The sequence below is a fragment of the Lentilactobacillus kisonensis DSM 19906 = JCM 15041 genome, assembly GCF_001434135.1.
GTDB lineage: Bacteria > Bacillota > Bacilli > Lactobacillales > Lactobacillaceae > Lentilactobacillus > Lentilactobacillus kisonensis.
Map to the genome: position 1 here is coordinate 1 of NZ_AZEB01000014.1, position 57671 is coordinate 57671.

Annotated in this window: 51 protein-coding genes (1 of these 51 running past the window's edge); 12 read left to right on the plus strand and 39 right to left on the minus strand. The window is 42.2% G+C overall.

Features of this window, described 5'->3' with window-relative positions:
• From FC98_RS08230 to rpsO, 11 genes are all read right to left on the minus strand, one after another.
• A partial coding sequence (locus FC98_RS08230) for a KxYKxGKxW signal peptide domain-containing protein (RefSeq protein WP_169788690.1) occupies positions 1-5275 on the minus strand: 5275 nt, incomplete at its 3' end.
• A gap of 241 nt (positions 5276-5516) precedes the next feature.
• On the minus strand, positions 5517-6899 hold the full coding sequence (argH, locus tag FC98_RS08235; protein WP_008855555.1) for an argininosuccinate lyase: 1383 nt from the start codon (positions 6897-6899) through the stop codon (positions 5517-5519).
• Complete coding sequence (locus tag FC98_RS08240) at positions 6896-8194, minus strand: argininosuccinate synthase (RefSeq protein ID WP_008855554.1); 1299 nt, start codon at positions 8192-8194, stop codon at positions 6896-6898. Before FC98_RS08240 ends, argH begins: the two co-directional genes overlap by 4 nt.
• Before the next feature lie 518 nt (positions 8195-8712).
• On the minus strand, positions 8713-9024 hold the full coding sequence (locus FC98_RS08245) for a nucleoside triphosphate pyrophosphohydrolase family protein (protein ID WP_008855553.1): 312 nt from the start codon (positions 9022-9024) through the stop codon (positions 8713-8715).
• A gap of 1 nt (position 9025) precedes the next feature.
• Positions 9026-9604, minus strand: a complete 579-nt coding sequence (gene yihA / locus FC98_RS08250; RefSeq protein ID WP_008855552.1) for a ribosome biogenesis GTP-binding protein YihA/YsxC — start codon at positions 9602-9604, stop codon at positions 9026-9028.
• An 89-nt stretch (positions 9605-9693) separates the two neighbouring features.
• Positions 9694-10941, minus strand: a complete 1248-nt coding sequence (clpX, locus tag FC98_RS08255; RefSeq protein WP_172633900.1) for an ATP-dependent Clp protease ATP-binding subunit ClpX — start codon at positions 10939-10941, stop codon at positions 9694-9696.
• Positions 10942-11204: 263 nt separating this feature from the next.
• A complete protein-coding gene (gene tig, locus FC98_RS08260; RefSeq protein ID WP_054655082.1) occupies positions 11205-12536 on the minus strand; it encodes a trigger factor in 1332 nt (443 codons plus the stop codon).
• Between the two features lie 174 nt (positions 12537-12710).
• Positions 12711-13898, minus strand: coding sequence for an elongation factor Tu (gene tuf, locus FC98_RS08265; protein ID WP_008855549.1), 1188 nt, complete (start codon positions 13896-13898; stop codon positions 12711-12713).
• Positions 13899-14080: 182 nt separating this feature from the next.
• Complete coding sequence (locus tag FC98_RS08270; protein ID WP_054655080.1) at positions 14081-14995, minus strand: hypothetical protein; 915 nt, start codon at positions 14993-14995, stop codon at positions 14081-14083.
• 90 nt (positions 14996-15085) lie between these two features.
• A complete protein-coding gene (locus FC98_RS08275; protein WP_056949435.1) occupies positions 15086-16816 on the minus strand; it encodes a ribonuclease J in 1731 nt (576 codons plus the stop codon).
• Between the two features lie 207 nt (positions 16817-17023).
• Entirely contained in the window at positions 17024-17293 is a 270-nt protein-coding gene (gene rpsO / locus FC98_RS08280; RefSeq protein WP_008855546.1) for a 30S ribosomal protein S15, read from the minus strand.
• A 240-nt stretch (positions 17294-17533) separates the two neighbouring features.
• Between rpsO and rpsT the strand changes: the two genes are divergently transcribed.
• Positions 17534-17788 (plus strand): 30S ribosomal protein S20, encoded by a 255-nt coding sequence (rpsT, locus tag FC98_RS08285; protein ID WP_008855545.1) that lies wholly within the window; start codon positions 17534-17536, stop codon positions 17786-17788.
• Between the two features lie 401 nt (positions 17789-18189).
• Here the strand turns inward: rpsT and holA are convergent, their stop codons facing one another.
• The 16 genes from holA to pdhA all read right to left on the minus strand — a co-directional run bounded on the left by holA (position 18190) and on the right by pdhA (position 34871).
• On the minus strand, positions 18190-19227 hold the full coding sequence (holA, locus tag FC98_RS08290) for a DNA polymerase III subunit delta (protein WP_056949436.1): 1038 nt from the start codon (positions 19225-19227) through the stop codon (positions 18190-18192).
• Positions 19227-21428, minus strand: coding sequence for a DNA internalization-related competence protein ComEC/Rec2 (locus FC98_RS08295; protein WP_056949445.1), 2202 nt, complete (start codon positions 21426-21428; stop codon positions 19227-19229). Before FC98_RS08295 ends, holA begins: the two co-directional genes overlap by 1 nt.
• A 50-nt stretch (positions 21429-21478) precedes the next feature.
• On the minus strand, positions 21479-21955 hold the full coding sequence (locus tag FC98_RS08300; protein WP_172633899.1) for a ComE operon protein 2: 477 nt from the start codon (positions 21953-21955) through the stop codon (positions 21479-21481).
• 48 nt (positions 21956-22003) lie between these two features.
• Positions 22004-22729 (minus strand): helix-hairpin-helix domain-containing protein, encoded by a 726-nt coding sequence (locus FC98_RS08305; protein WP_056949437.1) that lies wholly within the window; start codon positions 22727-22729, stop codon positions 22004-22006.
• Between the two features lie 58 nt (positions 22730-22787).
• Positions 22788-23825 (minus strand): SepM family pheromone-processing serine protease, encoded by a 1038-nt coding sequence (locus FC98_RS08310; RefSeq protein ID WP_054655076.1) that lies wholly within the window; start codon positions 23823-23825, stop codon positions 22788-22790.
• Positions 23826-23840: 15 nt separating this feature from the next.
• Positions 23841-24317 carry a pantetheine-phosphate adenylyltransferase gene (gene coaD / locus FC98_RS08315; RefSeq protein ID WP_008855539.1) on the minus strand — a complete coding sequence of 159 codons (477 nt, stop codon included), beginning with the start codon at positions 24315-24317 and terminating at the stop codon, positions 23841-23843.
• A gap of 4 nt (positions 24318-24321) precedes the next feature.
• Positions 24322-24876, minus strand: coding sequence for a 16S rRNA (guanine(966)-N(2))-methyltransferase RsmD (gene rsmD, locus FC98_RS08320; protein WP_008855538.1), 555 nt, complete (start codon positions 24874-24876; stop codon positions 24322-24324).
• 15 nt (positions 24877-24891) lie between these two features.
• Positions 24892-25173, minus strand: a complete 282-nt coding sequence (locus tag FC98_RS08325; protein WP_040470742.1) for a DUF2129 domain-containing protein — start codon at positions 25171-25173, stop codon at positions 24892-24894.
• Between the two features lie 20 nt (positions 25174-25193).
• A complete protein-coding gene (locus FC98_RS08330) occupies positions 25194-26369 on the minus strand; it encodes an FtsW/RodA/SpoVE family cell cycle protein (RefSeq protein ID WP_008855536.1) in 1176 nt (391 codons plus the stop codon).
• A 349-nt stretch (positions 26370-26718) separates the two neighbouring features.
• On the minus strand, positions 26719-28566 hold the full coding sequence (gene typA, locus FC98_RS08335; RefSeq protein WP_054655072.1) for a translational GTPase TypA: 1848 nt from the start codon (positions 28564-28566) through the stop codon (positions 26719-26721).
• A 90-nt stretch (positions 28567-28656) separates the two neighbouring features.
• Positions 28657-29436 carry an inositol monophosphatase family protein gene (locus FC98_RS08340; RefSeq protein ID WP_040470740.1) on the minus strand — a complete coding sequence of 260 codons (780 nt, stop codon included), beginning with the start codon at positions 29434-29436 and terminating at the stop codon, positions 28657-28659.
• Complete coding sequence (locus FC98_RS08345) at positions 29426-29725, minus strand: UPF0223 family protein (RefSeq protein ID WP_008855532.1); 300 nt, start codon at positions 29723-29725, stop codon at positions 29426-29428. The genes FC98_RS08340 and FC98_RS08345 overlap by 11 nt, the downstream gene beginning before the upstream one ends.
• A 262-nt stretch (positions 29726-29987) precedes the next feature.
• A complete protein-coding gene (lpdA, locus tag FC98_RS08350) occupies positions 29988-31412 on the minus strand; it encodes a dihydrolipoyl dehydrogenase (protein WP_008855531.1) in 1425 nt (474 codons plus the stop codon).
• Between the two features lie 7 nt (positions 31413-31419).
• Positions 31420-32733, minus strand: a complete 1314-nt coding sequence (locus tag FC98_RS08355) for a 2-oxo acid dehydrogenase subunit E2 (RefSeq protein WP_008855530.1) — start codon at positions 32731-32733, stop codon at positions 31420-31422.
• Positions 32734-32769: 36 nt separating this feature from the next.
• Complete coding sequence (locus FC98_RS08360; RefSeq protein ID WP_054655068.1) at positions 32770-33747, minus strand: alpha-ketoacid dehydrogenase subunit beta; 978 nt, start codon at positions 33745-33747, stop codon at positions 32770-32772.
• Between the two features lie 2 nt (positions 33748-33749).
• Positions 33750-34871, minus strand: coding sequence for a pyruvate dehydrogenase (acetyl-transferring) E1 component subunit alpha (pdhA, locus tag FC98_RS08365; RefSeq protein ID WP_008855528.1), 1122 nt, complete (start codon positions 34869-34871; stop codon positions 33750-33752).
• A gap of 287 nt (positions 34872-35158) precedes the next feature.
• Between pdhA and def the strand changes: the two genes are divergently transcribed.
• Positions 35159-35725, plus strand: a complete 567-nt coding sequence (gene def / locus FC98_RS08370) for a peptide deformylase (protein WP_040470739.1) — start codon at positions 35159-35161, stop codon at positions 35723-35725.
• 103 nt (positions 35726-35828) lie between these two features.
• Here the strand turns inward: def and FC98_RS08375 are convergent, their stop codons facing one another.
• Entirely contained in the window at positions 35829-37121 is a 1293-nt protein-coding gene (locus FC98_RS08375; protein WP_054655065.1) for an MFS transporter, read from the minus strand.
• Positions 37122-37592: 471 nt separating this feature from the next.
• Here FC98_RS08375 and FC98_RS08380 point away from each other — a divergent pair, with 471 nt between their 5' ends.
• Positions 37593-38498 (plus strand): helix-turn-helix domain-containing protein, encoded by a 906-nt coding sequence (locus FC98_RS08380; RefSeq protein ID WP_008855523.1) that lies wholly within the window; start codon positions 37593-37595, stop codon positions 38496-38498.
• 305 nt (positions 38499-38803) lie between these two features.
• On the opposite strand, the gene FC98_RS08385 is transcribed toward FC98_RS08380, so the two are convergent.
• Positions 38804-39289 (minus strand): hypothetical protein, encoded by a 486-nt coding sequence (locus FC98_RS08385; RefSeq protein ID WP_056949438.1) that lies wholly within the window; start codon positions 39287-39289, stop codon positions 38804-38806.
• Between the two features lie 187 nt (positions 39290-39476).
• On the opposite strand from FC98_RS08385, the gene FC98_RS08390 reads away from it, so the two are divergent.
• The 4 genes from FC98_RS08390 to FC98_RS08405 all read left to right on the plus strand — a co-directional run bounded on the left by FC98_RS08390 (position 39477) and on the right by FC98_RS08405 (position 43491).
• On the plus strand, positions 39477-39698 hold the full coding sequence (locus FC98_RS08390; protein ID WP_008855521.1) for a DNA-directed RNA polymerase subunit epsilon: 222 nt from the start codon (positions 39477-39479) through the stop codon (positions 39696-39698).
• Positions 39695-41383: a ribonuclease J1 gene (rnjA, locus tag FC98_RS08395; protein WP_008855520.1), complete on the plus strand. Its 1689-nt coding sequence runs from the start codon at positions 39695-39697 to the stop codon at positions 41381-41383. The genes FC98_RS08390 and rnjA overlap by 4 nt, the downstream gene beginning before the upstream one ends.
• A 140-nt stretch (positions 41384-41523) precedes the next feature.
• Positions 41524-42474, plus strand: a complete 951-nt coding sequence (locus FC98_RS08400) for a diacylglycerol/lipid kinase family protein (RefSeq protein WP_054655063.1) — start codon at positions 41524-41526, stop codon at positions 42472-42474.
• Positions 42475-42531: 57 nt separating this feature from the next.
• The gene (locus FC98_RS08405; protein ID WP_008855518.1) at positions 42532-43491 is read left to right on the plus strand and encodes an ADP-ribosylglycohydrolase family protein; all 960 of its coding nucleotides are present in this window, start codon (positions 42532-42534) and stop codon (positions 43489-43491) included.
• Between the two features lie 199 nt (positions 43492-43690).
• Here FC98_RS08405 and FC98_RS08410 read toward each other — a convergent pair whose 3' ends face one another.
• The 8 genes from FC98_RS08410 to FC98_RS08445 all read right to left on the minus strand — a co-directional run bounded on the left by FC98_RS08410 (position 43691) and on the right by FC98_RS08445 (position 52166).
• Positions 43691-43909, minus strand: a complete 219-nt coding sequence (locus tag FC98_RS08410; protein WP_008855517.1) for a hypothetical protein — start codon at positions 43907-43909, stop codon at positions 43691-43693.
• A gap of 193 nt (positions 43910-44102) precedes the next feature.
• Complete coding sequence (gene rbsK / locus FC98_RS08415; protein ID WP_008855516.1) at positions 44103-45020, minus strand: ribokinase; 918 nt, start codon at positions 45018-45020, stop codon at positions 44103-44105.
• A 102-nt stretch (positions 45021-45122) separates the two neighbouring features.
• Positions 45123-46130, minus strand: a complete 1008-nt coding sequence (gene rbsR / locus FC98_RS08420) for a ribose utilization transcriptional repressor RbsR (protein WP_056949439.1) — start codon at positions 46128-46130, stop codon at positions 45123-45125.
• An 89-nt stretch (positions 46131-46219) separates the two neighbouring features.
• Positions 46220-47209 (minus strand): aldo/keto reductase, encoded by a 990-nt coding sequence (locus FC98_RS08425; RefSeq protein WP_056949440.1) that lies wholly within the window; start codon positions 47207-47209, stop codon positions 46220-46222.
• Between the two features lie 27 nt (positions 47210-47236).
• Positions 47237-48196 (minus strand): ribose-phosphate diphosphokinase, encoded by a 960-nt coding sequence (locus FC98_RS08430; protein WP_056949441.1) that lies wholly within the window; start codon positions 48194-48196, stop codon positions 47237-47239.
• 76 nt (positions 48197-48272) lie between these two features.
• The gene (gene recD2, locus FC98_RS08435; protein WP_056949442.1) at positions 48273-50717 is read right to left on the minus strand and encodes an SF1B family DNA helicase RecD2; all 2445 of its coding nucleotides are present in this window, start codon (positions 50715-50717) and stop codon (positions 48273-48275) included.
• A 30-nt stretch (positions 50718-50747) separates the two neighbouring features.
• Positions 50748-51500 carry a tetratricopeptide repeat protein gene (locus FC98_RS08440; protein WP_056949443.1) on the minus strand — a complete coding sequence of 251 codons (753 nt, stop codon included), beginning with the start codon at positions 51498-51500 and terminating at the stop codon, positions 50748-50750.
• A 9-nt stretch (positions 51501-51509) separates the two neighbouring features.
• Positions 51510-52166 carry a histidine phosphatase family protein gene (locus FC98_RS08445; protein WP_008855509.1) on the minus strand — a complete coding sequence of 219 codons (657 nt, stop codon included), beginning with the start codon at positions 52164-52166 and terminating at the stop codon, positions 51510-51512.
• A 323-nt stretch (positions 52167-52489) separates the two neighbouring features.
• Here FC98_RS08445 and FC98_RS08450 point away from each other — a divergent pair, with 323 nt between their 5' ends.
• The 5 genes from FC98_RS08450 (at position 52490) to FC98_RS08470 (ending at position 55135) form a co-directional block, all read left to right on the plus strand.
• Entirely contained in the window at positions 52490-52822 is a 333-nt protein-coding gene (locus tag FC98_RS08450; protein WP_040470736.1) for a hypothetical protein, read from the plus strand.
• A gap of 54 nt (positions 52823-52876) precedes the next feature.
• A complete protein-coding gene (locus tag FC98_RS08455; protein ID WP_008855507.1) occupies positions 52877-53071 on the plus strand; it encodes a helix-turn-helix transcriptional regulator in 195 nt (64 codons plus the stop codon).
• 5 nt (positions 53072-53076) lie between these two features.
• Positions 53077-53940, plus strand: a complete 864-nt coding sequence (locus FC98_RS08460; protein ID WP_050806232.1) for an ATP-binding cassette domain-containing protein — start codon at positions 53077-53079, stop codon at positions 53938-53940.
• Positions 53924-54664: an ABC transporter permease gene (locus FC98_RS08465; protein WP_056949444.1), complete on the plus strand. Its 741-nt coding sequence runs from the start codon at positions 53924-53926 to the stop codon at positions 54662-54664. Before FC98_RS08460 ends, FC98_RS08465 begins: the two co-directional genes overlap by 17 nt.
• Before the next feature lie 75 nt (positions 54665-54739).
• Complete coding sequence (locus FC98_RS08470) at positions 54740-55135, plus strand: iron-sulfur cluster biosynthesis family protein (RefSeq protein WP_050806231.1); 396 nt, start codon at positions 54740-54742, stop codon at positions 55133-55135.
• Positions 55136-55552: 417 nt separating this feature from the next.
• Here the strand turns inward: FC98_RS08470 and mnmA are convergent, their stop codons facing one another.
• Together mnmA and FC98_RS08480 are read right to left on the minus strand one after the other, a co-directional pair.
• Positions 55553-56677, minus strand: a complete 1125-nt coding sequence (gene mnmA / locus FC98_RS08475) for a tRNA 2-thiouridine(34) synthase MnmA (RefSeq protein WP_008855503.1) — start codon at positions 56675-56677, stop codon at positions 55553-55555.
• A 116-nt stretch (positions 56678-56793) separates the two neighbouring features.
• Positions 56794-57671: the 3' portion of a branched-chain amino acid aminotransferase gene (locus tag FC98_RS08480; protein ID WP_040470733.1), read on the minus strand. The gene runs 157 nt beyond the window's last position; the window shows 878 of its 1035 coding nt (coding positions 158-1035); the start codon falls outside the window, past its right edge; the stop codon is at positions 56794-56796.

The following is a 57671-nucleotide window of genomic DNA, read 5'->3' on the forward strand; positions in this document are numbered from 1 at the left end:
CGGCTGCAGCTGCACTTTGATCCGCAGCTGCGGCACTCTTTGCTGCTATAGATGCAGCTTGTGCTGCGGTGTTGGCCGCGCTGGCATCATTGACAAGTACTGGATTGTTATCGTTCTTAGCCGCATCAGTCGCAATCGCGGCATCACTAGCCGCTGCCTTAGCAGCGGCTTGGGCTGCGGCATCCGCACTAGCGGCATTCTTTGCTGCAGCTGCCGCACTGGCCGCTGCACTATCCGCCGTCGTGATAGCAGTAGCCCGACCAGCCGCATCATGTGCAGTTGCGGCATCGGCCTCTGCTGCCTTTTGTTGATTAGTAGCATCAGTTGCAGCGCTATTAGCAGCGTTATTATCTGTCGTGGCCTTACCTGCGGCAATCACCGCATCACTAGCCGTTTTCGCATCACTGGTAGCTTTTGCATCACTAGCCGCTGCCTGGTCGGCTGCAGCTGCACTTTGATCCGCAGCTGCAGCACTCTTAGCTGCTATAGATGCAGCTTGCGCTGCGGCGTTGGCCGCGCTGGCATCATTGACAAGTACTGGGTTGTTATCGTTCTTAGCCGCATCAGTCGCAATCGCGGCATCACTAGCCGCCGCCTTAGCAGCGGCTTGGGCTGCAGCATCCGCACTAGCGGCATTTTTTGCTGCAGCTGCCGCACTGGCCGCTGCACTATCCGCCGTCGTGATAGCAGTAGCCCGACCAGCCGCATCATGCGCAGTTGCGGCGTCGGCCGCTGCTGCCTTTTGTTGATTAGTAGCATCGGTTGCAGCGCTATTAGCAGCGTTATTATCTGTCGTGGCCTTGCCTGCAGCAATCACCGCATCACTAGCCGTTTTTGCATCACTGGTAGCTTTTGCATCACTAGCCGCTGCCTGGTTGGCTGCAGCTGCACTTTGATCCGCAGCTGCAGCACTCTTAGCTGCTATAGATGCGGCTTGCGCTGCGGCATTGGCCGCACTGGCATCATTGATAAGTACTGGGTTATTATCGTTCTTAGCCGCATCAGTCGCAATCACGGCATCACTAGCCGCTGCCTTAGCAGCGGCTTGCGCTGCGGCATCCGCACTAGCGGCATTCTTTGCTGCAGCCGTCGCACTGGCCGCTGCACTATCCGCCGTCGTGATAGCGGTAGCTCGACCAGCCGCATCATGAGCAGTCGCTGCATCAGTAACAGCCAAACTCTTTTGAGTAGTCGCATCACCAGCAGCATTACTTGCGTCAGTATTAGCGGAAATTGCATCATCAGCACCACTCTTGGCATCAGCAAGAGTACTTGCACTTGCCGCAAAACTAGAAACCTTGGCAGCATCTGAAGCAGCTGTCTTTGCTTTGTTATAAGCTGCAGCTGCACTGGACGCTGCAGCTGCAGCAGACGTTGCGGCATCACCAGCTGCTTTCGCATCAGCTGCAATAACAGCATTCTCATCATTTTTGGCATCATTAGCAGCAATTGCCGCATCACTCGCTGCAGACGCAGCAGCCGACTGCGCGGCATCATTAGCAGCTGAGGCATCGCTGGCAGCATTGGCAGCACTCGTGGCAGCGTCAGCAGCTGCTTGTTTTTCATCTTGAATAATATCGGTTGTAACCCGCCCAGAAGCATCAGAAGCATTCTTGCGATCAGTACCATTAGTTACAACAGCATCACTTGCTGCCCCAGCATCAATCTTAGCTTTACTTTGAGCAGACAAGGTAGCTTTTGCATCTGAAACTGTTGCATCTGCCGCTTGATCACTAGCAATTTTTGCCTGATTAGCTGCATCTGAAGCACTATTCTTGGCATTCTTATAATTCGTATCAGCATCAACGGCAGCATCTGATGCAACTTTTGCATCACTGGCAGCAGCTGCATCACTTGGGAATAATGCGGATTCACTAGCCGCCTGAGAAGCATAAGCATCAGCCGATGACGCTGCATTTGAAGCATCCGTGGCATCTGCAGCTGCCAAATTAGCCGTAGTGTGAGTGGCATTCGCAATTGCTTTGATAGCTGTTTGAATAGCCGCAATTGTGCTGGCAACATACCCGTCAACAAACGCCGTTCCACTGGTTTCACCAGTTCCAGATGTCGCAGTGTAATTCGAACCAGTGCCATCATTCTTAGCACTGTATGTGACCCCGCCAACTTTAATGGTAATTGTATCGTCGCCGACTACTATCTTAGGAATCGTTCCATTTGTCATAAAGTAATCCGAACTGGTTTGATCATCTGCGGCATTACTGCCGGCTTTAAACGCAGCATTAGCCAAAGCCGCTTCGTTATTATAAGCCTTGATGTACGCTTGTTGAGCGGCATTTGAACCAGTTCCCAACAAGAAAGCAGCAATTTGACTCTTGTAAGTCTTCAATTGAATACTATCTAATTTAGTTTCATCACCAGTAAACGCCTTAGTAGTTGTCGTAATATTCGCAACATTACCATCATGTTGCGTATGTGACGTCACATCGGCATCTGCTTGTGCATCAGTAGTTGCATTAGTTGATTGCAAGAATTCAATTGCCCGGACATAATCACCAGCGGCAGAAATTGAAGTTGCAGCCATTGGTGCGTTGTATTTACCAGTTGCCGCGTCATAGGTGACAATCCCAGAAGTGCCTTCATTGGCAAAATTTGGCCCTTTGGAGGCATCAGGGGTTGCATCTGGATCGGCAATGTAGTCTGTCTGGGCTTGCTTTAACGCGTTAATTTCGGCGTTGTAAAGATCGGCAATCGTTTTTAAAGCTCCAGTAGCTGAAGGGGTATACGAAGCATCAGAAGAATTAAGATCTGGGTCAGCGTAATTAGCTTGTGTTAGCTCGTCTTTCTCATTTTCCGTCAAAGTACCTGCGGGCAACGCATTAACAATTGCGATCCCGATATCAGTCCCCGATTGAACCTTTCCTGATGCAATATCATTGACTGCTTCATTCACAACTGACTGGGCAATTTTGGAAGCCCAAGCATACCCGATTGCTTCAACGAATAGTGTGTTCTCGCCGGCATCTTGAGCGGTATTAGCAATTGTTTTCGGATCGGCTGTATCGGTATAGCCATTAACTTTACTGAAATCAGGTGCATCAGTCCCATTTAAAACGTGGGAAATCGCTTCGTTAACACCCTGTTGAAAGTGGAGTTCAATCGCGTTCCGAATACCATAGGCGATATCGAGGTAAACACCATTAATAACTGATGAATCAACCGTTGAGCCAAAGCCAAATGTATTAATCAAACTATTTAACGATGCGTTTAGTTTCAAAGCTTCAGTTAAAGAACTTGGAATGGCAATTGACCCATTAACATTATTAGTTGAACCCGCTTGACTGTTTCCTTGGTTGCCACCCAGAGAACGAATGTCGCTCAAGGCTTGCTTCATGATTCCGTTTTGAATATTTTTGATGGCAATTCCAATAAATGTATTGATAACGTCAATACTTGCTTGAGCTTCTTTTTTAATATTGGCATTATAAGTGGCATTGGTAATTGTATTATCTGTTGGAAGCGTTGCTGTTTTATTGAAGATGTCACTATCATCATTAACTGGGTTGTTAAAGATTGCACCTCCAGCAGTTATCATGGCAATAATATTGCCCCAGGCGTTTGTCGAATTCTTCAAAGCGGTTGGATCACAAGCAGCATTTTTATCATTAATTAAAGTATCAGCCATCGTTGGATCGTTAATGTTATTTTTAACTTGATTCAAATAAGCATTAACTGACTCACAGTAGGTCTTCAGAATTGTGGCATATCCAGCACTATAATCAGATGCATGAAATATTTGGGTGTCTTTCACATTACCGTTGTTACCATCCCAATAAGTAATTCCAGCTACTGAGTGTTCGTAAATTGTCTGACCATCTTTATACGGCATCGTTGAACCATTGTTCCATGCCAGACTATCATCATCGTTGATCATGGTTCCTTTTGTCGTCACGAAGGCATCCAAAATCTTTGCAATTTTTGGAATAATACCAATATTCGAAACAATGTCGCCCAAAGTGTAATTAAAGATTTTGCTTAAATCACTGTTACCATTGTTTAACCCGTTGATATAGGCTTGAGATGACGTATCAACCGCTGTCGCTGACAAGCTGAGGCTTAATCCAGATGCTGAAATGGCTGATTTCAAAGTCGATACTTGATCGCTAGATAACCCTGAAGTGTCAAGTGTTGCCCCACTAGTAATCTTACCTTCCTTAACCAGCTCATTGAAGGCATTCGAAATAGCATCCGCACTCGCCGCTTTTTCAGCCGCAGCATCTGCTGCCTTCTGAGCATCAGTCTCATTCAAAGTCAACCTTTGGCCAGAAGAAGCAATAGCCGCTTTCAAGGCAGTCAATTGAGCGGTTGTTAATTTGGTTACGTCAATAGCAGAATTATTAACGGTAACGTTATCTTGCTTTAACAAGTCGTTCAGCGAATCAGTTGCTTTTGCAGCTGCTTCATCGGCGGCTTTTTGAGCGGCAGTTTCATTAACTGTTAATTTTTGACCGGATGCTGTAAGTGCCGATTTCAACGCCGTCAACTGATCGGCTGTTAATTTGCTGGCGTCAATCGTTGAGCCGTTGACAGTGATATTATCCTGCTTCAACAGACTATTCAGCGTACCAGTAGCCTTGGCCTGATCTGATTTGGATGTGCTGGCAGCTTTACTGGTATCACTAGCAGCGTTGGATGCACCACTCGTTCGGTTAGTAGCTTTGCTTGCATCTGACTTAGCATTTGTTGTGCTGGCATCAGACTTCACTGCGCCAGAACCTGCAGATGTTGCAGCCTTGGAACTTGCAGCTGAAGCATCACTTGGTTGAGCCGAAGTAGTGGCCTGTTGCGCATTGCTGGTAGCAGTACTATCAGAAGCGACCGCTTGACTTGCCTGACTCACCGCAGCATTGGCCTTTGAAGTTGCTTTTACGGCATCCGAACTACTGGTGCTTGAAGCGTTCGTAGTGGTGTTTGAGCTTGTCTTATCGGTGCTTGTACTCGTGGGGCCATTAGAAGAGCTAGCTGTGGATCCAGCTTCAGAAGTCGTTGCGGTACTAGCCGCCTGACTCGTTGTAGCCGTTGATGTAGCGTTAGCCGCTGATGTGACAAGCGTCGTACTTGTACTGGCTTCATCTTTTGCCAATTCAGCCTGGGTATCGGCATGAACCGAAACCCCAGATAACATAAATGAACCTAAAGACAACATAAAAAGGCTAGCAAACACCCATTTTTTGCCAACCTTATACATTTTGTAGTGTAAATTTGATTTTTCAGATTTTTCCCACAAATTATTACGCGAACAATTTTTGCCTCGCATCTGTGAACCCCCTCAATTAATTATCACGCAATTATTTGTATTGATATATCAAATTAGCAGTATTTGATTACTTACTAATTCACAGCAACATAATAACACCATAATTAATTAATGTTAACAACTATTACATAACATTTAAAAAAACATCAATCGCATCATTATTTGCGTTAGAAATTCAAATTTTAAAAAAAAGCTCCTTTAACTACACAAACACATGGTAGTCAAAGAGCTGATTTTAATATTAATAATTCAATTCCTTTTTCGCATTAGCAATCTGTAACTTCACCTGGTCAAACCCTGTTCCACCCAATGAGTGGCGCCGCTCAACCGCTACTTCAGATTTCAAATCATGATAAACGTCTTCCTCAATTTTGGGTGACGCCTGCTGCAAATCAGTCAAGGACATGTCCTGGAGATTCTGATGAGTTTGCAACCCCTTTAAAACCAGCTCACCGACAATTCCGTGAGCTTCTCTGAATGGGACGCCCTTAGCAGCTAAATAATCGGCCAGTTCAGTAGCGTTTGAAAAGTCATTTTCAGTAGCTTGTTTCATCCGTTCAACATTTGGCTTCGCGGTTTTTAACATCCCATTGAAAACCTTCAACGCGGGCAGCAGCGTTTTGACGGTATCGAAGACGCCTTCCTTATCCTCCTGCAAATCCTTGTTGTAAGCAAGTGGTAAGGATTTCATAGTTGCCAGCAGTTGCATGAGGTGCCCATAGACCCGGCCAGTTTTACCACGAATTAATTCCGCCATATCCGGATTCTTTTTCTGCGGCATAATCGAACTGCCAGTCGTGTAAGCATCACTCAGTTCTAGATACTTAAACTCGTGACTAACCCACATGCTGATTTCTTCGCAAAATCGTGACAAATGCAGCATCAAGATGGAACTATTGCTTAAGAATTCCAAGGCAAAATCTCGATCGGAAACGGCATCCAACGAGTTGGCATAGACTTGATCAAATCCCAATTCTTTGGCCGTATATTCTCGATCAATTGGAAAAGTGGTGCCAGCTAATGCTGCAGCCCCCAATGGCAAGATATCGGTATGGGTCATATTGAACTCGAACCGTTCCTTATCCCGTTTGAGCATCTGGTAGTACGCCATCAAATAGTGGCCGTAAGAAATTGGCTGTGCATGCTGCAAATGTGTGTAACCTGGCATGATGGTTTCAACGTTTTGTTCAGCCATCGCCACCAAAGTTTGTTGCAAGGTTGTGATCTCATCAATGACCTTTGGCAGTCTTTTTTTCAAATACAAATGAAAGTCCGTTGCCACCTGATCATTCCGGGACCGAGCCGTATGGAGTTTACCTGCAACTGGGCCGATTTTCTCGGTCAATAAGGCCTCAATGTTCATATGGATATCTTCATTTTCAACGGTGAATTGTAGCTTGCCAGCATGCAACTCATCTCGCAAGTCTTCCAGCCCTTGCACAATCTGGGCAACATCTGACTCATTTAAGATTTTCGTGTGCCCCAACATCTTCACATGGGCAAGTGATCCTTCGATATCCTCTTCAGCCATTAGCTGATCAAAGGAAATCGAAGCGCCAAACTCGTCCACCCATTTGGATGCTTGGGCCTGAAACCGACCGCCCCAAAGTTTCTTAGTACTCATCTATTTTTAGCTCCTGTATGTGTGGAATATTGATCGTGAACCGTCACCTTGTCCTTTAATTGTGACTTGGTAACGGCCTGTACAAACTGTGCTTGTTTGTTCTTGAGTTGAACTTGTTGATAAACCTGAGTTGGCAGTCCCCAGAGCTTGATGAATCCCTTAGCAGCTTCTTGATCAAATGAATCAGAAGCCGTGTAAGTTGCCAAGTCTTTATCATAGAGTGATGACTCTGATTTACGGCCAAGTACCATGACGTTGCCTTTGAATAATTGCAACTTGATGATACCGTTAACAACTTCTTGTGATTTGTCGATGAAGGCTTGGATTGAATCCATCAATGGTGAGAACCAAAGGGCGTTATAGACGAGTTCACTGAGTTGTTTTTCGACAGTTGGCTTGAAATGAGCCAAGTCACGCTCAAACGTTAAGTCTTCAAGTTCTTGATGGGCTTTGAGTAAAACAGTTGCCGCCGGTGCTTCATATACCTCACGAGATTTGATTCCCACCAAACGGTTTTCAATATGGTCGATTCGGCCAACGCCATTTTCACCGGCAACCTTGTTCAGATCCTGAATGATATCAGCGAATTTCATCTTCTTACCGTTCAATTCAACCGGGATTCCTTTTTCAAAAGTGACTTGCACTTCCGTTGGCGTATCCGGGGTGTTTTCAATTGGATTGGTGATTGCAAAGGCATCTTCTGGCGCACTTTGCCATGGATCTTCCAAAATCCCTGCTTCATTTGCCCGGCCCCAAATGTTGGCGTCAATTGAGTATGGCGAGTCAAGATCAATCGGAATTGGAATGTTATGATCCTTTGCGTATTCAATTTCCTGTTCACGAGACCAGTGCCAGTCACGAACTGGGCTTAACACCTCAAGTTGAGGATCAAGACCATGAATAGCCACTTCGAACCGGACTTGGTCATTCCCTTTTCCAGTACAACCATGGGCAACAGCAACTGCATTTTCTTGGTGGGCAACTTCAACCAATGTTTTTGAGATAAGGGGGCGTGATAATGCTGAGATCAATGGGTATGATCCCTCGTACATTGCATTGGCCTTTAACGCAACGGCCGCATAGTTATCGGCAAATTCATCCAGCGCATCAATCACGTAAGCCTTCACTGCCCCAACGTTTAAAGCCTTTTGCTTGATAAAATTGAGATCCTTGCCCTCACCGACATTGATACAGCAAGCGACAACGTCATATCCCTTATCCTTTAACCATGCAATTGCAACTGATGTGTCTAATCCGCCAGAGTAGGCTAAAATTACCTTATTGTTTTCTGTCATATTAAATACCCCTTATCTCTTAGTGAGCTGAGCAAAGCGATTAGAAGCTGGAGCCTAAACCATCTTGGCTGGAAATCCCGATTTTGGATTTTTGGCCGAGATGGTTTAGGTGCAAGCTTCTGCTTTGCGCAGCTGTCCTATAAATAAACAAAACCAAGCACTCAAATAACCATTAGATGAAGCTCTCATAACGTCAATTTCTGAGTACGTTTCTTGCGTTATAAGTGCGACTATTAGGTTTACCGCTCGGAAATGTGTTCTTAAATTTCTAATAGTAATGAGGTTAACACCGATATTCATTAATTGCAACCTTATTTACGTTTTATTCATTATTCCAGGTTTTATTATTGCTAATATACATTTCGGAGGCTGTATCGGGGTAAATTGATTGCTTCTAAGAATACTCCAAAAGGATTTTACGTCGTTCTACTCATCAAAAAACCGCTTAAAGAATCCTGGTAGAGGAGCCTTTAGGCGGTCGTAAGCTTCATCATTAGTCCAGTCAGACTAACAATCAATCAAATATTCACTTGGTTGACGCCACCCAGTTGTGATGGATAGCGTTTCTTCAAACGGTTAATATTATCTTCAGCAACTTTATCAAAGGGAATATCTGCCCATTCAGAAATCTGGGATAAATACCAAAGAACGTCACCCATTTCTTTGATGAGCTGATCGTGATCTAATTTTTCACTTTGGAACGTATACTTACGAATAAGGTCGGCAACTTCGCCGGATTCACCGGCAAGTCCTAGTGCACAGTTAGTCAAAACCTGTTCCTTCCCCATTAACGTTCGATTAGCTGCTTTTTGGTATTCATCAAAGTCCATCTTACATTCTCCCTTCAATCCACTGCCATACGTCATTTTTACCAGCCTTGGTTAATGCTGAGAACAGCACTAACTCATTGGCCGAGATATTTAACGTTTTCCTAATTAACGATTCCTGCTTGTTCCACTTTCCCCGAGAGATCTTATCCATCTTAGTCGCAACCGTTAGAATGTCAATGCCATAATAGACCAACCAGTCATGCATGGAGATATCATCATCCGTTGGTGCATGTCTGCCATCAACTAAAGCAATCACACCTTTGAGCTGCGGGCGCTTAGTCAGATAAGTTTCAATCATTTTCCCCCACTTTTCGCGGCTCGCTTTTGATGCTTTCGCATACCCATAGCCGGGCACGTCAACAAAGTATAACTTGTCATCAATATTGTAAAAATTAAGCGTCTGGGTTTTACCAGGTTGACTTGACGTCCGGGCAAGCTTTCGACGATTAATTAAGACGTTGGTCAATGAAGACTTACCAACATTGGATCGACCAACAAGGGCAATTTCTGGAAACATGGTATTTGGATATTGTTTTTCTGCAACCGCGCTTATCGTCAGATCGACGTTATGAACCTCCATCAAACCACTCCTTAGAATCTGTTTTTTCTGAATAAAATAAAAAAAGTCTGACCGCAAACTAATCAAAGTTTACATCAGACTTTCTCGAATTACGATGCCTTTTTCAAAATTAGTTCTGGTTCCTTATGATCGGTCACCGTTTCGGGAGTAATGATAACCTTCGAAACGTCTTTACGACTTGGTAAATCAAACATAATATCACGCATCACATCTTCAATAATTGAACGGAGGCCACGAGCACCGGTATTTCTAGCAATCGCCAACTCAGCCATCTTAGTAAGGGCACCAGGGGCAAACTCCAGCTCAGCGCCATCTAATTCAATTAACTTCTTATACTGCTTAACTAACGCATTCTTTGGTTCAGTCAAAATTCGAACAAGATCCTTCTCATCCAACTTATCCAAGGCCGTCAAAATTGGTAGTCGACCAATGAACTCAGGGATTAACCCAAACTTCAATAGATCTTCTGGAATAACGGCTTGCATAATATTGCGATTATCAAGATCCGGGGCCTTGTCAGAGTCAGTACCAAAGCCAATCGTCTTGTCACCTAAGCGGCTCTTAACAATTCCTTCGATCCCATCAAAAGCGCCGCCGACGATGAACAAGATATTGGTGGTATCAATTTGAATGAATTCCTGTTGGGGATGCTTCCGGCCACCCTGAGGCGGAACATTTGCAATTGTGCCTTCCAAAATTTTCAGCAAGGCTTGTTGAACCCCTTCACCAGAAACATCTCGAGTAATTGATACGTTCTCAGACTTCTTAGCAATCTTATCAATTTCATCGATATAGATAATCCCATGTTCAGCCCGCTCAACGTCATAATCAGCATTCTGCAGTAATTTTAATAAAATGTTTTCAACGTCTTCACCAACGTATCCGGCTTCAGTCAAAGTCGTAGCGTCAGCAATCGCAAACGGGACGTTTAAAATCTTAGCTAATGTCTGGGCAAGATACGTTTTACCTGATCCAGTTGGGCCAATGATACAAATGTTGCTCTTTTGGAGCTCCAAGTCATCATTAGGTTCACTAATCATTTCGTTAACCCGCTTATAATGATTATACACGGCCACTGAAAGTGTCCGCTTAGCATTATTTTGACCGATAACAAATTCGTTTAATTTATCTAAAATCTGTTTAGGCGTCAAAACTTTCAGTAAATCTTCAGGCGCCTTCTCTGGTGCAAGCTCTTCATCAATAATTTCTTTACATAAATCAATACATTCATTACAAATGTAGACGCCTGGACCAGCGACAATTTTCTTTACTTGGTCTTGGGTTTTACCACAAAACGAACAAGTAATGGGTCCGCTTGATTCGTTATCTTCAAACAATATATTCACTCCTCCATCCAAGATGGACTTTAATCACTTCATCAATCAACTATGTGATACTTTATCATATAACCATCAAAATGCAATCAGAACGCTTGACCGTCCCCGTCCAAAGTAACCGAAGGCATAAATAGATGCCCATATTTTGGAACTAAAGCGAATAGCGCAATCATCCCCCGATTGGAATGGTTGCGCTATTTGATTAACTGACTCAGAGTACAGAGCCAAGCGGTTAGCAATTAACCAACGGGGCTTTTAAAAAACTATTTTTCTGAGCTGTCTTCTTTATCTTTTGAATCGTCTTTAGCTTTTGCATCCTGCTTAGAAGAATCAACAATCATGTCAATTGCTTGTTTAATCGCAATATCGTGTTTGAGCATGTCATCAGTTAATGCCTTACGAACGGCATCTTCCTTCATGCCATATTGTTTAGCTAAGTCTTTAACTTCAGCCTTAACATCATCCTCTGAAGGCTCGATGTCTTCTTTAGCAACGATTGCTTCAAGAACAAGGTTAGTCTTAACCCGCTTTTCAGCACCGTCTGAGAATTGCTTCTTCAAGTCTTCAGGCTTCGTTCCAGTTAACTGGAAGTACATGTCCTGATTGATACCTTGTTGTTGCATCCCAGCAAGATATTGATCCATCTGACGTTGGATGTCTTCGTTAATCATTGCTTCTGGAATATCTTTGACTTCAGCATTATCAGTAGCTTCACTGATGGCTGCGTCTTCGATTGCATCGCGGGCTTCACTCTTTTTTTGCTTCTTCAAGTTGTCCTTGATCTTTTCCTTCAGTTCTTCAAGGCTATCAACATCTTCGTCAACATCCTTAGCAAAGTCGTCGTCTAACTTAGGTAATTCCTTTGTCTTAACTTCATGGATCTTAGTTTCAAAGATAGCATCCTTACCAGCTAATTTCTTAGCTTGATAATCCTTAGGGAAGGTAACCTTAACTTCAACATCTTCACCAGCTTTATGACCAACCAATTGGTCTTCGAAGCCAGGGATAAATGAGTTAGAGCCCAACTCTAATGAGTGATTTTCAGCCTTGCCACCTTCAAATGGCTTGCCGTCAACCTTACCTTCAAAGTCGATCACAACTGTATCGCCTTTTTCAGCAGCCTTGCCTTCTTTAAGAACAAGTTCTGCTTGACTTTCACGCTTCTTTTCCAGTTCAGCGTCAACGTCTTTTTGGTAAACGCGAGTGTTTTGCTTAGGGACACTCAAATCTTTGTAATCGCCAAGCTTGACATCTGGCTTAACAGTAACGTTAGCCTTAATGACCCATGGTTTGCCTTTTTCCATTGATTCAACATTGATCTTAGGTTGATCAACGGGTTCGATTTTGGCTTCACTAACAGCCTTTGAATATTCATCTGGCAATAAGATGTTCAAAGCATCTTCGTATAATGCTTCTTCACCATACATCTTAGTGAAAATTGAGCGAGGAACCTTTCCTTTACGGAATCCAGGTACCCGAATACTCTTCTTGTTCTTTTCAAATGCACGATCTAAACCTGTTTTAATTGAATCAGGACCAATTTCGAAAGTTAATTCTCCATCATTGGTGCCTTTCTTTTCCCATTTTGCAGACATTCTTTTTCCTCCGAGACGAAAAGATTATTTTTACAATTCATAATTGCATAACATTGTTATTTTAACGTATTAACTACAAAATGTAAAATTTATTTCGGTAACAAATAGTGCAGCACACAAAAAAACTATGTGGTTTTACCCACATAGTTTGTATGTTGTCGTTAGATTAGAAAACTAGTCGTTAACATCACTAACAGTACCGGCACCAACAGTATGGCCACCTTCACGGATGGTAAACTTAGTACCCTTTTCAATGGCAACTGGCTTCGTTAATTCAACTTGGAATGTAACGTTATCACCAGGCATAACCATTTCAACGCCCTTTTCTAGTTCAATAACACCGGTAACATCGGTAGTATGGAAGTAGAATTGTGGACGATAGTTTGAGAAGAATGGCGTATGACGGCCACCTTCTTCTTTAGTCAAGATATAAACTTGACCTTCGAACTTCTTGTGGGTCTGGATTGAACCAGGAGCAGCAAGAACTTGTCCACGGACAACTTGGTCGCGGTCGATACCACGAAGAAGAACACCAACGTTATCGCCGGCTTGACCTTCATCAAGTGTCTTACGGAACATTTCCAAACCAGTAACGGTTGACTTCAAAGGTTGATCACTCAAACCAACGATTTCAACTTCGTCACCGACTTTAACAGTACCACGATCGATACGGCCAGATGCAACAGTACCACGACCAGTGATAGTGAAGACATCTTCAACTGGCATCAAGAATGGCTTAGCGTCGTCACGTTCTGGAGTTGGAATATATTCATCAACAACATCCATTAAATGAAGAATAACTTCTTCTTGTTCCTTGTCACCTTCAAGGGCCTTAAGAGCTGACCCACGGATAACAGGAATATCATCACCAGGATAATCGTATTCAGAAAGTAATTCACGAACTTCCATCTCAACCAAGTCAACTAATTCGTCATCATCGACTAAATCAGTCTTGTTTAAGAAGACAACGATGTAATCAACACCAACTTGGTGAGCAAGCAAGATATGTTCACGAGTTTGTGGCATTGGGCCATCAGTTGCAGCAACAACCAAAATAGCACCATCCATTTGAGCGGCACCAGTAATCATGTTCTTAATGTAATCAGCATGTCCTGGGGCATCAATATGGGCATAGTGACGCTTTTCAGTTTCGTATTCAACGTGGGCAGTGTTGATTGTTATACCACGTTCACGTTCTTCTGGCGCTGCATCAATATCAGCATAGTCTTCAGCCTTAGCAAGACCTTTTTCAGCTAATACCTTAGTGATCGCAGCAGTCAAAGTAGTTTTCCCATGATCAATATGGCCAATAGTACCAATATTTACATGGGGTTTTGTTCTTTCATAATGTTCTTTTGCCATTAATGAAACCTCCTGTTGTTTTCAAGAATTACATCAATTCGCATCAATGCATTTCTAAGTGTTATTATACTACATCTTCTGGAAAAGACAAAGTAGTCAATTTTCGAAGAATCCTTAAGTATTATATCTATTGTTAATTTGTTTGTAAACAGATTATGCCTATTTTCTATAAATAATTTTGTTTACATCATATTCATTTGACCTTCTGCCTGATGAATTGTTGCGAGCCATTTCAACATTGCCCGTTCACTTTCGGTATTAGCGGCAATTGTATCGCCAAACGATTGGGCAATGGTTGCCTTAACCCAGTACTGCGGATCGCTAATCACCTTGTCAAAAAAAGGATAGATGTAATTACTCTGGGTAACTAATTCTCCCTCTAATAATTGAAGTTTAATCGGGTCAGAGGCTGTATAACGCGCTTCAATTATTTGGAAAACCGTTGTTAATGATGCATACTGATTCACCGGTTTGAGCCGTGTAAGTTGAATATGATAATTTTGTTTATCTAGCCAGTTAAGCGTTACTTGATCAGAGACCTGAACCGCGACTAATTCTAGCAGGACCTGAGTTTTAGTGACTTGCCATAAGAACGGATCACTCAAAACGGTTTTTGCTGCTAGCAAATATTCACTCAACGGCAACTTCCGAGCGTCTTCGACTCCTTTGACCTGATTACAAACACCCAAGCTCCCAATATGAGCAAATTGCTTGGCTTGTTCAATTAGCTTGGCGGAATTAACCGTTCGATACTGATTTTCCGCTGCTAAAATCTTGGCCTCATAGTCTGAACTAATCATTGAATTTAACTCTCGGGCAAACATAAAGCAACTATTTTCAAGCGACATCTGGATCATTTGGGCAACCCGTTTTGAATTTTGACTCATTTCATCGCGAAATTCAATTAAAATCTGCTGAGCCTCTGCCGCCCGCTTGAGTTTCATCAACGCTTTAGCCTTAAGAAAATTCACATCAACTTGATTAGGATAGTGTTCAAGCAAATGCTCGGTTTTGTTAACGACTTGGTCAAAATGTTTGTCCGCGTAATCTTCTTCGGCACTCATAAAGATAACCCAATCATTTTTGGTTAACTGCACGATTTTCACCCCACTTCTGTGACTAGAAAACGAGTAATCCAAATTAATGAACCACTCGTTTTTGATTATCTTATTTGATTAAGTTGTTTATTAATTAGCTGATTCCGACTCTTTTTCGTTATGCTTTTGCTTCTTCTTAGAACGTTTATGATGTTGATTTACTTCCATTATTACCGGTAAAATGACTGGCCGACGCTTAGTTTGTTTGTACAAGTAATCACTGAGGTCTTCTCTAACATCCTGTTTAAGATTGCTCCAGTCGAATTCCTTATGTTCAAGGTTATTCGTAACTGTTTTTTCAATGATGCCGGCAGCCTCCTTCATGAGATCTTTGTTTGCTTTAACGTAAACAAATCCGCGTGAAGTTAATTTTGGCTGGGAAACAATTCGCTTTTTCTTACGGTCGATAGTGACAACCGCAACAAAAATCCCGTCTTCAGAAAGCACCTTCCGATCGCGCAACACGATGTTACCAATGTCACCAATCCCAATGCCGTCAATCATTGTGTCGGCAAGGTCCTCACTGCCACTAAGCCACATTTCATCTCGATTTACCGAAACAATGTCACCCTTATTAGGAATTGTAATTTGCTTGTCAGTATAACCGATTTGCTTAGCCAATTGGGCGTTAGCTTCAAGTAAACGATATTCACCTTGAACCGGGATCACGTACTTAGGATGCAATAGGTTCATTAATAGCTGCAGATCTGTTTGGCTAGCATCACCCGATGAATTCATAACATCCGAAATCATCTTAACCTCACCATCTGCTCGATAAACCATATCCCGAGTCTTCGCAACAGTTGTTTCCATCGCAGTTGACGGTGTCGTTGTGATAAATACCAAGTCCTTTGGCTCAATGTTAATGTCACTCTGTTCTTTATTGGCCATCCGTTGAAGGGCTTTAATGGGTTCGCCCATCTTCCCAGTCTGAATAATGACAACCTGATCTGGCGCCATCTTATTTAATTCGTCAATTGATTCAATTAATAAATCCGACTTGGGTAACGTTAACGTCTTTAAGCGCATCGCTGTCCGAACAATTCGTTCCAGATCATGACCAGTCAAATAAACCCGTCGGCCACACCTGGCAGCAGCATTAAAGACTTGCTGCATCCGTAAAATATTAGAAGCAACGCTGGCAACGATGATTCGGCTGTCTTGATAATTAAATGTATCATAGATATACTCACCAATCTGCTTCTCAGAAGCGCTTGGCTTTGGATTCTCGGCATTTCCAGAATCGCTCAGCAGCGCCAAGACACCTTCATCTCCCAATTGGGTTAATGCAGAATAGTTAGTTTGGTATATTGGTGCAGCCGTCTGGTCAAACTTAAAATCACCAGTATAAACAATTGCGCCCTCAGAGGTATGGATGGCAATTCCTAATGACCCTGGAATTGAGTGGGTTGTCTTGAAGAAGGTTACTTTAACATCATCAAAATCAATCTCGCTGTGGTCACTAACAACGTGAAAATCATCAAAATTCTTTAATTTCTCTGAATCAGCCACGTTTAGCTTAGCCAACTCAATCGTCATTTCCGACCCAAACACTGGCACATCAAACTCGCTGAGGAAGTATGAGATAGCACCAATCGAATCAGCATGACCATGAGTCAAGAAGACGCCAACAATTCGATCCTTATTCTTTTCTAAATAACTAAAATCGGGAATCACAACATCAATTCCCAAAAGTTCATTTTCAGGGTACCTCAGACCACAGTCTAAAATGTAGATACCACCGTTGATGTCTACCGCATACATGTCCTTACCGTTTTCACGGACACCGCCAATAGGCATAATCTTTATTTCGCTTTTCATGTTTCACCTCAAAAATTAATTTGTTCTTTTTATCCGTTCGTATTCAGCTTCTATTAGTTTACCATATTTTTGTTGAAAACCGAATATTTCACAGTGAATTTAACGAATCATCGATTTAATCGTTCAGGTAAGTTGCATTAAAGGTAACGGCAGATAAACAAAAAAGGATGTGTACAAAGCTAAAGCCTTGCACCATCCCTTTGAATTTTAACGACGAATTCCTAAGCTTTGGATCAAGTCACGGTAACGAGCAACATCTTTGCCACGTAAGTAAGCAAGTAAGTTACGACGATGACCAATCTTCTTCATAAGACCACGTTGTGAATGATAATCTTTTCGGTGTGTCCGCATATGTTCGTTGATTTCATTGATATCTGCGGTCAAAACAGCGATTTGAACCTCTGCTGAACCGGTATCTCCTTCGTGACGAGCATACTTTTTGATAATTTCATTCTTCTTCGTTTGTGTAACTGCCATAGTTAACAACCACCTTTTTAAATTAATCCAACAACTGAGTAAGCGGCAGTGGTACCCGACGAACTAAGTTGAAGGTCTGTGCAACGCACAAAAGTTAGTATAACGGATTTTCATGAGTAATACAAGGATATATTTACCCTGATAGCTTAGATGTGCTTGCAATCACCGCATCATTTTTGTATAATGATGCTTGTTGAAATTTAATCATGATATTTAGAATTATCTTCGGAGGTGAACGGAATGCCAATTATCAAATCTGCTATCGAACGTGTTAAAACCAACGAAAAGGCCCAACGCAGAAACGCAGCTCAATTAAGTACATACAGAACTGCTGTTAAAAAGTTTGAAAAAGCTCAAGTTGCTGGTGCTGACGATACAAAGGATTTATACATTAACGCAATCAGTGCTATTGATCGCGCAAAATCAAAGGGTCTAATTAAAGCTAACAAAGCTTCACGTGACAAGTCACGTTTAACTAAAAAATTAGCCAATTAAGACTTCTTTAGTTGTTAGTTATGCTAGCAACTTTTTTATTACATAAAATTATGGCTGTAATCACACTGGCTTTATTACACAAAAGGCGACCATCTTCGGATGATCGTTTTTTGTGTTTATTAAGAGTGAAGCAAAGCCACTATTTTGGTCTGCTATTCTCTCCGTTTAGCAACACAACAATGAGACCGGGACATCCCTCATTTCATCTATTTATAATGGCGACGTTGATCACCACCTTTATATTGATTAAATCTGCGATAAACGGCAGATCCCAGTCCCTTTTAATCTCACTTGGTCACTCAGTAAAAACGTGCGAAAACAAGCAGAGACTTGCATCTAAAGGCCACCACCCTAATCCCCAGAGCCCAGAGATTAGGGTGGTGGCCTTTAGACTTCAGTCTCTAACCGCTTGTTTTCGCACTCTTTTTCATGAATCTCAACACAAACAACTCAAACAACAGTTCTGGTGACCTGCTAGTTGATTTCATTTCCTTTTCCGTTTCGATTAGACCGATATAAGCATCTCTTAATTGGTCATAATTGAACTTTCTAACTGTTTGCATTGCGAGCTTTACTCGGTATGGATGAACCTTCAGTGCTGATGCCAAGTTCCCCTGTGAATACCCATGCTTCTGCAAAATCATCACCTGCAATAACAGCCGAAATTGCTGAATCAAAACAGCATTAATTCGAATTGGTTCATCATTTTCCAAAATTAGTCGATGATAAATATCCATCGATTCCTTCGCGTTTTTTCGTAAAACGGTATTTACCAAGTCGAAAACATTTTGTTCCATCGACCGACTCACTAAACCATTAACAGAATCAATATCAATGACCTTAGTATCATTATTATACAGACATAGTTTAGGCAATTCACCCATCATCGTGGTCAGCTTGCCACCAGTTAGCTGCATCATTCTGTCCAAAGCATCATCATTAATCTGAAAACCCTTGGTATTTATCTGGTTAACCACTAACTTTTTAATTTCTGATTCCCGTAATTTACCAATTTCAATCGTTGTTGCCGCTTTTTTTAACGATTTAGTAATTTTCTTACGCGAATCTAACTTTTCATACGGCGCAAAAATAACCATCACGGTCGATTCCTCTGGATGCTTTAAATAGCCTTCAAAATCATCCATATTCTGCTCAACTTTTGTTTTAACCTTTTTGCCGGTTAAAAAATAGGGACGGTTGATGATGACAAGGCGCCTTTCACCAAAAAAGGGAACCGAGATTGCATCTTCAACAGCAGCCGAGACAGAAACGTCTTCCATGTCATAGCTACCAATGTTCATAGACCGTTCTGTATCTGGAATCAAGTCAATAAAGATATCCTTGACTTGCTGAGCCAGATACGCCTGATCACCCAAAATTAAATAGACTGGATCCACATGACCCTTATCAAATTGTTTTTTGAATTGAGAAAAATCCATTATGCGTTCCCTTCATGTTCATGTAATACCGTTTCGAAGTGACCGGCATTGTTGCGATATACATATCTTACCATACCCTGTGTTTGGGTATTGTAGATCTTAATATGAGCTTGCTGAAGCGTTTCAATCGTCTCAATGTTTGGATGATGATACCGATTATTTCTACCGGCAGAAATCCAAGCAAATTTAGGCCGAACCTGAGAGATGAACTGGGGATCCGAGGCCGTTTTACTGCCATGATGCCCCACCTTTAGTACATCTGTGCTTAGCTGTGGATGACGTTGAAGCGTGTCAATTTCTCCTGGCCGGTCTAAATCACCGGTAAACAACCAATTTAATCCGCCAAACCGGCCGGAAAGAACCATTGAATCATGATTTTCCCCCTTACCCATTTCATAAGGATGAAAAATCGATAGCGGCAAGTCAGGCACACGCATCTCATCATTAACCGGAATCACCTTAGTGGCTGGATTTCGGCCCGCAATTCGCTTCATGAAATTTGGATTATGGTCCATCCCCAGTGGAATTAGAATGTTCTTAATCTTCATTTCCTTAATAAAAGCTGGTAAATCGCCACAGTGGTCCGCATCTTGATGACTGACGCACAGATAATCTATCCGAGAGATACCCATGCTTTTTAAATAATTAATGGATAACCGTTTAGCCTGATAATTTGGGGTTCCCCGCTCCCAGGCGTGATTGCTAAAATCAACTTTACCGCCCGTATCAATTAACGTAACGGTCTTATTAAACGGCGTCCGAATCAAAAAGCTATCACCCTGACCAATGTCAAACATACTAACTTCGCCCTGAGTTGGAAAGTGGATAACCAGAAAAGTACTCACATATAACAGGCAAAGACTAATCATTAGTCCCTTTGGGTGAGCCTTTTTAATGACAAATCCAAACGTCAACAATAACGCTAAAATCACGACAATCAAACTTGGCTTACCATACGTAACCATTCCAGGTAAGCCACTAACCCAATTTAAGCTATCATTAAATAATCTTAGCACCCAGTCGATTGGTTGAACCAAAACAGGCATCATCACCCCAACCAAAACACCAGTAATCACCAACGGAAAAATCACCTTGCCAAACAATGGTAAGACAATTAAATTAATGGCAACACTTAACAAATGCCACTCATACACGTGAAATAATAAAATGGGGATTGTCAGCAGATTGAGAAATACCGTTTGTTTTACGTAAGAAAACTTGTCAGAAACAATTAGGCCTAATGATAGGCCATAGCTTAACTGCACGCCCATTAAAAACATGGCCTCTGGCAATAGGATCAAATTAATCATCAGACAGAGGCTCCACACGTCCAATCGTGATAACCCGATTCGAAATAGGCTATTAACGATTGCAATGACCGCCATTACCACTGCCCTAAATAAGCCCGGTGAACCACCAGAAAAAACAAAATAACCAGCAATGCAGGCCAACTCAATAACTGCTTTATAGTACTTAGGAAGCCGTAGCCAGCCTAACAGCTGACCAACAATTGCCAGGAAATAATAAACGTGCATGCCAGAAATGCTAAAAACGTGTAATAACCCCAGCCGTTTCACACCCGTCATTTCATCAAAGAAATCACTTTGTCGGCTACCACTGATCAACCCCATGGCGTATATCCGTAATGTTTTAGGCAAAGTCGCACAATAATGATTGAACTCAGAGCGTAATTGGTGAATCCGGTCAACCATAGTTAGCTTTTGAGGATACTTAATTGCGTAATTATCATCAATCGTAAAAACTTTAACCACTTTTTGATGATGATAATAGGATTGCATATCAAATTGATTCACGTTGGTTGCTGGGGTAAAATCACTTATTTTGCCACTAACCGTCAGTAACACTGGTCGTTTCGAATTAACAACTTGCCGCATCCGATATTGACTCTTAAAGCGGCCATAAAAGACTAAATGATGTGGCTTATTTTGAAGCTGACCAACATAACTAAAACTAGCCCCATTGGTTTTAAGCATATCTGGGTAAACCTTCAATTGCTGGTTTGTAAGTCGTTCTGGAAACGTGGCTTTTAAGCTTGCATTGACTATGGTCGCAGCTACCATAAAGCTCCCTGCAGCGGCAATACTCATCAGAATCAGCCGTGGATTCCTAACGACAATCAATCGAACAACCAAAATTGCTAAGAGCGTTATACCAATAATTTTATTTCCAAACAAACCCATACTCAAAAAAAGCATGGTCAGCGCCGGAAGAATAAACCAATTTCTAATCCTTAATCAGATAAATAGGCGTCAAATGGAACACGATCCATGTCAGACTGAGTTAAATTAATTTTATTTAATGTAATATCCTTTAATTGAATGAGCTTTTGAGCATAGCTGTCGTTATGGTAGTTTCTAAGGTAATTGATTTTGCGAATCCCGGCCTGTAGTAGCATCTTCGTACATTGAAGACATGGGAAGTCCGTAACGTAAATTTCGGCGCCATCCGTACTTTCACCAAACTTTGCACACTGAAGGATTGCGTTCATTTCAGCATGAATCGTTCTCACACAGTGCCCATCTACTAAGTAACAGCCAACGTCGATACAGTGATCATCACCCGCTACTGAGCCATTGTAACCACCGGCAATAATGCGTTTGTCACGAACAATCACAGCTCCTACTGACAATCGCTCACACGTACTTCTTGATGCAAGTAATACTGCTTGCATCATAAAATATTGGTCCCATTTGATTCGCTTGTCCATAATTTCACCTTCCATGGTGTAAATCATATCTCAAATCCATGGTTTGGGCTAGACACAGATTGAAGATTTTAAATTAGCAAAGGTTTTATCACCAAATCCGGGCACGTCCTTTAGCTCTTCAATTTTTTTAAATTGTCCATGAGCCTGGCGGTACGCAATAATCTGATCAGCCTTTTTATCACCAATCCCATTTAATTCCTGCAATTTGGTTTTATCAGCTGTATTCAAATTAATTTGTTCATTACTTTGCCCAGTATTTCCACTATCATCAGGTGCTGAATTATCAGCTGTTGCCGACTCGCCGCCACCCGTGGTTGGTGTGACGGTCGATGTAATTGGGGCACCCTTCTCACCACGAATCGGGACATAAATCACCTGTGCGTCCGTTAATTTTTGAGCCAAGTTAATTTGCTTTTTATCCGCGGAGCGATTGTAACCACCTGCCAAATTAATTGCGTCAACAACTCGCATATTCGGATTGATTTGATAAACGCCTGGATTTTTGACGGCCCCCTTTACATCGACGTACATCTGCTGGTTACTTGAAGTTCCTGAAGCAATTTGGCGGGTACTTTCCTGAGACGAAGCTTGAAGTGATGCATCACTGACCGATGATTCAGACGTCACACCCGTGCTATCGTCAACAACTGCTTCCTTATCTCCATGACTAAGCATCAAGCCACCAATTACAAACAAAAAAACGACAATTATGCCTACTAGGCCAATTAGTATCTGATACAGATATTCATCAATAAACTCACGTATCCTATTCATACTGTTCCTCCCTCCTATATAGTTAAATACGAAAAAAAGGATTAGACTATCTAATCCTTTATTGCTTTTCTAATATTTTTACTGCTTGAGAAAAGGTCTTAACGGGAATCACTTTCATCCCCGGTGCATACTTTTTAGCCGTTTGTTTCGCCAGTTGATAGTTAGTTTGATGACCTGGCTCCAATTTCAAAATTTGCTTTGTTGGTTTAATATAGGGGGCTAAAAAAATCTTGGCCCCGTGTTTCTTGGCCGTCATAATTTTCTTGTCAATGCCCCCAATTTCACCAACATTGCCCAGACCATCAACCGTTCCGGTACCAGCAACCTTTTGCCCATGTCGCAAGTCTTTATTAGTTAATTGACTATATATCTGCAGGGAAAACATTAACCCACCAGATGGTCCACCAACATCGCCCGGATTAACTTTGATTGGAATGTTCGTATGAACCTTAAGATCATCAGTCAACGTAATCCCAATCCCAGCTCGGTGCTTTGAAATCATAATGAGCGGCGCAGTTACCTTATGACGCTTCCCATTTCGCTTAAGCGTAACGGTTAGCCGCTGGCCCAACTTCTGCTTCTTAACATAGTTCACAAATCCAGTTGAACTCTTAAAGCGATGACCATCAATGGCTTCCACCACGTCACCAACTTGCAGTTTATTTCGAAACTTGGAATTCTTGGAAATATCTAGGACATAAATGCCACGGTAATCCATCTTAACGGCTTTATGTGCGTGTTTATACGCGGTGTAAATTGCCTGGCCAATTGAACTTTCCATGTAAAACTGTTGAACCTTATCGTACTCCTGCATGTTCTGACCAGCCGTAACGTTTTCGTCCGAGACAACTGAGTAGTACGGGCTCAATTTGGCATACAAATAAGTAATCGGCCGGGCTTTAGCAATACTAACCGACATTAGCATAAATTGCCCCTTACGCTGATCGGGATGGCCTTTAATGGCGACAATTTTGCTCAAGTTGGCAGCATCCCCTGGCCCTTCTATGTAATTGGGCAACGGCCAAAATAATCCAGCCAGGACAATCAAAAAAACAACAATCCCGAGAAGGTACCGCTTTGTTTGGGACTTCTTCATGACTTAACCACTTCTCTACTTAAATTTATTCTTTAGGGCTAATGCCGCCTTGGTTGGCAGAAATTTAGAAATATCACCATGAAACTTGGCAATTTCTTTAATCATACTTGATGATAAATCACGGTAATCGGCTGCGGTAGGAATAAACACCGTTTGAATCTCAGAATTTAATTTTTCGTTTAACCCCGCAATTGCCATTTCAGAATCAAGGTCAGAACTGCCACGGACACCACGTAAGAGAACGGTTATTCCGAGACTTTTAGCCAACTCAACGGTTAATTCGTCGGAAATCATGACATCGACGTTCTCAAGGTTATTTAAGGCGTCTTCGGCAAACGCTTCTCGCTCCTCCGGGGTAAAAGTTGCCTTTTTGTGCGTATTAATACTAATTGCCACGTAGACCTTTTCAAAGATACGGCTAGCCCGTTGAATCACGTCAACGTGTCCTAGTGTAATCGGGTCAAAGCTACCCGCATATAAAACTTTTGTCATCTCGTCATCCCTTAAACTTGTAAATTGTTAAATTAGTCAACCCATAGTTCTTCTGTTTAATCACTTGGAATGGTCCATGGGTTGCTGGTAGTACTGTTTGATTATCCGTTTCACAAATAACCGTTGCCCCAGCCGCCAATAGTGATCGGTCAGCTAGAATGTCAATCGTCTCAATGATTCGTTGCAGCTTGTACGGCGGGTCTAAAAAAACCATCTCAAATTTTTCATTAGCCTGAGAAAGCTGTTTTAAAATAACATCTGCATTCCCCTTAATGACATCAAACTGATTTTCCGAATGGATCTTAGCTACGTTTTCTTTAATTGCCTTGATCGCCTGAAACTGCCTATCAACTAAGACTGCTCTTGCCATTCCCCGCGAAACGGCCTCGATGCCAACCGCCCCAGAACCAGCAAACAGGTCAAGAAAGGTCCCACCATTGAAATAGGGGCCGGTCATACTGAAAATCGACTCTTTAACCTTGTCCGTCGTTGGTCGGGTCTTGTCACTCTTTACCGGCGTTAAACGAATCCCACCGTACTTTCCGGATACAATTCTCAAGTTAATAACCTCACCTTAAAAGTCTTCATCAAACGAATCGTCGTCATCAACCGTATTTTTACCCTCAACTTCTTGAACGAGTTCATTTAAATGAGAAGGCACCACCTGCTTCACATAACCTTCTGAGGTTAATTTTTTCGTAACGGCCTCTTGTTGATCTTGATTAACATACAACAAAGCATATCGCATCCGTTTGGAAACGTAATAAAGCCGCCCAAACTGCTTTAAGCTTCTTGAATGCTTAACCGAGTGCAAATAGACGATCAAACCAATTGTTGGCTGAATTTCAAATGCCAAATTTACATCTCCTTTAAATCCTAACCCGTAGCTGTTTGTAACGTCTGTCGGGCTCGCTTTTGACGTCCTGAAATATTCAAGACTAACCCTAGACAAAATGACAATGTCAGGATGCTGGACCCGCCATAACTAATAAAGGGAAAAGTTACCCCAGTTATTGGTAAAACGCCAAGAACCCCGCCCATATTAAATAGCGTTTGGATGGTCATATACGTTGCAACGCCGTAGCACACCAAACTCTGGTAAGTATTATTGCTGCGAATGCCAATCAACACCGTCCTAGCGATGATAAAAGTCAGCAAGGCCATGACACAAATTGCCCCAACGGCCCCTAATTCTTCTGTTAGGATCGACATAATAAAGTCAGTATTAGGCTCTGGTAAATAACCAGTTTTTTGAACACTATTCCCTAAACCAACACCAAATAGACCACCATTACTAATAGCATAGTACGAATTAACCAATTGTTGCCCCGCTCCCGTAGCATGACCAAAGGGGTTGGTGAATGCAATAATTCGTTGTAACTGATAAGAACCAGAAAATAGCGACGTTTTAGATAACGGCACCAAAACAAATTGAATAGCCGCAATCACAAATACCACTCCGCCACCCAGAAACGCCAACGCTTTCTTCCAAGAAATTCCGCTAGTCATAAAGATGACAAAGGCAATAGCAAAGTTGATTGCCGCCCCACCAGCATCAGGCTGGGCAAAAATTAAGATGATCAAGATTCCCGTCCGCACCACTGTTGGCCAAAGTTCGTGCCACCAGTCTGCGGAAGATTGCGTAATGATATCCTGCTTGTAATCAATAATATTCGCCAGCCGAATAATGATAAAAAACTTCACGAATTCCGCTGGCTGAATGCTCAAAGAACCAATCCGAATCCAACCAGCTGCCCCGTTAATTGTCGTACCAACAACCAACAATCCAGCTAATACCAGAAAAAAAATAATTTCTAAATACGAAAGAAACCGTTTATTCCTTAGCTTTGTAATCTTAAAGCGACTCATTAACAAGACAATGATGATGCTAAGGATCACGAAGAAAAACTGCTTTCGAAAATAGCTACTGGGACTGCCGCCATTTTGGATGCCAATGTTTGCACTGGCGGAATAAACCATGATAATCCCAATCACTGACATGATGAGATACGGAATAAAGATAAAATAATCGATGCTTTTAAAACGAGACATTAGCCACTCCACTTTTCTGCTTGTTTATGTATCCACATTAAACTTCATTATATCATATCTATTTCACTCGAAATAAGGAAGTTCGCGAGGACAGAAAAAGAACAATTCATATCTCAAAATAGTTTGAATGACGGATCGTTTAGGATTTAAGGAGAATTGGAACAATGGTCATCTTTTCATTTCGTTTGTTATTTTAACCACCATTCATACATTGAAGAGGGCTGTAACAAATCGTTAGTTCTTACTGGTTAACAAAAAAACACAATCATTTCCAACCGGAAACAATTGTGCCTCTCTAAATTCTGGGATCAAACCACCTGACCCAAAATTTAGAAACTTTTTGTTAAATTTAGTTATGCTTTCTTCTCTTGGCTTCTTTTTCACGGGAGTTAGAGTTCAAAATCTTTTTACGCAACCGAACAAAGTGAGGCGTTACTTCACACAACTCATCTTCATTCAAGAATTCAAGTGATTCTTCAAGACTTAAATGAGTTGGTGTCTTGATTCGAGCCATATCATCAGATCCAGCAGCCCGAACGTTTGTAAGGTTCTTACCCTTAGTGATGTTAACCGTAATGTCATTTTCACGGTTGTTTTCACCAACGATCATGCCTTCATAAACTTCGGTACCCGGATCGATTAACAAGGTTCCTCGGCTTTCAATCCCCATCATTGCGTAGGTAGTTGCTTTACCAGCATTCATTGAAACCAGTGTTCCCTTCTTACGACCAGGGTTCCAGCCCTTGATAACAGGCATGTATTTTTCAAAGGTATGGTTCAAAATACCATAACCACGAGTCATTGAAAGGAATTCAGTTGAATAACCAATTAAGCCTCGAGATGGTGCCAAGAATGTCAAGCGAGTCTGGCCGTTATCGGTTGTTTCCATGTTCTGCATCTCACCTTTTCGTTGCGAAAGGGTATCGATGATTGAACCGGTGTATTCATCAGGAGTGTCGATTTGAACGGATTCAAATGGCTCACACATCTGACCATCAACTTCACGATAAATAACTTCTGGACGTGAAGCTTGTAATTCAAAGCCTTCACGACGAAGCGTTTCGATTAAAATTGATAAATGAAGTTCACCACGACCGGAAACGATCCATGAACCAGGATTATCGGTATCCTCAACTCGCAAAGAAACGTCAGTATGCAATTCACGCTTTAGTCGGTCTTCCAACTGACGAGCAGTTACAAACTTACCGTCTTGGCCTGCAAATGGTGACGTGTTGGTTCCAAAAGTCATCTGCAGTGTTGGTGCATCAATTCTCAAGATTGGAAGTGGTTCAGGGTCCTTAGGGTCAACAACTGTCTCCCCAACGTTAATATCTTCCATCCCAGAAACAGCGATCAAGTCGCCGGCTTTGGCTTGTTGAATGTCTTCTTTCTTAAGGCCGAAGAATCCCATTAACTTAGTAACTCGGAAGTTTTGTTTTGAACCATCTAGTTTCATAACAGTAACGTTATCGCCAACTTTGATCGTTCCCCGGAAAATCCGGCCAATTCCGATTCGACCAACAAAATCATTGTAATCAAGCATTGCAACTTGAAATTGAAGTGGTTCATCTGAGTTATCAATTGGAGCCGGAATATTTTTGATAATTGTATCAAAAATTGGCTTCATTGTATGTTCTTGCTTACTAATTTCAGAATCATAGCTTGAAGTTCCGTTCATAGCTGATGCATAAACGACTGGGAAATCCAATTGTTCTTCGTCGGCACCAAGTTCAATGAAAAGATCAAGCACTTCATCGACAACTTCCTTAGGACGAGCACCTTCACGGTCAACCTTGTTAATAACAACGATTGGTGTTAAGTGCTGTTCCAAGGCCTTTTTAAGAACGAACCGAGTCTGTGGCATAGTTCCTTCAAAGGCATCGACGACAAGTAAACAACCGTCAACCATTCGCATGATCCGCTCAACTTCACCACCGAAATCAGCATGCCCTGGTGTATCCAAAATGTTGATTTGTTTATCACCATACTTAACAGCAGTATTCTTAGAAAGAATCGTGATTCCTCGTTCTTTTTCAATTGCGTTAGAATCAAGTGCACGATCCTCAATCTGAACGTGTTGATCTAAAGTATCTGATTGCTTCAATAATTCATTAACCAAGGTTGTCTTACCGTGGTCAACGTGGGCGATAATTGCGATGTTACGAATGTCATCTCGTGTTTTTAATTTTGTATCCAAGTCGTTTGCTTCCCTTCATTTAAATCATTACCGAACGTTACACATCTCATCTATTGGCATAAAAAAACTGTGACAACCGTCACAGTATGACTATTGACCTACAATTGTAAGAATGTCTCGATGTGCCCTTCGTGTTGCTAACAATACCGTGGTTGATGATAACATACCCAGAGGCTTTCCGTCAATAGTCGTGACCATCATCCCAGCAGTTTCGCAAAGAATCTTACCTGCCCCAAAGTCCCAGGGCTTTAGGTATGAAATGTATCCAACTAATTCACCGCGTAAAACCGAGATAATATCAATCCCAGCGCTGCCATAAACCCGCATTCCAAGTGACTGATTCGCAATATCTACCATATTGTAATCATTATGTAGTACCATTGGGCCACTTAACCCCATCAATCCTTCTCTAAGAGGTGTATCAGCGACTTTTGTAAGTGGTTGGCCATTATCAAATACACCAATTTGGGGGCCGCCTGACAGCAAATGATTGCCAGTGACGTCGAGAATATAACCTAAGACCCCCTCGCCGTCAACATAGAGAGCAAGCATAATTGCAAAGTGATTACGTTGTTTAACAAAGTTCATCGTGCCATCGATTGGATCAATAATCCACACCCGGCCGATTGTCGTTGTCACATCATCCCCAGAACCTTCCTCACCAAGAATTCGTGAGGCTGGATCGAATTCACGGATTTTGGAAACAAGAAATTTTTCGTTTTGTTTATCAATGTTGGTCACCAGGTCAGTCCGTCCCGATTTAGTATTCACAGTTAACCGGGTATCAATCTTTCGTAAGACGTTATCACGGGATTCCTTCAGCCAACCCTTCACCGTCTTATCTATTACTTTAATTTCGTTAACGTCCATTATTTGTGCCATCCATCCTTACATTTTTGGTCTCAGAATTCTGAATCTTCTTAATCACCGCATATGAATCATAGCCAGAGCGTCGCAAAAATTCCTTTTCCAGTTGCTTTTGTTCCATTTGGGCTGGCAAAATGCGTTGAAACTTATTATAAGCCTTGACAAATTCCGCCCGGTCAACTCCTGCAGCTCGTTCGTAAGCTGCTTCAACTTTCTGAAAAAACGCCACAACCGCAATTACTTCATCAACGTCCAATCCGTCGATCAATGGGTATTCGTACCCGTTGGCCATGAAAATCAACTCCGATCATTATTAAGCTTTTAACAACATTATAGATGAAAACAAAAGTTTGTGAAATACAAAAGAGTATAAATTACTTTCTTTCAGAAAAAGTGTTGTCTCGCGTGTAAAAATTGCCTGTCATCATCCCACATTACTTGGATATATCTAAGGTGGTCAAAGAGCCAAAAAAGTCGCGTCCCATTCTCAATAATCTGAAATGGTTACGCGACTCTTTAAATCCGAGATTAACTGTTCATTATCTTAATTTTACTTAAATATGCGTTGGATATCCTAACGCAACATCCGCAGCTTCTTGAATTGGTTCACTCAAAGTTGGGTGTGGATGAATCGTCAACGAAATGTCCTCAACGTTCATATGGCTATTAACTGCCAAACTTAATTCAGCAATGAGATCACTAGCGCCTGGGCCAACAACCTCGCCACCAAGGATGGTCTTGTCATCCTTGGTATAGATTAATCGAGCAAAACCATCTACCTGGTCCAGCGAAACCGCACGGGCATTCCCAGCAAATGGGAACTTGGACGTTGCAACCTCGATATCTTTATCCTTCGCTTGGGCTTCCGTTAAGCCAACAACGGCCAATTCTGGGTCTGAGAAGCAAACGGCCGGAACGCCAGCATAGTCGTTAGCTGTATTCTTGCCAGCAATGGCGCCAGCAGCAACCTTACCCTGGAAGAAGGCCTTATGAGCTAAAGCTGGTCCAGATGCAATATCACCAACCGCAAAAATATGTTGTGAGGCAGTCCGCCCCTGCTCGTCGGTTTCAACAATCCCGTGATCATTGACCTTCACGCTCGTATATTCCAAGCCTAAATCATCCGTATTGGGACGGCGGCCAACCGTTACCATACAATAATCAGCTTTGATTGTTGATTGCTTACCGTCTTCCTCATAAGTGACAGAAACCCCATCATCGTCCTGACTGGAAGAAATTGCCTTGGCACTGGTATGAACATCCACGCCCTTTTTCTTCAATTGCTTCAAGACTACCGAAACCATGTCCTTAGTAAACCCGTTCAAGATAGAATCGAGGCCTTCGATAATTGTAACGTGGGCGCCCAAATTAGCATAAGCACCAGCTAATTCAGTTCCAACATAGCCACCACCAATGACAACAAATTCCTTTGGGATTTCTGGTAAATTCAAACCACCAGTCGAGTCAACTACCCGGCCTTCAAATTTGAAACCAGGAATTTCGATTGGGTGAGAACCGGTTGCGATAATCAAGTTGTCAAACTGAATCGTTGTCCCAGCATTTGTACTCATAAACTGCTGAGGGCCAACGGGCATGACTCGCAACTGGGTATCACTATCTAAAACTGCTTCGCCCTGGATAATCTCAACTTTATGCTTATTTAATAGCATCTTAACGCCATTGGTCATTCGATCGACAACCTTGGTTTGTTTCCATTCCTGTGTCTTCTTAAAGTCAATGGTTGCTGGTTGCGTCGTGATCCCATAACTTGAAGCATCATTTGCTTCCCTAAATCGATGACCTGCGGCGATCAACGCTTTTGATGGCACACAGCCGACATTTAAACAAACGCCACCAAGCTTATCTGATTTTTCAATCAACGTTACCTTTTGTCCCAATTCAGAAGCCCGAATTGCGGCCACATAGCCACCAGGGCCTGCTCCGATAATAACCGTTTCTTTCTTTTCGACATCTGCCATTATTCGATCATCCTTCCATCAACAACATAGCTGGATCATGAAGCAATTCGTTCATGTAATTCAAAGCATTTTGTGCAAGGGCGCCATCAATTAATCGGTGATCATAACTTAATGAAAGCTTCATCATGTTACCCACTTTGATTTCACCATCTTCGTCAACAATTGGTTCTTTGGCAATCTTGCCAACTCCCAAAATGGCAACTTCAGGTTGATTGATAACTGGTGTGAACCAGCCACCACCAATTGAACCAACGTTACTAATCGTGATCGAACCACCCTGCATTGTGTCAGCTTTCAGCTTATTATCATAGGCTGCCTGTGAGTTCTCCCGAATCTCTTTAGCAATTTCGAACATACCCTTGGAGTCAGCATTCTTAATGTTTGGAACATACAGCCCATGATCTGTATTCGTTGCAATCCCAACGTTATAGTAATGTTTGTAGACAATCTCCTGGGTACTATCGTCGATTGAGGCATTAAATTCAGGGAATTTCTTCATAACGGCAACAATCGCTTTAACAATATATGGCAAGAAGGTCAAATGAATGTCTTGATCGGCAGCCATTTGCTTGTACTTCTTCCGATTAGCCATCAAGGCACTGACTTCGACGTCATCAAATGACGTTACATGAGGCGAGATATCTTTTGATGTCCGCATTGCCTTAGCAATCGTCTTTCTCATCATGGACATTGGCTCTCTGGTTTCAAGATCAGGCTCGCCAGACTTCCAAGGCTTGATTGCTTGACCGCCTGCTTTAGCTTGAGTCGTTTGAGCAGGTTCAGGGGTTGCCGTTGCAGAAGCTGGGGCAGCAGCTGGATTAAAGTTATCGACGTCAGCCTTCGTAATTTGACCATGATTGCCAGTTGCAGGTACAGCGGTAATGTCAACACCCTTGTCCCGGGCATACTGACGAACTGATGGCATTGCCTTGATAATGGCATCAGGATTAGATACAGCAGCTGGGGCAGTAACCGGTGCTGCAGGGGCTGAGGCAGTCGGTGCGGCTTCTTTAGCAGGTTCAGCTGGCGCTTCCGCTTTGGCAGGAGCCTCGTTTGGCGCTGAATCATCAGGTGTATCAGGTGATCCGTCATCAATGGTGACTAAAAGGTCACCAACTTCAGCGGTTTCACCCTCCTGTTTATCAATGCTTTTAACGGTTCCAGCAACTGGGGATGGCATTTCCTGAACGGATTTATCGTTTTGAATTTCGACTAATGGATCGTCTTCCTTAACTTTATCGCCGACCTTAACCAGCCATGACGCGATTTCACCTTCAGTAATTCCTTCTCCCATTTCTGGTAGTTTAAACTTATAAGCCATGGGATCTAACTTCCTTTCTTTCCAACAATTAGAATTTTAGTAGTTTAAGATTTCTCTGACTTTCGCTTCGATATCATCTGCGTTTGGAAGCCAATCATTTTCAGCCATCGCAAATGGGAAGATACTATCTGGAGCTGCAACTCGGCCAATTGGCGCGTCGAGTGACATAATGTCGTTTTCAGCAATGTCGGCAGCAACCTTCGCACCTGCGCCAGTCATCTTTTGCGCTTCTTGGGCAATCACTACTTTATGAGTCTTATCAATTGAGGCAAAAATCGTTGCATCATCAATTGGTGACAATGACCGTAAATCAATTACTTCAACTGAAATATTCTCCTTTTCTAACTTGTCAGCAACCTTAAGTGCTTCATTAACCTCGGCACTATAGGCAACAACAGTAATGTCAGATCCTTCGTGAACAACGTTAGCCTTATCTAGTGGCACCGTGTAATGCCCCTCTGGAACTTCTGCTTTCATCGATCGATAGAGCTTCAGATTCTCCATAAAAAGAACCGGGTCATTATTTTCAACAGCAGAAATAATCATGCCCTTGGCATCATACGGATTAGCAGGGGTTACCACGCGTAATCCTGGAATTCCAATGAACAGACCTTCCAATGAATCCCCGTGAAGTTCAGCGGTATGGGTGCCACCACCAAATGGTGTTCGGATCGTAATTGGCATCGAAACATCACCTGACATCCGGAAACGGTTCCGTGACATTTGACCACCGATTGAATCAACGGCTTCCATTGTAAATCCCATAAATTGAATTTCTGGAATTGGACGCCAGCCGGTTAATGACAAGCCAATTGACATCCCTAAAATTCCTGATTCTGCCAATGGCGTATCAAATACACGATCAGTCCCATATTTATCTTGGAGGCCTTCGGTCGTTCTAAATACACCACCATTTTTGCCGACATCTTCGCCAAAAATCAGCGTTTTCGGGTCATTCTTGAGCACTTGATCAAGTCCGTCGGTAATTGCCTTAATATACGTTAATTTAGCCATGATTATTTCGACTCCTTTGCTTCGAATTTCTTGATGTCAGCTGCTACATCAGGAGTTGGTACTTCAAACGTATTCTTCAAGAAGTCGCTAATCTTCTGCTTAGGAGCGGCTTCGGCATCTTTCATTGCCTGCTTAAATTCATCTTTGTATTGCGTCACTAATTTATCTTCTTGATCTTGATCCCACAGTTTCTTTTCCGTCAGCACTTTGCGCAGTCGAATCAGTGGGTCACGGTCAAACCATGGCTTTTCTTGTTCCTTTGTTCGGTAACGACTTGGATCATCACCTGCTGAAGAGTGGGCCCCAAACCGATATGTTAAGGTTTCAACTAATGCGGGGCCATTTCCAGCTGCTACAAAGTCCCGGGCATCTTTGGCAACTAAGTAAGTTGCTAAAATATCCATTCCATCAACTTGAGTAGCCGGAACACCTGACGCAACACCTTTTTGAGCTAAGGTCTCGGCTGCCGTTTGGGTCTTACGAGGAACAGAAATTGCCCAGCCATTATTTTGAACGAAGAATACCGCTGGTGCTTGGAACGAGCTGGCAAAATTAACGCCTTCGTAGAAATCACCCTGTGAGGTTCCGCCATCACCTGTAAATGCGTAGGCAACCGTGTCTTTTTCACCGTTCTTCTTAATTCCTAACGCAGCCCCAGCAGCTTGAACGTACTGAGCGCCAATAATAATTTGAGGAATCCATGCCCGAACGCCTTCTCTAACGTAGTCGTAACATTGATAGTGGCCTTTTGACCACAAGTAGCCTTCCTTAACGGTTGCCCCATGTTGAATTAGTTGTGGCAAATCACGATATGCAGGGAAAAGGTAATCTTGCTTTTTCATCGCCTGAGCAATTCCCATTTCAGAAGCTTCCTCACCATATGTGGGTGCATAAAATCCCAGTCGACCTTGGCGGGAGAAGTTCATCGTTTGTTCATGCAGCGCCCGCTCCCAAACCATTTTTTTCATTAAAGTAACTAAATCGTCATCACTAAAGCGATCAAATAATTCTTGGTTAACTATTTTGCCGTTTTCATCAATAACTTGAACCGGCTTCTTATAAGGATCACTCATCGTTGATTTGATCTTAGCAAAATCAACAACTTGCTTGTCTTCTGCTGCCATAGATAACACTTTCCTTTCCTTTGGAGATCAACTTGTGATGCACAATCAAATCTCTCTAAACCACACTTCAAATTTAGCATTTTTCGCAACCGTTTGCAAGCCCTTACATTACTGTGAAACAACATTTTCTGAGTGTTTCTATATGTGTTAAAATTCACATTTATAATCGGCTGTGCCCGTAGGAGATTGTGAAAACCAGACAAAATATTTGCTGATAGTTTTTTCATTAAAATTACGCTAGAATGGTTATTAGCGAAAAGTTCAAAATTTATTCGGAGGTCTTTGAAGTGTTTTTAATGAAAGATATTGTTCGAGATGGCGATCCAGTTCTCCGCAAACAGGCGCCAAAAGTGAAGTTTCCATTGAGTAAAGAAGATAAACAGTTAGCTCATGACCTCATGGAATACCTTGAGGTCAGCCAAAACCCTGAACTTTGCGAAAAATACAAACTACGGGCTGGGGTTGGCTTGGCAGCTCCCCAAGTCGGTGTGTCTGAAATGATGGCCTCAGTCTTAGTGCCTAACGAAGATGAAAATGAAAGTGATACTCCCCTTTTCAAGGATGTTATTATCAATCCAGTGATTGTTTCAAGTTCCGTTCAGCGTGGTGCCTTAACTGAGGGTGAAGGATGTCTGTCAGTTGACAAAGACATCCCCGGTTACGTTCCCCGAGCTGCTAGAATCACGCTCCGGTACACTGATGTTGACGGTAAGGACCACAAAATCCGGTTAAAAAACTACCCAGCAATTGTCTGCCAACACGAGATTGATCACTTACACGGCGTTTTGTTCTATGATCATATCAATAAAGATAATCCGTTTACCAAATCTGACGACGAGATCTTCATTTACTAGTCTCGCAGTAACTGGAATCCTAGCTAATAAAGGCGGCAAAGTTGAAATGAACCAGTCAACTTTGCCGCCTTTAGTTTACATATCACCGAATCTTAGCACTATCCTACGAATTGGTCCCTTTAACCAACTCTGATTGCGTCTCCCGGTTTTGCCGATCTTCTTCAAGAATCATTAACCTACTTAAGAACAGTGCAAATCCAAGCAAAATGATACCGCTTACCGTGAAGTTAACCCAACTAGGGAAAACTTGAAAAATAACCGTGTAAATCATGACACCAATTGGCAGCGATGCCATGTTAATTGACATAACCGTTGCCGAAACTCTCCCTAGTAACGCCGTTGGCACCGCCTTTTGAATATATATCCCCATCGGTGTATTAAGAAACGCAAGTGCGATGCCGCTAACTAACAGAATCGCCCCGCCGACAATTTGCAATGTCCCTTTACTTAATCCTGGAATCATGACAAAACCAAACGCCATTAACGTAACGGCCACTAAAACAAATGCTAAAGCAAGTGTTTTAGCCAACTGCTTAAGGGGTGGCAGTAATGCAAGCAGTAGGTTGCCCATTAAAACGCCGACCGCATAAACAGAATTTAAAATTCCGAGTGTGACCGCCCCTGCATGCAATTGGTGAACGACCATGAACGGCATGCCAACATTGAGTGCTGAAATCATCAGGTTCAAGAAGACACCCCCACTCATTACGTATTTTAAAAATCGGTTAGCAATGATATATCTCAACCCAATTTTAAAGTGTGCCCATTGGTTGCCGTCATTCTCATTTCGACTTGCACTAGCTATTGGTTGATCATGAAAGGTCATCGAAAGTAAAATCAAAAGTGTTACCAGATTTGCGGCAATTGAAAATTCAATAAACATTTTAAAACCTAAGATGGCGTAAAAAGAGGTGGCAACCAGTGGTGAAAAGATAGTTGCAAATGACGTTGCCGATTGGGTAAGTGAGCTTAATCGTTGGATATGAGCATCATTAACCAGTTCATGAATAGCGGCATTGTAGCCAGTGGTCATCACACTTTGAACCGTGTAATTAATAACTAAGAAGCCAACCGTCGGCAAAATTTTACCTACGCCGTGAAAATCATTAATCGTGATGGCATAAATCAGTAACGCAATCAGGCGAACCAAAATGCTCGTCACAAGTAACGGCTTATGACGATGGCTATCAACGAGGTTACCAATCGGCACTAACCCTAATAAACTGACAAGCGGCATAATAATCATTGATAATCCAAAACTGAGTGACATCCCCGTCTCATCGAGTAACATTAACCCCATTGCTAATGAAAACATGTCAGCTGAAAAGGCACTAATAAGATTGCTAGAAAAATCCTTAATGATTTGAACGTTAGATTGCCTGTCTGTAATTTCCATGCATTTGTCCTCCAAAGTAAAGTGAGCGGAGTCAGGCGGTTAGAAACTGAAATATAAGTCTCCTTGGGCAGAAATCCTGGGTTTGGGGATTTTTGCCCAAGGTGCTTATATGGAAGTTTCTGCCTGACACAGCTGTCCTAGTAAAGTGAGCGGAGCAAAGCGAATTAGAAGCTGGAACCTAAGTTATCTTGACCGGAAATCCCGGTTTTGGATTTTTGGTCGAGATGGCTTAGGTGCAAGCTTCTGCTTTGTGCAACGGTCCTAGTAAAGTGAGCGAAACAGAGCGGTTAGAAGTCGGAGCATAAGTCTCCTCGGGTGGAAATTCCTGGTTCTGGAATTTTTACCCGAGGTGCTTATGCGCAGACTTTTGCTCTGTGCAGCTGTCCTACCCTGTCAGTTTGAATATTACTAGCCATTAACCACCTAAAGGATTAAAATATGTTGCAAATATGAGACAAGGAAGACAAATACATGGAAGAAATTGGTCCAACCGTTAAGAAGATTCGAATCATTAAAGGATTCACTCAAAAAGAAGTTTATGCAGCTGTGATCTCACGGTCGTTTGCAAACCGGTTTGAGCGCGGATTAAATGACGTCAGCGCTGCAAAGTTATTCATCATATTGGACCACTTATCCATTTCGGTTGACGAATTTCGGTTCATTCAAAATAATTACCAGCAAACCGTCGCCAATGAGCTTCAGACACAATTGAACAAAGCATACGACTCCCACGATCTTCAACAATTGGGGCAGATTGTTGCTGCTAATAAGCAAAGCGCTAACCTCAGCTTGCGGTCATTAGCCGCCACTGGTGAAATTTTGATTGAATCCTATTATTCGAAAACCGTCTCCATTACTCCCGAAATCAATAATTTTTGGGATAAGTTATTTGCTTCGAAAACTTGGACCATTCATGAAATTAAGTTGGCAGTTCCATTATTCATAATTGCGACCAGCACGGGACAAATTGATTTAATCCCGAAAATGGTCAATCAATTTGAAATTAATTGCAAAAAATACATCTCAAATGGCAGTGACCCATTTGGGATGTTAGATGAACTCTTGAATATGTATTTAGCGGTGTTTCAAATTCAGCTCAACTTAGGACAATTCGAGGAAGCACAGAACCTAGCTCAAAAAGTTGACGCGATTGATCCTCATACCCTATCAGCAAATAGCCGGATTTCACAACAGCTAATAAAGGGAATCTCACAGTTATATTTTGGCAACCAAGCAACTGGTGAACACATTCTACAAACAATTGAAGCATTTGAGTCGCTATATTCACCGGCAATCGATCATAACGTGATTGAGATTATTGATGTCCGCCGAAAATTAGCTGGAAAATATCGAAAGATGCAAGGAGAAAGCGATTAACAACGAGGAGATTTCACTACAAAATTAGGATTTTTCAGAAGGTTCCACTCCTAAGAAGCTTTATTTCTACAAGTAGTTGTTCTCTGTTAGATAGATCAGGACCGCTCCTCAAAGCAGAAAGCTGCACCTAAGTCACTCCTGCCAAAAGCCCATGGCTGGGCTTGTCATTTTAGTCAAACTAGTGGAAAAAACGTGTTCAGACGAGCAACAATCTGCGCGTAAGCACCTCGGAGAAAAATTCCAAGCCCGGGAATTTCCCTCCGAGGAGACTTACACTCCGATTGTTAAACGCTCGTTTTCACACTCTACAACCTTTTCAAATCATCCACATACTCCACGGTCGTCAAATTCACCAAATAGGCCACGTCGAAATGCAGCCGGTCATCCAACTGCCACATATCTGTCACCATAAATACCGGCCGATCAGTCTTTTCAACGTGGACATGCATATGATGCTCATTGCCATAAGTAACTAAAGCTTTAGAGAGCGCTTCTTTAAATTCTGGAATCGTACTAGTTACTTTATTGATTGGTAAATGGTATTCAAACGCCATGACGCCCCTACCCCAAATTTCAGCAATCTGTTCTGAACGTAAGTCATCATTACCAAACGAAGTCAAATCGCCGGATGTAACCAATTTTTTGACTGCCGTCTCGACTGCCTCATTACACACTCGTTGAGCAAGGGCTGTTCGTTTGCGGCTTGGCCGGGTTACAAATAAATAATGAATCAGATTATAAGCCGCAAACGCCACAATCAAGCCAATAATAATTTGCACAATTAATTCCATAGTTGCTCTCCATTCTTTTTCATTAATCTAATTTTAACATGCCATCATTAAGACGATTACTTTCAACTTTATATACTTATGTTTTATAATATGGTAATATATCGTTATTAGTTGTGTTTTCACAACCACTTGTCCGTAGAGAAACCCAACTGTTTCTTAAAAAGTATAATTTTAAAGGAGTTTTTTTATGATTTTTAAAGTACTATATCAACCCGACAAGAAACAAAGTCCTCGTCGGGAAACGACCCATGCCCTCTATGTTGAGGCCGATACCGAGGTAGAAGCTCACGCACTCGTTGAAAATAACACCGATTATGAAATCGAGTTCATTGAACCGCTCCAAGGTAAGCATTTAGAGTATGAGCAGGCTAATGCCGATTATAAGCTAACGGAGTTCAATGATAAATGAAAAAATTAAACGTCAAAAATAACGAAGCTGCTATCTATGGCGTTGGTGGTCTTGGTGAAATTGGTAAAAACACTTACGGAATCCAGTTCCAAGATGAAATCATTCTGATTGATGCTGGAATCAAATTCCCTGAGGACGACCTCCTCGGTGTTGATTACGTCATCCCAGACTACCAATATCTTGTAGACAATAAGGACAAGATTAAAGCCCTCGTTATCACCCATGGTCACGAAGACCATATCGGTGGTGTGCCGTATTTAATGAAGGTTCTAAATGTCCCTATTTATGCAGGGCCATTAGCAATGGCATTAATCAAGAATAAGTTAGAAGAACATGGCCTGTTGAACTCAGTTGAATTACATGAAATCAGCGACAAGTCCGTTCTCAAATTCAGAAAAATGAAGGTCTCGTTTTTCCGAACAACCCACTCAATCCCTGACACTGTTGGAATTGCCGTTCACACTCCGGTCGGTGTCATTGTGGAAACTGGGGACTATAAATTCGATCTTACCCCAGTTACTAATCAGCCGCCTGATTTACAAGAGATGGCCAGGTTAGGTGCAGAAGGTGTCTTGTGCTTAATGTCTGATAGTACAAATGCTGAAAAACCAATCTGGACCCACTCTGAAAAATGGGTTGGTAATTCGATTGCCCATATTTTCGATCAAATTCAGGATCGGATCATTTTTGCAACTTTCGCATCTAACATTTCGCGAATTAAGACGGCTTGTGATAATGCGATGGCCCATGGTAGAAAGATTGCTGTGTTTGGCCGTAGTATGGATGCTGCCATCGTGAATGGTCGTGAACTTGGTTATCTGGACATCCCCGATGACGCCTTTGTTGACGCTCACGATCTGCAATCCTTACCCGCCAATAAGACGTTAATTCTATGTACTGGGTCTCAGGGTGAACCAATGGCCGCCCTATCTCGGATCGCCAATGGAACCCATCGTCAAATCGCAATTCAACCAGGCGATACAGTTATCTTTTCAAGTAACCCGATTCCTGGTAACACAACCAGCGTTAACAGCGTCATTAACAAGCTTGAAGAAGCTGGCGCTAACGTCATTCATGGTCGGGTCAATAATATTCATACGTCCGGTCATGGTGGTCAAGAAGAGCAAAAATTGATGCTTCGTTTAATGAAGCCAAAGTTCTTCATGCCAATTCATGGTGAATACCGAATGCTTAAGATTCATACGGAACTCGCCGAACAATGTGGCGTGCCAATGGATCATAGCTTCATCATGCAAAATGGTGATGTTCTGGCTCTTTCAAGGGATCATGCTCGAATGGCAGGTCACTTCCAAGCTGGCGATGTTTACATCGATGGTAGCGGTATTGGTGACATTGGCAGTATCGTTCTCCGTGATCGTCAGTTATTGTCCGAAGAAGGAATTGTCGTTGTCGTTGCCACTGTCAATTTGACTAACCAAGAAATTCAATCCGGACCAGATATCCTATCCCGTGGGTTTGTGTATATGCGTGAATCCGGTGAGTTATTGGATGAAGGTCGCCGACTTGTCTTCAAGACGATTAGGAAAGCAATGCGAGCTAAAAAAGCAACGGAATCTTCCATTAGAAACGCCATCATTGACGATCTTCAAGAATTTCTCTACGACAAGACGGAACGTCATCCAATGATTTTACCAATGCTTATCATGAACGGAAATCAAAAATAACGTTACTGCTTAAATGATTTCGAAATGATTCCATAAGCTTGGTGTCGAATACTTAACCTATTCGAAACCAAGCTTTTCTATTACATATTTTTCCACTTTTTACCGGTTAATGATGTTTTAATGGGAGGGACAGTTAATCAATGGAGTATTTTATAATCGTAAATAAATGCGCCGGTGGCAATAAGGCTCGTTTACTATGGCCTAAAATTGAGACGAAGCTTAACCACGATAAGGTCGCATTCCATCCCTATTTTACTAAGTACGATGGTCACGCAGTTAAACTGACGATGCAAATTCTGCATCAGCTTAATGACACTCCCCATTCAGATGCCATTATTATTGCCGCCGGTGGCGATGGTACCTTACACGAAACGCTTCTAGGCTGTAAGCGTTATTACGCTGATAATATCAACCAGCATAAGGTCCCACTCGCCTTCCTCCCAATTGGTTCTGGAAATGATTTTGCTAGGGCCCTCAAAATCCCCCTGCATTGGCAGGAAGCTCTCAAAGATATCCTGGCTTGCCGTTCAGCCTCTATCCTTAACCTCGGCCATTATACGAACCTAGTTAATAAAACAGACGGCTACTTTACTAATAATTACGGCATCGGTTTTGACGCCACCGTCGTCCACGATGCTAACAAGTCCCCATTAAAAAATAATCGTTACTTTGGCAAATTTTCATACTGGCTAGCTGTTGTTAAAGCCCTCCGAACTTTTCAGGGATTTAAGGTTCAGATAAGGATCCCTGGAAGCACTGAGAAAACCTTTAATAACGCGTTTTTGGTCACAACGACGAACCTACCCTATTTTGGGGGTGGCATTAAAATTGCCCCTGATGCATCCGCATACGAAAACCAATTAGATTTAATAATCGTCGAAAATCCCAGCATCATTCAATTGATTTTATTTGTCAGTATGATATTTTTAAAGAGACATTTAAGTCTGCGATTTATTCACCACTACGTTCAAAAACAGCTCTTCATTACGACCAACGATGCGAGGTACGGCCAAATTGATGGTGAAGAGCTTGGTGAACACACTTACCAGATCAAACTCGAAACAGCCAGCTATCCCTTTTGGGTTCATTAATAGCTGATTATGACTGCCATCTCCTTCGATTAAACAAACGTAAAACGAGGTAATCCCATGTACTCAACCAGCTACCTACTATTTCAATCCGTGACCGCCGTTGCCCTTGGTGATGCGTTAGGAGTCCCTTACGAGCGCCAAAAGCGGCAAGACTTATTAGAGAATCCCATTCACGCAATGGCTGGCCATCAGGAAAGTGACGTCCCTGCAGGAACCTGGTCTGATGATACGTCCCTAACCATTGCTTCGTTGGTCAGTTTAACTCAAGGCTATAATCTTTATGACCTCATGATGAGATATTCTCAGTGGTATCACTTTGGGGATTACACACCATTTGGGACGATGTTTGGTATTGGCAAAACGACCGAAGCAGCAATCAAGCGATTTGATTCTGGAATCGATCCTCAGTTATGTGGTGGTACCTCAGAAATGGCTAACGGTAATGGGGCCTTAATGCGAATGATGCCACTCGCATTCTATTTAATGACAAGTCCCCATGGCTATCAATTTAATGATCGGGTGGCTAAAATCGTTCACGACTATACCGCAACCACCCACCGTCATCCCCGCAGTTTGATTGCGTCTGGCATCCTGACCAACGTAATTATTAGATTGGTATATAATCCTAATAAATACGCCATGCTACGAGCCGTCAAAGAGTCATTGGACTACTATCGAGACAAGACAGAATTTGCCGACGAAGTAGCTCTCTTTGCACAATTAGAGGACCCCCACTTTTTGCGGCAGTCCAGCAATTCGATCAAAAGTTCTCCGTACGTCGTTGATACTTTGAACTCAGTGTTCTGGTGTCTGATGAACTCCGAGCAATATTCCATTGCCGTTACCCGGGCGGTTAACTTAGGCAACGATGCAGACACAATTGGGTCAATTACGTCGATGCTAGCGTCATTACTATTTGCTCCAGTAACTTTCCCTCAGGACTGGCTAAAAGCGCTCAAGGGGCGTAATCAGATTAAAGTGGCAGTATCATCCGCCCTTTTATCAAATTATTTTTAACGCGTTTAAAGGGCCAAGAAACAACTCGATCCCGTAACTGAAGCTGAACAATCATTCCTAAGTGACACAAATGATTGTTCAGCAGCAATTACGGGATCTTTTTTAATTATTTCAGGCAAGAAACAAAAAAAGAGCGCAAAACGAAAATTGTCTTGCGCTCAATTCTAAATAAATCAGTTAAAATGCGATGGTAAAACCATTAATCCTCAGAAGCATCCATTGCTTCCAAAATCATATTTAACTGCATACACTCTTGGTTCAAATGCTTCATTTCATTACCAAACTGTGGCGTGATCACAACCGTATCACTAGTTGCCTGTTTCTTAGAGTGAACCATTTCAGCTTCTTGGTTCTTCAATTGGTCGAGCTTGCTCGTTGCCTTTTGATACTCTTTAAGAATTTCTAACTTATTACTCATAGCTATAAACCCCTTTGAAAATAAAATTAAATTACGACGCTATCGAATTTAAACTTCTCACAAAGAAATGTTAGAAATTTCTTAACCATTTCCTGCTAACGATTGGATATACTACCAGATAATTTCACGGAAATCAACGTTTTACCAAAAAAGGATAAACTAGCGCTATGAAAACTAATTTGAACAATAACTTTTATTTATACTGAGTGGCAATTTCAGCAGCGGTTGGGATTGAAGGTAATGCCCCTAATCGTTGAACTGTAATGGACGAAGCCTTCTGCGCATAAGTAAGCGCCTCTTCAATATTAGAAAGATTCTTATTTATTTCTGAGCTTAAAGCACCAATAAAAGTATCACCAGCCGCGGTTGTGTCCTTTGCCTGCACCTTAAACGCTGGTACAAAGCCATCATTGGTTGCGGTATGATAATACGCACCCCGGTCTCCGATTGTAATAATCAGATTTTTAATTCCCATTTTAGTAAACTTATCTGCATTGGCAGCCATTGACGCCTGATTGGTAACCTCAATCCCCGTTAACGAAGCACTTTCAGTCTCATTTGGAACAATCAAATCAGTAACCTCAGCTAAGCCGTCAATTAATTTAGCAGCCGGAGCGGGGTTCAAAATAGTTGTCACCCCGTGCTGCTTAGCTAATTTGAATACAGCCAACGTAACTGCTTGAGGCGTTTCAAACTCTGAAATCAAAATATCGCTTGCTTCAATCAGGCCCTCGCTGCTAGCAACGATTGCTGGCTTCATCGCCTGATTAGCACCACCATATACCATGATACTGTTTTGACCCTGTTCATCTAGCAAAATAACCGCTGAACCGGTGCCGTGAGTATCATCAACACTAATATGGTCAACATTAATCCGGTCGTGTTTTAAGGCATCAATCATAAACGTGCCATTGCCATCTTCGCCCACTTGACCAATAAAGCTTGTTTCGGCTCCGGACCGGGCAGCTGCAACTGCTTGGTTAGCACCCTTCCCACCAGCAGAGTTTGTTTTGCTCTTTGCACTGATTGTTTCACCCGGCTTGGGCATTTGAGCAATATGTAAAGTGGTATCAACGTTTAAGCTACCAAGAACAACAACTTTATTTGTCATGTTAAGCTCCTCTTATTTTCTTAAATGATTAGATTAAGTAAAACCTTTCACCAAAGATTCTATCAAAGATGAAAAGGTTTCACAAGTCTTTATTTTAAGCGATCAATTAATCTTTTTGACACTATCACGCCTCATCAGTTTCACTGGTAACGTCACCTTTTGAATCGGTTCATCCCGATTTTCAATCCGTTCAATAATCATCGAAGCCGAGTGTTGGCCAAGTTCAAAGGCAGCTTGATGGACCGTTGTTAGTTTCGGATAAACGTACTCAGTGAGATCAATATCATCATAGCCAACAATCGAAATATCGTCAGGGATCCGCAACCCCAGTTCTTGAATGCCACGGTATAACCCAATCGCAATCTCATCATTAATTGCAAAGATTGCCGTTGGCTTCATTGCTAAGGCCTGCTTTGTCACCGAGTAGCCCCCTAACTTCGTCAAATCGGTCATAATGACATGATCGGAATTAATCGTAAAGCCCGCTTGTTTATAAGTGTCAAGAAAGCTATTCAACCGATGTTCCATGTTCAACGTCGGCGTTTTGTCAGCAACCACCACGACGTCATGATGGCCGTTTTGGATCAAGTATTCAGCCAACAGCCGACCACCCTGATCATTTCTTGCATCAATTTGATCGCCTTCAACGACTGGCGCTTGATCAACCAGAAGATAGGGAATCGCGTTTTGGCTGAGAATTCGATCAATGTATTTTAAATCGGACACCGCAGAAGCGATTATCATGCCATCTGCGGTCCGTCTGATTGACTCAAGGAGATAATGACTCTCCAGTGTTTCACTGTTGTTAGAACCGAAAATAAGGGGGACATAGTCATGTTCCATTGCTGTAGCTTCAATTCCCCTTACAAAGCGACCAAAAAAAGGATTATTGATGTTTGGTAACAGGACGCCAATCGTTCGACCGCTTTTTCGAATTAAACTTTGCGCATTAAAATCAGGAACATAGCCCATTTCTCGTTGAAGCCGATGAACTTTTTCAACCGTCTTATCGCTAAACCGATCCTGCTTACCATTTAAAATTTGTGACACCGTCGTCACCGAAACCCCCGCCTTGTGAGCAAGATCGGTAATGGTTACTTTTTTAGTCATGCTAATTCTCCATTCAACAGCTTACAAACGTGGGGTGCTTGAATCAAAACATGTGTTTTGTCCCAGCACCCCCAACGAAGCTATTCTATTTATTCTTTAACGATCTTATCAATTTCAGTTAATTCATCATTGGTGAAATCTAAGTTATTAAGGGCCTTTAGGTTGTCCTCTAAGTGGTTGACCTTTGAAGCACCCGTGACAACGCTGGCAACCGTTTTATCATGTAGTAGCCATGCTAATGACATCTGAGCGAGATTCTGGTTTCGGTTCTTAGCTAAGTCATTAAGCTGATTTAACTTCTTGACCAGCTCATCCTTGCCATGTTTAATAACGAACTCGTTACTCCAATGGATTTTGACGTCATCGGGCATACCATTAAGGTACTTATCGGTTAACAACCCTTCAGCTAGTGGCCCATACGCAACCAGTGCTTTATGTTCATCAGCAAGGGTCTTTATAAGGCCATCATCTTCAACCCCGCGGTTAAGCATATTGTAAGATGCTTGGTTAACCACAAACGGTGTATGCAACTCATTAAAGTACTTGGTAATTTCCTTGGTTTGAGCTGCATTATAATTAGAAATTCCAATGTACAAGGCCTTCCCAGAACGAACCACACTATCTAATGCCTCAGCCGTTTCAGCCAAGCTCGTGTTTGGATCGAATCGATGACTATAATAAACATCAACGTAATCCAAGCCCATCCGCTTCAAACTGCCATCTAATGCATTGATCAGTGTCTTTCGAGAAGAGAAGTTGCCGTAAGGCCCAGGCCACATATTGAAGCCCGCTTTAGTTGTAATCACTAACTCATCTCGATACGGCTTTAAGTTTGCCCGATAAACTTCACCGAACATTCTCTCGGCCGCGCCAGCACTAGGCCCATAATTAAACGCGTTATCAAAACAAAAGATTCCTGAATCAAAGGCTTTCAACATGACTTTTTCGCTGTCGCCATAATTAGCGTCATCGCCAAAGCTGTGCCACAATCCAAATGATAATGCCGGTAGCTGGAGGCCTGAATTACCTGCCCTGCGTACCACTGCGTTTTCATAACGATCGTCATTTGCCTTATACATAAATTAAATCACCTTCACAATAAATTTTTATCTACCAAATAATTTTCCGACCGATTGTTGGTTATGAATCAATGTAATTGCTTCACCAAACAAATCACCAACCGAAACCACTTCAAGTTTCTCGAATTGGTCCTGCTTAGCAATGCTAATTGAATCGGTCACAATAACCCGCTCGATCGGTGACTCCTGCAGCCGCTTTTGAGCATCTCCTGAAAAGACTGCGTGCGTTGCAATCGCATAAACATCAGTTGCCCCGGCCTTCTTAAGGGTTTCAGCCGCGATAACTAGCTTAAACGCCGTATCAATCATATCGTCAACAATAATTGCCCGCTTGCCGCGAACATTTCCAATCACTGACTCCGGAACCGTTGTCACGTCTTCAGGTGACCGATTGTCAATAATCGCAATCGGCGCTTTTAATAATTCAGCGAATTTTCTAGCCCTGGAAACACCAGTATGATCCGGTGAGACCACGACTAAATCAGAATCATGGTGCTCTTCGGTAAAGTAGTGCGCCAATAACGTATCCGCCTTTAAATGATCAACTGGAATATTGAAGAACCCTTGAATCTGGTCAGCATGCAAATCTAACGTGACCACCCGATCGACGCCATCCATTTCTAAAAATGAGGCGACAAGCTTTGCGGTGATCGGCTCTCTAGAACGCGCCTTTCGATCAGCTCGAGAATAACCGTAGTAAGGAATAACAACGTTAATTGACTTGGCACTTGCTCGACGAACCGCATCGACCATGATCAATAATTCCATCAAATTCGAATTAACGGGGTCTGAAACCGACTGGATGATATAAACTTCATCACCCCGAATGCTTTCATCAACACTGATTTTTATTTCATCGTCACTAAACTTTTCAACAGTGGCCTTACTTAACGGCACACCAACTTTTTTGCTGATTGCTTCTGCCAAATGACGATTAGAATTGAGAGAAAACAACTTTAATTTAGGATGCGATTTCAACTCGGTCATGATGTCCTCCAAATATTCTTGATTACCTAAATATTACCATAATCTGAACGTTAAATTATACCCAATTGACTTCGAATCACATAAAATCTTTTGGGGAAACGCTTCCCATTCCAATCATCGGATCAATTTCGTTATTATTAATAACCGCAACGGTAAGATGATCGGGTAAGGCTGACACTTTTTCGGCCCCATTATCCTCACTAGAAGAATCATTAATCTCTGCGACCTTTGACCTTACTTTTTGGGCTGGCCGGCCGATTGCATCAACCAATCGTTTGACTAAGCTTGTCCGGCGATTGACCGAAACGCTCCTGACACACTGTTCAAAGGCATCCTGTTCACCAAGCATAATCAAGAAGTCACTTGCCCGGGTAACCGCAGTGTATAGCAAATTCCGCTGTAGCATTCGTGAATATTGATGGACAATTGGTAAAATAACCATCTTAAATTCACTCCCCTGAGCCTTATGAATCGATGTGCAGTACGCCAGCGTAAACTGTGACCACTCGCTTTTTTCGTAAGTCACTTCTGTTTCATCAAAATCAATCGTAATTTTAGTGGGTGCTTTTTGATCCTTGACCGTTTCCATCGACACAATAATGCCAATATCCCCATTGAAGACGTTTTGTTCCGGATTGTTTACCAACTGAAGTACCTTGTCACCAATTCGATAGGTGTGTTCGCGAATCGTGACGGCCTTTTTCGCTGGCTTATCCTGCCAAATGGCTTGGACAGTGTCATTTAAATGATCAATACCAGCATTGCCCCGATACATCGGTGCTAACACCTGAACGTCCATTAGCCCAAACTGTTTTTGTTTGGCGTGCTTTGTTACCTGATCAATCACCGAGGAAACTTGATTTTCCCGGCAAGGAATAAATGATCGATCTGACTGATTTTTAGCAAAATTGGCCGATAATTTACCACTGTGAATATCATGGGCTAGTTGAATGATCGACGACCCTTTTTCCTGACGATAAATCGTATCAAGTTGCATGGCTGGAATCTGATCCGAAACCAATAAATCATGGAATACCTGACCTGGTCCAACAGATGGCAGCTGGTCTTGATCTCCAACCAGGACAACCTGCATGTTGTTGGGAACCGCTCTAACTAATGAGCGAAATAAATAAGTATCAACCATCGACATTTCATCAATAATCAACAAATTGCCTTCAATATCCTTAGTTGCGTCAGTGTCGTTAGATTCACGGCCATTTAAGCCCAGCAGCCGGTGAATCGTACTAGCTGGCAAACCGGTCGATTCAGACATATGTTTTGCCGCCCGGCCGGTTGGCGCTGCTAGAACGACTGGGAATGCTTTGTCCTTATATGCATTAACGTCAAGCGAAAATTCATGGAGACGTGCGTAAGTATTGACAATCCCATTAATAATCGTTGTCTTTCCAGTCCCCGGACCACCTGTTAGGATAAATGCCGGTGACTGAATGGCCTGAACAATTGCCGCCACCTGAGAATCATCGTAAGTAATATCAAATTGTTTTTCAACGATTTTTAGCTGTTTCTTGATGGCTTCATCATTGAAATCACTTTCATCCTTATTCTTAATAATCCGGTTAATGTGCTCAGCAATCTGGACTTCAGCGTTATATAACCGGGTTAAATAAATCCGATCATCCTGTCCAACAATCTTGTTTTCCTTTGCTAAGGCAACCATCGATTCCGCAAGCTTTTTACCCGAGATTTTTTGGTTGGTATTGCCCTCAAGAACGTCAGTCGCCATGGCAACCAGCGGCGCAGTTGTTGTATAGGTATCCCCATTTCGCAAGCAAAGTTCGTCAATCGCATACATCAGGCCCGCTCGAATCCGCTCGTTTGAATCTGGAATGATCCCGAGCTTCAGCGCAATTGCGTCTGCCTTTCGAAAACTAATCCCATCAATATCTTCAACTAACTGGTAGGGATTTTCAGAAATAATTTTTAACGCGTCCTCATGATACTTTTGATAAATTGCTGAGGCAATCTGGCTGGAAAACCCATAGCTATTCAGGCCAATGATCACCTTTTCCAGATTATCGTCAACCGTCAAATTATCAATGATAGCGTGTTTTAGCTTCTCACTAATTGGCACATCATCTAGTACGCGGCCGTCCGAATTGATTTTCTCAATGGCGTCTTCACCAAGAACCGAAACAACCCGCTCAGCCGTTTTGCGGCCAACACCTGGAAACTGGTCACCAGAAAGATATTTAACAACCCCATCCCGGGTTGTTGCAATCAAGCTTGTATAGTTACTGGCCTGAAACTGCTTACCGTATCTAGGATGGTCAATCAGCTTACCAGTAAAGTGATAACTATTCTCTTCTACTAAGTCCCCGAAATTACCGGTCACGACAATCTCATCTTCCGGCCAATTAATATTGGTATCCGTGATCTCAACTAAGACAACTTTATAAAAACTGTCGTTACTTGAAAAGAAGATGGCTTTGAGCCGCCCATCCACATATTTTGGGTCGTTTTGCTGGTCATCGGATTCAAATAAATCTACTGAGCGGTCCACGCTTTCCCTCCTTACAAGACTTGCCGTCAATTATTTCTTAGGCTTCTGATCCTTAGTACGATTTAACTGGACAACTTTCTCAATATCCTTTAATTTTTGCTGTCCCCGGTTAAAGTAGTCTGGGTCGCTTTTCTTCGCAATCTCAAAATACTTATCAAAGTCTTCACCGTTCACCATGGCAACAAGGCCTCGATTAAAACTAGCTTTACCATTTTGCGGTTCCAACTTTAAAACATTATCGTAAAATTCACCTGCTTGAGCAAAGTTACCAAGGGCTAACAAATTATCACCGATCATCTCGTTAATCGATGGATCATCACGTTTACTACTTTGAGCTGATAACGCAAATACCATCGCCCGTTTGTTATCCCCCTTTGCCATGTAACTCTGAGCTAACATTGCATAGGCCTCGGCTTGTAGCTTCACGTCATTAATTCCTTGGAAGGTTTTAATCGCCTTGTCGTATTCCTGAGCAGCATAATAAACATTACCCAGGCCAAAATTTAATGTATCCAACACATCGTTAGAACTATCTTTAAATAGTCCCAGTGCCTTCATCAACAGCTCTTCAGCCTGTTCATAGTCCTTACCCTCAACCAATAACGTTGCTAGCTCATAATAATGATGATAATTTTTGGGCTCATGATCAATCTTTTGAATCAAGCTGTGAATTAACTTACGCGCTTTTTGTTCCTCTTGCTCACGCTTTTTCATGTACTTTCGCTGTTCTTGACGATTCTTTTCTTGTAATTTTCTTACTTTTTCTGAATTATTTTCTGCCATGATCATCACCTAGACAAGATCTGTCTCGTCTAACTTTCTATTCAAATAACTAGTATCATTCCAGTCAATTAGCTGAAAAGTCTTCGCTGAGTCGTCGCTTTCCAAAATTGTCGTGCTGGTGTTCGCCAAGCCGCCACGTTTTCGTAAATCAGCTAATGAAACGCCCAATAAGGCATTCATTTCAGCATTCAAAGCCGCACCATGACTGACAATCAAAACATTACCTTCAGGATTGTTTTCAACAATATTGACAATTGCTGGCGTCATTCTATCGATCACATCTTGATAGCTTTCACCACCGATTTCAGATGGCTTGTAAAGGTCTGGATGGTTGCGAAAATCTTCAAACTCTTCTGGATATATCCGTTTGACGTCTTCAAATTTCATCCCTTCCATCTTGCCAAGATGAAACTCTTCAAGCCTTGACAGTAAGGTGATCGGGGGATGCTTTTTTAGTCGCCGGTTAATCGTTGTTGCGGTCACCCGCGCTCGCTTAATTGGGCTCGCGTAAATATGATTGAAACCAATCTTGGCTAAATGCTTACCAAGTAAATTCATCTCTTCATAGCTCTGGGGAAGTAAGGGCGAATCGCCGCCCGCACCTTGATAACGACTTTGAAGGTTCCATTCAGTTTTTCCGTGGCGAACAAAGTACAATTTAGTCAATTTTTATTCCTCCAAGACTATTTTTACTCCTTACATTATGACAGGAAAAGGCGGTGATTTCAAAACGTTAAAGCAAAGTATTAGAAAAAAGATAGATTGATCTTTTGTTCATATCAACTATCCAAGGATTGACCTGATAAATTGCGGCTATATCACAATTAATCTGTATTGGTTATTCAATGACAAAATAAATAACGTGCGAAAGCAGTGTCCAACGCTCTTGACATTTAATCAGATTGTGATAATTTTAAGATATTAAACGTCCAAAGGCTTTGACACTTTATCCACTATATCTACTAATCCTATGAATTGAGGCGATCTTCTTGATTATTTTGACGATATTAGTTATTTGTTTTGTATTGGTTATTGAATGTGCCCGATTAATGCGTGGTAATCACCACGATGAAATGAGTCAATTCTTTTTATCCCGCGCCTTAGCAGAAGTTGGATTCATTACAATTATCATTAGTTTGTTTTCCGTTATTTTTGATGTTATTGGTATCATGACCCGCCCAGACAAGGTTCCCTTAGAAAATGCCCAGATGGCAAGTTTGATTGTCAATATCAAGTACCTCACGATTGGCGTTGGCACGTACCTCATTTTCTTTATTAAATACAGATACACGCTCCATCAGGCGGGTAAGGATGATGAATGATCTATCGCTTATAACGCCATGTTCAATAATTTATAGAATTCGGATGATAACAGAATGAAAAACAAAATCAGAGAATTACGCAAGCATCAACAGATTACGCAATCACAACTGGCAGTGTTATGCCATGTGAGTCGCCAGACGATCAGTATGATTGAAAATAATCATTATGATCCCACCTTAAAATTAGCGCTCAAGCTTTCTGAAACTTTAGGCGTCACTGTCAATGACCTATTTCTTAGTGAGGAGTGAATAAAATGCTAACCATTCAAGATTTAACCCTAACAGCCCACAATCACGATATTTTAGCCCATATCAATTTAAGCTTTCAAGATAATCACGTATACGGCATCATTGGTCCAAATGGCGTGGGTAAGACCACCTTATTTAAATCGATTTTAGGGATTACCCGCTACCACGGTAAAATTTTATTTAACGGTGCTCAGCCAAATGATCTTCAAATTGGCAAGTTAATTGAATATCCTAATTTTTATCAAAATCTAACGGTAGAACAAAACCTCCAGCTCTTTGCCCGCTACATGAACGCTGACCTTGGTTTGGTTTCCCAAGCGCTAGAAAAGGTGAATCTCCTGAAAGAAAAAACAACTCGCTTTTCTGATTTATCGTTAGGGACAAAACAACGATTAGGGATTGCCCGGGCACTACTTGGTAACAATCACATTTTATTATTGGATGAACCCCAAAACGGTCTGGATCCCTTGGGAATCAAATCGATTCGTGAATTGCTGAATGACCCCAAGCTTCGAGAAGATAAAGTCATTTTACTCGCTAGCCATAATTTAAATGAAATTACCAAAATCGTCGATAACCTTATCTTCGTTGATAACGGCCAGATCCTTTGTCAAATCCGTAACCAAACTACCCCTTATTACCTTTTTAGAACTCAGCAAACCCCCGCATTGTTACCAAATTTTGACGCCAATCCAAATATTAGTATGGTTCAAAACAGTTCATTTATTTTAACCACCTACGTGCCCAACCAATTACGAACACACTATCCACAATTAGCTGTTCGCTATATCGGTAAAATTACGTCATTAGAATCCCTCTTCGATTTTGTAATTACGAAAGGAGTGGTTAACAATGTCGACTTTAATTAAGTGTGAATTCATCAAAATCAAACATAGTTTAGGACTATTATCCTTGCTCATTTTGGCGCTAATTCCCATTCTCATCAACTTAGCCAGACCATTAATGATCAGACAAAAGTACACGCTTTTTGACCTTTACTTTCCGCTTTTTAATCAATATAGCTTGTTTTTCCCGCTCGTTTTAATGATGTTGACTGCCACCATTTTTTATATTGAATATCAAAATGGAACCTATATTGATTGGATTACTTACGGTTACTCAAAAATCGCTTTGGTGACATCAAAGTTAATTGTGGCCGTGATTCTTGCGATGGTCTTTATTACAATTGACTTTACGATTATGACTATCGGATTGGTTTGGTGGGTACCAATGAGTCTCCATGGATTTATCAAAATGGCCGCATCATTTTGGCTATTTTCATTGATGGCGGTACTCATTAATATCCCACTAAGTGCAATTGTGATCAACATGACCAGAAATGCGATTGTCACAGCTATCTTTTCAATTATTTTGATGATCGTTAATGCCATTTTCATGGCCGCACCATTTGGCTACTATATCCCGTCAGTGTTTGCTTATCGCCTGGGGCTGCTGCCAATTGCCCAATCCGACTTTTACACGAACACCAGTGTCGCCTTAACAGTTGGGACAATCCTTGCCAGCATTTGTATCCTTATTCTCTTTGTAATGACAATTGGCCAATTTAGCTGGCGGCAAAAAATTGAAAGCTAGCTCACTAATCTGAAGATGCTGGTCACTTTTTACCATATTTGACAAGTTGTGTACAATGAATTAGAGGTGATTAATTTGGCAACGATCACAATTACAAATTCAATGAAGACCGTCTTATCAAAGCAACGACTTCTTAACAAAGCTCTTTTACTAATTGCTGACGACGGTGGTGGTCAGTACTCGCTACATGGTGGTGCTTGTACGATTGGCGCTAATTTTACCATCGTGGTATTAGATCAACCAGACGCTCACTATTCAGTCCCTTTAAACAACGATGCTGGCATTAACCTGTTTACTTCCGGCTATGATCTTAACTTCCTTGAAGCCGGTTTAAAGCTCAACTATCAAAACAACAGTATCATTCTTAGCGACGATGCCGAACTGTTAGATAGTACCGTGCAAATAACCAAGGGAGCTGATGTTATTAAGGCGTTTAAATCTGGAATGACACCATTAGATTATGGCTGTTAGGTACCCCCGTGGCTTTAGTTAAATTAAAACGCGCAAAGTATCTCAATATGTAAAAAGCACCTGAAAAATCCAGTCTGAGGATTTTTCAGGTGCTTTCTTTGTGCCTGTTTTTAAAATGACACTTTCACATTTCTTAGATTAAGGCCGCTTCGCAAAGCAGAAAGCTGTGCGTAAGCAGCTCAAGCAAAAATCCCCAAAGCCCAGGGATTTCTGAATTTTTTTCAACATTGTGGAAACGTGCTACACCAAGCAGAAATCTCCCGAATTGCTTAGTGGTTGTTCTAGGCTATATTGATTAGGACCGCTCCGCAAAGCAGAAGCCTGCACCTAAGCCCACTTGCTCAAAAATCCAAAACCAGGATTTCTGACCAAGCAAGCTTAGGCTCCGGCTTCTAACCGCTTTGCTACGCTCACTCTCTATACATATTGCAATTCCTCCGCCTGCTTATAAGCGGCATCAATAATTGCTGAACCTAGACACTCGTCACCATCATAAAATACAACAGCTTGGCCTGGGGTGATTGCACGCACTGGCGCATCAAAATCAACTCTGACTGACTGGCCGTCATCACTAATATGCACGGTCACGCCAGTATCCTTTTGACGATACCGGAACTTAGCGGTGCAGTGGAAATCTTTTCCGCGATCAAGGTTGTTAACCCAATGAATATCTGATGCTTCCAGGTAATCTGCATATAACAATGGATTGTGATAACCCTTGCCCACGTATAAAATATTCTGCTTTAAATCTTTGCCAACGACGAACCAAGGCTGGTTATCAACGCCATCGCCACCAATTCCTAAGCCACGGCGCTGACCAATTGTGTAATACATTAAGCCATCATGATTGCCCTTGACTTCGCCATCGACAGTCATCATCTTACCAGGCGTTGCTGGTAGATAATGACCTAAGAAGTTCTTGAAGTTTTTTTCACCAATAAAGCAAATCCCAACTGAATCTTTCTTATCAGCAGTTGCTAAACCAGCCTCTCGAGCAATCTTTCGAACATCTGGCTTAACCATATTACCAATTGGGAACATGACCCGGTCAAGTTGGTCAGCTGAAAGTTGACTCAAAAAGTAGGTCTGATCCTTGTTGCCATCACTTGCCCGCAACAGATGATTATGACCGTCAGCATCACGAGTTAGCTGCGCATAGTGCCCAGTTGCAATGTAGTCGGCACCCAATTCCAACGCATAATCTAAGAACGCCTTGAACTTGATTTCCTTATTACAAATCACATCTGGATCGGGAGTTCTACCCTTTTTATACTCGTCTAAGAAATATGTGAACACGCGGTCCCAATATTCTTTTTCAAAGTTAACCGAGTAGTATGGGATGCCGATCGTATTAGCGACTTTAGCAACGTCTTTATAGTCTTCAGTTGCCGTACAAACGCCGTTTTCATCAGTATCATCCCAGTTCTTCATGAAAACGCCAATGACATCGTATCCCTGTTGCTTGAGCAGATAGGCGACGACCGATGAGTCAACGCCTCCGCTCATACCAACAACAACCCGAGTTTGACTGTTGTCTTGCATAAAACCACCATCATTTCAATTAGATTCTGGAGAATCCACGAGTTGAAGGTCGTAATTTCCAGTAAACTTTATACTAACGCATTCTTGAAATGATTACCACAAATAATAAGTAGAAATTAATCCACCCTTTGAATCCAACCTTCTGGCGCCTCAACATCCCCAAACTGGATCCCAGTTAATTCATCATATAACTTACGGGTAATTGGGCCAACCTCAGTCTCACTATAAAAGACATGCAGCTGATCCTGATACTCAATTCCGCCAATTGGTGCGATCACCGCAGCCGTTCCCATAGCACCCGCTTCGGTGAACCGATCAAGATCGTCAATAAACACATCCCCTTCAATTGGCTTAAGCCCTAGGCGATGTTCAGCTAACCATAGTAACGAGTATTTTGTGATACTTGGTAAAATTGACTCTGATTTAGGCGTCACGAATTCGCCCGCCTGGGTAATCCCAAAGAAGTTAGCCGATCCTGCCTCCTCAATTTTCGTATGGGTCGCTGGATCGAGGTAGATCACATCGGAGTAACCAGCTTGATGAGCTTCGTCACCAGGTAGCAAACTGCCACCATAGTTACCGCCTACCTTACTTTGACCCGTTCCGTGAGGTGCTGCCCGATCGTAATAAGAAGTCGTAAAGTTAGTCGGCTTTAAGCCACCTTTGTAATAAGCCCCAACCGGCATCGCAAAAATGGTGAAAATATATTCAGAAGCCGGGTGAACCCCAATGTTGCCACCAACACCAATTAAGAGTGGCCGCAAATAAAGGGTTGCCCCAGTCCCATATGGCGGAACGTAATCCGCGTTTGCCTTAACAACTTCTTTAACAGCATTAATAAATTTATCTTCAGGAAATGGTGGCATTAATAATCGCTGACTGCTCCTAGTCATTCGTTTTGCGTTTTGATCTGGTCGAAATAGTTGAATGCTACCATCCTTAGTTCGATAGGCCTTTAAGCCCTCAAAGTCGGCTTGACCGTAATGCAACGAGG

Coding starts and splice junctions, on each gene's coding strand:
- argH (WP_008855555.1), bottom strand. CDS start 6,899: ATGAGTACTAAGAAACTTTGGGGCGGTCGGTTTCAGGCCCAAGCATCC.
- FC98_RS08240 (WP_008855554.1), bottom strand. CDS start 8,194: ATGACAGAAAACAATAAGGTAATTTTAGCCTACTCTGGCGGATTAGAC.
- FC98_RS08245 (WP_008855553.1), bottom strand. CDS start 9,024: ATGGACTTTGATGAATACCAAAAAGCAGCTAATCGAACGTTAATGGGG.
- yihA (WP_008855552.1), bottom strand. CDS start 9,604: ATGGAGGTTCATAACGTCGATCTGACGATAAGCGCGGTTGCAGAAAAA.
- tig (WP_054655082.1), bottom strand. CDS start 12,536: ATGTCTGCAAAATGGGAAAAGAAAGGCACCAATGATGGAGAATTAACT.
- tuf (WP_008855549.1), bottom strand. CDS start 13,898: ATGGCAAAAGAACATTATGAAAGAACAAAACCCCATGTAAATATTGGT.
- FC98_RS08275 (WP_056949435.1), bottom strand. CDS start 16,816: ATGAAAAGCGAAATAAAGATTATGCCTATTGGCGGTGTCCGTGAAAAC.
- rpsO (WP_008855546.1), bottom strand. CDS start 17,293: ATGGCAGTTACACAAACGAAGAAGAATGAAATTATCAAAAAGTATGCT.
- rpsT (WP_008855545.1), top strand. CDS start 17,534: ATGCCAATTATCAAATCTGCTATCGAACGTGTTAAAACCAACGAAAAG.
- holA (WP_056949436.1), bottom strand. CDS start 19,227: ATGGATTTTTCTCAATTCAAAAAACAATTTGATAAGGGTCATGTGGAT.
- FC98_RS08295 (WP_056949445.1), bottom strand. CDS start 21,428: ATGGGTTTGTTTGGAAATAAAATTATTGGTATAACGCTCTTAGCAATT.
- FC98_RS08300 (WP_172633899.1), bottom strand. CDS start 21,955: ATGGACAAGCGAATCAAATGGGACCAATATTTTATGATGCAAGCAGTA.
- FC98_RS08305 (WP_056949437.1), bottom strand. CDS start 22,729: ATGAATAGGATACGTGAGTTTATTGATGAATATCTGTATCAGATACTA.
- FC98_RS08310 (WP_054655076.1), bottom strand. CDS start 23,825: ATGAAGAAGTCCCAAACAAAGCGGTACCTTCTCGGGATTGTTGTTTTT.
- coaD (WP_008855539.1), bottom strand. CDS start 24,317: ATGACAAAAGTTTTATATGCGGGTAGCTTTGACCCGATTACACTAGGA.
- FC98_RS08330 (WP_008855536.1), bottom strand. CDS start 26,369: ATGTCTCGTTTTAAAAGCATCGATTATTTTATCTTTATTCCGTATCTC.
- FC98_RS08340 (WP_040470740.1), bottom strand. CDS start 29,436: ATGGACGTTAACGAAATTAAAGTAATAGATAAGACGGTGAAGGGTTGG.
- FC98_RS08345 (WP_008855532.1), bottom strand. CDS start 29,725: ATGGCCAACGGGTACGAATACCCATTGATCGACGGATTGGACGTTGAT.
- lpdA (WP_008855531.1), bottom strand. CDS start 31,412: ATGGCAGATGTCGAAAAGAAAGAAACGGTTATTATCGGAGCAGGCCCT.
- FC98_RS08355 (WP_008855530.1), bottom strand. CDS start 32,733: ATGGCTTATAAGTTTAAACTACCAGAAATGGGAGAAGGAATTACTGAA.
- FC98_RS08360 (WP_054655068.1), bottom strand. CDS start 33,747: ATGGCTAAATTAACGTATATTAAGGCAATTACCGACGGACTTGATCAA.
- pdhA (WP_008855528.1), bottom strand. CDS start 34,871: ATGGCAGCAGAAGACAAGCAAGTTGTTGATTTTGCTAAGATCAAATCA.
- FC98_RS08375 (WP_054655065.1), bottom strand. CDS start 37,121: ATGGAAATTACAGACAGGCAATCTAACGTTCAAATCATTAAGGATTTT.
- FC98_RS08380 (WP_008855523.1), top strand. CDS start 37,593: ATGGAAGAAATTGGTCCAACCGTTAAGAAGATTCGAATCATTAAAGGA.
- FC98_RS08385 (WP_056949438.1), bottom strand. CDS start 39,289: ATGGAATTAATTGTGCAAATTATTATTGGCTTGATTGTGGCGTTTGCG.
- FC98_RS08390 (WP_008855521.1), top strand. CDS start 39,477: ATGATTTTTAAAGTACTATATCAACCCGACAAGAAACAAAGTCCTCGT.
- rnjA (WP_008855520.1), top strand. CDS start 39,695: ATGAAAAAATTAAACGTCAAAAATAACGAAGCTGCTATCTATGGCGTT.
- FC98_RS08400 (WP_054655063.1), top strand. CDS start 41,524: ATGGAGTATTTTATAATCGTAAATAAATGCGCCGGTGGCAATAAGGCT.
- FC98_RS08405 (WP_008855518.1), top strand. CDS start 42,532: ATGTACTCAACCAGCTACCTACTATTTCAATCCGTGACCGCCGTTGCC.
- FC98_RS08410 (WP_008855517.1), bottom strand. CDS start 43,909: ATGAGTAATAAGTTAGAAATTCTTAAAGAGTATCAAAAGGCAACGAGC.
- rbsK (WP_008855516.1), bottom strand. CDS start 45,020: ATGACAAATAAAGTTGTTGTTCTTGGTAGCTTAAACGTTGATACCACT.
- rbsR (WP_056949439.1), bottom strand. CDS start 46,130: ATGACTAAAAAAGTAACCATTACCGATCTTGCTCACAAGGCGGGGGTT.
- FC98_RS08425 (WP_056949440.1), bottom strand. CDS start 47,209: ATGTATAAGGCAAATGACGATCGTTATGAAAACGCAGTGGTACGCAGG.
- FC98_RS08430 (WP_056949441.1), bottom strand. CDS start 48,196: ATGACCGAGTTGAAATCGCATCCTAAATTAAAGTTGTTTTCTCTCAAT.
- FC98_RS08440 (WP_056949443.1), bottom strand. CDS start 51,500: ATGGCAGAAAATAATTCAGAAAAAGTAAGAAAATTACAAGAAAAGAAT.
- FC98_RS08455 (WP_008855507.1), top strand. CDS start 52,877: ATGAAAAACAAAATCAGAGAATTACGCAAGCATCAACAGATTACGCAA.
- FC98_RS08460 (WP_050806232.1), top strand. CDS start 53,077: ATGCTAACCATTCAAGATTTAACCCTAACAGCCCACAATCACGATATT.
- FC98_RS08465 (WP_056949444.1), top strand. CDS start 53,924: ATGTCGACTTTAATTAAGTGTGAATTCATCAAAATCAAACATAGTTTA.
- mnmA (WP_008855503.1), bottom strand. CDS start 56,677: ATGCAAGACAACAGTCAAACTCGGGTTGTTGTTGGTATGAGCGGAGGC.